Here is a 56013-nt window from a genome sequence, read left to right on the forward strand (position 1 = left end):
GGGGGCGGCGGGCGGGGTGGAGGGGTGGGTGGGGGTGTTGGCTGTTACTAGGATTGCTCTTGCCGCGGCGCCGACGGGGGAGAGCGGCTCTTTGCGGTGGTTGCGGCGCGCCAGCCGGCGGGGGGCGCGCCGCGACTTCTTCCCCACGTCCGAGCGGGACGCCGCGCGTGCGGCGCTGCGTGACCTGGAGGTCCAGGTTGCCACCCACGACGACGCCCCCGCCGGGAGGCCGCGATGAGGTGGGCGACCCGTGCCGGGGTGCACATCGACCGGGCCGCGTGCGCGTGGCTGATCCGCCGCTTCCTCGACCCGCAGGCGCAGTTCGTGTTCGTCACCGACCCGGGCGACGCCCCGGCCGACGCCACCGCCTTCGACATGCGTGGCGTGGAGCTCGGCCACCGCGGACCGCACTGCAGCTTCGAGACCATCCTCGAGCGGTATGGCCTCACCGACCCGGTCCTGGCCCGCATCGGGCAGATCGTGCACGAGGCCGACCTCGACGACGACCGCTTCGACGCCCCCGAGGCCCCCGGGCTGGACGTCGTCCTGCGCGGCCTGTCCATGACCGGGGACGACGAGGCGACCCTCGCCGTGTCCGGGCCGGTCTTCGACGGCCTGTACGAGTACTTCCGCCGCTCCTACCTGCTCGGCCACGAACCGGCCTGAGCGCCACCACCGAGGATCGCCATGGACGAGCACCCCCTTGACCTGCCCGGCCCCTCGGGCTCCGTCGCCGAGCAGCGCGACCTGGTCCCGTTCCGCACCGCGGTGCGGGCATGGTTCGCGATCTCGTGGCAGACGTTCGGCGGCCCGGCCGGTCAGATCGCCGTCATGCAACGCACCCTCGTCGACGACAAGCGGTGGATCGGCCAGGGCCGCTTCCTGCACGCCCTGAACTACTGCATGCTCCTGCCCGGCCCCGAGGCCCAGCAGCTCGCCGTCTACACCGGCTGGCTCCTCAACGGGCTGCGTGGCGGCCTCGTCGCCGGGATCTTCTTCGTCCTGCCCGGCATGCTCTGCCTGCTCGCCCTGTCCGCGATCTACGTCGCGTTCGGCGACACCCCGCTGGTCACCGGGGTCTTCGCCGGGTTGGCTCCCGCAGTGCTGGCCATCGTCGTGCAGGCCGTGACCCGCGTCGGGAAGCGGGCACTGACCAGCCCCGCCCTGATCGCGCTCGCCGTCGCGGCATTCGTCGCACTGACCCTCTTCGCCGTCCCGTTCCCGCTCGTCGTTCTCGGCGCCGGGGTCCTCGGCTGGCTCGTGCACCGGTACGCACCCGGCCTCATCACCGTGCGACGTCCCGCCACCGCCGATGACGGCCCCGCGCCCCTCATCCCCGACGACACCCTGCACTCCGAGCAGCCCTCCGGACGACGCGCCCTGCGTGTCCTGGCCCTCGGGCTGCTCGCCTGGACCGTCCCCGTGGTCGTGGTCGCCCTCACCACCGGCGTGGGCAGCACCGTGACCCAGCAGGGTGTGTTCTTCTCCGGCACCGCGCTGGTCACCTTCGGCGGCGCGTACGCCGTCCTGGCCTACGTCGCCCAACGTGCCGTCGAGACCTATGCCTGGGTCACCCCCACCGAGATGACCAAGGGCCTCGCCCTCGCCGAGACCACCCCCGGCCCTCTCATCATGGTCGTCCAGTTCGTCGCCTTCCTCGGCGCCTACCGCAACCCCGGCGACCTCGACCCCTGGGTCGCAGCCACCCTCGGCGCCCTGCTCACCACCTGGGTCACCTTCGTGCCCTCGTTCCTGTTCATCTTTCTCGGCGCCCCTTACGTCGAGAAGCTGCGAGGCAACCACACGCTCAGCGCAGCGCTCGCGGCCGTCACCGCTGCCGTCGTCGGCGTGATCGCCAACCTCGCCCTCTACTTCGCCACCCACACCCTCTTCGGAGCCTCGACCACCTGGACGACCGGCCCGTTCCAGCTCGAGGTCCCGGACCTCACCACCGTTCAGCCACTCGCCGTCGCCATCGCCGTGATCGCGGCCTGCATGCTCTTCGTCGCACGCTGGTCGGTCCTACGCACCCTCGGCGCTTGCGCCGCGATCGGACTCGCCACGACCCTCGTCGGGGCGGCGCTCTGATCACACGTGTTGACGCCGAGGCGTGCCACGGCGAGGACCCCGTCGGGTCGATGTCGAGTCTCCACAACCCGAGCTGCCGTGTCAGAACTGACCGTTTCTGACGTCCCGTGGCCTGTGCTCGACCTGCCGCCGACGCGCCGCTCAGCAACCTGGCTCACACCGTCTCGCTGCGCGTGATCATGGCCGGGCAAGGGGCTTCGACGAGCATTCTGGGCGGGGACGCATCGTGCGGTGCGCTCGACCGCGCACGACGCGTCCTGCCTGACGGGCGCAGGCCGCAACGAGGGCGTGGCTTCCGCGATCGGTGGGCTCAGCGACGAGACGGGTGCTGCACGCGTACGGCAGAGGTACCGGGTGGCCGGTGCGGGGCTGTCCGGGTCGGACGCCCTGATCAATCCCGCGTCGTGATTCCGGGCAGGATCAGCTCGAGCCACCGCTGCCGGACAGGTGCGGGTTGATCCATCGGCGCCGTCGCCATGAGGAGATAGATGTCGGCGACCGTCACGGTCGACCGGACGTCGCCCGCGAGCTGCGCCAGGTGGATGAGTTCTCCGATCGCCGCGGCCGCGCGCGCCTCGTCCGGCTGGTCTCCGTGACCTTCCACGCCGAGCGCCTTGGCTGCGACCTTCACCGCGTGGTGGTGCGCGGTCGACTCCGCGACGCGATCGAGGAACCCCACGACCTCGTCGACCGCGCGCGCACCCTGACGCGCACGCCCCAGCGCAGCCTCGGCGTCGTCGGCCACCTCGGCGACGTACTCGGCGATCACCGCTCCCACGAGGTCGGTCTTGTTCGGGAAGTGCCGGTAGAGGGTGCCGACGGCCACTCCGGCCGACCGTGCGATCTCGTCCATCCCTGCGTCCGGTCCCGTGGCGCTGATCTGCTCCCGGGCTGCCGCCAGGATGCGGCCACGGTTGCGGACCGCGTCGGCTCGTAGCGGACGACTCTGGCTCATCAGTGCTCCTCCCGGTGAGACGCGACCGCACGCTTGCGCGATCGTGAATCGTGGTTCAGCATAGATGGTGAACCACGATTCATCTTACATCGGGAGAGAACATGACCACCAAGGTCGCCCTCGTCACCGGAGCCTCCTCGGGCATCGGTGAGTCCACCGCACGCAAGCTGCAGAGCATCGGATACACCGTCTACGGCGCCGCACGCCGCACCGACCGGCTGCAGAGGCTCGCCGCGGACGGCGTCCGCCCGCTCCGGATGGACGTGACCGACGAGCAGTCGATGAAGGACGGCGTGGCGACGATCGTCGCCGACACCGGCCGGATCGACGTGCTCGTCAACAACGCCGGCTACGGGTCCTACGGCGCGATCGAGGACGTCGACATCGACGAAGGTCGCCGCCAGTTCGAGGTGAACGTGTTCGGCGCGATGAACCTGACCCAGCTCGTGCTGCCCCGCATGCGCGAGCAGAAGTCCGGGACGATCGTGAACATCACGTCCATGGGCGGCAAGATCTACACCCCGCTCGGCGGCTGGTACCACGGCACCAAGTTCGCCCTCGAAGCGCTCAGCGACTGCTTGCGGCTGGAGCTGGCTCCGTTCGGCATCGACGTCGTCGTGATCGAGCCGGGCGGGATCGCCACCGAGTGGGGCGGCATCGCCGCGGACAACCTCGAGAAGACCTCGGCGAACGGCCCGTACGAGCGTCAGGCCGAAGCGGTGGCCAGGTCGCTGCGATCGGAGGCCAACACCCGCCGCAACTCCCCGCCGTCGGTCATCGCCGACGCGATCGCGAAGGCGGTCACCGCCCGCCGCCCGAAGACCCGCTACGCAGTCGGGTACGGCGCACGCCCCCTCATCGCCGCCGGGAGGATTCTCGGCGACCGACAGTTCGACGCACTCATCACCCGCGCCAGCGGAGTCCCGCGCGACTGACACCCAGACCCCGGGCGTGGTCGGTCGACGAACGGGCAACGCTCAACGTCTGGTCTCGTATCGTGTCAGGACCACACCACCGGGGAACTCTCGCCTCTCCACCAGATCAAGGCTCACCCAGCGCTCGAGCGTCGTGAAGAACGGTCTGCCGGCACCCACGAGCACCGGGTGGGTGACGATCGAGTACTCGTCGATCAGCCCGGCGCGCATGGCGGTCGCGGCGAGCGTGGGGCCGCCCCCGATGTCCAGGGGGCCGCCGTCCTCGGCCTTCAACCGGGCGATCTCGTCGACGACGTCACCGGTGACCACGCGGGCGTTCCAGCCGACAGGCCTCGGCGTCGAGGAGAAGACCACCTTCGGCATGTCTCGCCAGCGGCGGGCGAACTCGACCTGGGCCGGGGTGACGCCGGGCTGCTGATCGGCGGTCGGCCAGTGCGAGCTCATCGTCTCCCACAGCCTGCGCCCGTACAGCGCCAGGCCGGTTGCGGCGACCCGATCTGACCACCACTGGAACCACTCGTCGCTGGGCCGGCTCCAACCGAGGTCGTCGTCCGCCGCGGCCACGTAGCCGTCCAGGCTCACGTTCATCCCATAGGTCAGCTTCCGCATGTCATCTCCTGACTGTCGATCGTCGGTGGTCGACAGGCTCGATCGGTGTGCCTGCCGGGAGGCGGTAGAACGGCGTCGGCGCCCTCTCAGCCGAAGAACGCCAGGGCGATGCAGCCCAGGCCGAGCGGGACATCGAGGAAGAGGCAGGCCTCCGCCATCGACCGGGGCACCACCTCGTCCCTCCGGTGATGGACGACGTCCCACACGCCGTGGCCGGCGAGCGCGAGCCCTGCGACCACGAGACCGGCCTGGGGATCGATCGCCAGCGCGGTCACGGCCACGGCTCCGAAGCCGACGAGCGCAAGTGCTTGCGGCACTGCGGCTCGCGTCGCCCCGCGCGTCGCGCTGACGATGAGGAGCATCAGGGCGGTGATGCCCACCCCCGTCCACCAGGGGATCCCCGCGGCCTCGCTCGCCACGATCACGAGCGACGTGCCGAGGACGCTCGCCCACGCGACCCACCGGCGCCCGAACGCCGCCGCGGCGAGGTAGCAGAGCGCGGCCGCGCTCACCCCGATGGCAAGCGTGGCGCGGTCACCCACCCCGGTCGCGAGCAGAGCGGCCGCGACGCCCAGGCCCAGCGCGGCCGGCCAGCGGCTCACGACGCGGCGCACGATGGCGCCGGACGACGGTTCCAGGGCGGGTGCCGCGGTGCTCGTACGAATCGTGGGTTCCGCGCTCATGTCGTCCTCGCTCCGTCGGGTGGGTGGTGCGTCGTGCAGCCGCGACCTCGTGGACCCAGGCTCCCTCTCGATTCGGGTACGCCCCGGGGGTACCGTCTGGAGGTGTCCAGATCCTTGGACCAGGCGTCGCGAAATCGGGGTGGGGCTCATGGACGGGCGTGTCGTCGCGGTCATCGGGTACGCCGGTGCGGAACTTCTCGACATCGCCTGCGTGACCTCCACGCTGGTCCTGGCGAATCGGCTCGGCGCCCGTCCCGGGTACCGGCTCGTGCTGCTCACGCCGGGGAATGCGCCTGTCGCGTGCGACTCCGGCCTGGTGCTGGCGAGCCAGGGCTCCTTGCAGCGCTGGGTCGAGCCGGTCGACACGATCGTCGTGACCGGCGGGCTCGGGCACGAGGACGCCGGAGCTGATCAGCTCGTGGTCACGCACGTCCGTCGGCTCGCCGCGCTGAGCCGTCGGGTCGCATCCGTGTGCACCGGGGCGACGGTGCTCGCGGCGGCAGGTCTGCTCGACGGGCGCCGTGCGACCACCCACTGGCGGTTCGCGGACCGGCTCGCCCGCGACTACCCGGCCGTCCGCGTCGACCCGGCGCCGATCTACGTCCGGGACGGTCGCGTCTACACGTCGGCCGGCGTGACCAGCGCCCTCGATCTGACGCTGGCGCTGGTCGAGGAGGACCACGGCCCGGAACTCGCGCGCCGCCTCGCCCGGGATCTCGTGACCTACCTCCAGCGTCCGGGGAACCAGGCGCAGATGAGCTCGTTCACCGCGGCGCCGCAGGTGCGCGACGCGTACGTCCGGTCGGTCACGGACCTGGTGACCACGCAGCTCGACGCCGATCTCTCGCTTCGTGCGTTGTCCGCCCACGCCGGTATCAGCCCGCGCCAGCTCAGCAGGCTCTTCGTCCGGCACGTCGGCCGCACCCCCGGGCGCTACGTCCGGCGGGTACGCACCGAAGCGGCCGCGCACCTGCTCGCGTCGACCGACCGCACCGTCAGCGCCATCGCGCGCGACTGCGGTCTCGCCTCTGCCGAGTCGCTGCGGCAGGCGTTCGTCGCCGAGTACGGCATCGCGCCGTCGCGGTACCGCACGGCTCATCGGCGTGCGACGCGGGTCGTCTCGCCGTCCTGACCTGACACGGGCGTCCGGGCGCGATGCCGAGCTCGAGAGCGGTGATACTGTCGCCAAGACAGTAAATTGCTCGCTCAGGAGGCCGTCCATGTCCACCACCGCACGCTTCGCCGACAAGGTCGCCCTCGTGACCGCCTCGGGCGCGGGGATCGGCGCAGCCGTCGCCACCCGGCTCGCCGCCGAGGGGGCCTCGGTCGTGGTCTCCGACGTCGACGCGGAGGCCGGGGCGAAGGTCGTCGAGGGGATCGCCGCGTCCGGTGGCCGTGCCGTGTTCCAGGGTGCCGACGTCAGTGACGCCGCGGCCGTCGAGGCGCTGGTCGCGACCGCCGTCGAGACGTTCGGCGGGCTCCACCTGGCGGTGAACAACGCGGGCGTCGGCACGCGGCCGACGCGCGTGCACGAGATGCCGGTCGCGGCCTGGGACCGGGTGGAGGACATCACCCTGCGGGGCACGTTCCTGTGCCTGCGGGCGGAGATCGCGCACATGGCCGCCCACGGCGGTGGGTCGATCGTCAACACCGCGTCGATCGCCGGGCTCAAGGCGTCGCCGGGCATGTCGCCCTACTCGGCGGCCAAGGCGGGTGTCGTCTCCCTCACGCACGCGACGGCCCTGGAGTACGTCCGCGACGGGATCCGCGTCAACGCGGTCGCGCCCGGCGCGATCGAGACCGCCGCGCTCGCGTCGCTCCCCGCCGAGGCGCGCGCGGGCTACGCCGCCGACGTGCCCATGGGGCGCCTCGGGCGCCCCGAGGAGATCGCCGCGGCCACCGCGTTCCTCCTGTCCGACGAGGCGGCCTTCGTCACCGGCGTGGTGCTGCCCGTCGACGGCGGCACGCGGATCGCATGACGCCCGCGACCGGTCCCGAGACCCGGCCCGCGGACGCGGCGGACGTCCCCGGGTACCGCTCGGACCTGCTCGACGCGCTGGTGCGCGTCATGGGCCTGTGGTCCGGCGGAGACCTCATGGCGTCGATCGCGCGCCGCGAGGGCGTGGACCTCGACGCCCCCGCGATCGTCGTCATGACGGTGCTCTGGCGGCATGGTCCCCGACGTCCGTCCGACGTCGCGGAGCACCTGTCGACGGGCGCGTCCAACGTCAGCAAGATCCTCGGCCGCCTCGAGGCCAGGGGGCTCGTCGAGCGGCGGCCCGACCCCGCCGACGCCCGCGCGTCCCGCGTGCACCTCACGCCGGCGGGCGTGGACGTCGCCCGCCGGTTCGTCGAGGGCGGCGACCGGCTGGTGGACGAGCTCCTCGCGGGGTGGGAGGTCTCCGACCGTCGTGCGCTCGCCGTGCTGCTGCGTCGCCTCGAGACCGCCACGGAGGACCATCTGCGCCGGTCGTGACCACCGCGGGTCCGACCCGCACCGACCCTCCCCGCCACGAACCCCGCAGAGGAGACGCCGAGGCGGGGGAGCGGCCGTCGAGACCACCCCTGCCCGCGTCGTCACCGGGCGGATGACCCGGCGTCCGACTCGTCGGTGCCGCCGCCGACGAGCTCTCGGACCGACTCCGCGTCCGCGTCGATCGTCGCCTGGTCGACACCGTCGGTGGCGGGCACCCGCGCGGCCACCTCGTCGACCAGGTCGGCGGCCTTCCCGCTGTCGATCCACTCGGCGGTCAGGTCGTCGACGGCGGCGTCGATCTTCGCGGCGAGGCCGGCGTCCTCCTCGAACCGGGTGACGAGCGCGTTCTGGCTCGTCATCCCGCCCATGCCACCGCCCCCGGCCCCTCCCGGGCCGCCCTCCATGCCCTCGGGCGGGCCCTGGGCGTCGTCGTCCGACGTGCCGCCACCCTCGCCGCCACCGGGCATCATCCCGCCCATCCCGCCGGGACCGGACATCCCGCCGAGGGCGAGGTTGAGGTCCCAGGACACGACGCTGAGGAGGCCGGTGTCGAGGTCGTAGTACAGGTAGGCGTTCTTGCCCGGCCCGGAGATGGTGTCGAAGTTGTCGATGACCTCCTGCGTGCCCAGGTACCGGGCGAAGGACTCGACGTCGACCCACTGGTCGAGCTCGTCGGCGAACTCCTCGTCCGACGCGCCGTCCAACCACCTCAGGAACGACACGATCGGCTGCAGGTCCTGGCTGCCGACGAGGTTGACCTGCTTGAAGTCGTCCGTGTACTCGGTCTGGTCGTCGCCCTGGTACTCGAACGAGCTCGTCGACAGCAGCTTGTAGAGCACCCCCTCGCCCTCGAGCCCGTCGGCGTACTGCGGGTCGGGGTTCTCGACGACGAGACGGGTCGTGGTCGGACGGTCGTTCACGGCATAGGTGGTGAACGCGTAGTCCTGCGTGGGCTGTCCCGACCGCGCCGTGAGCTCGAGCGCGACCGCCTCGTTGAGCGACGACTCGCTCGACGCGCTCGCGGGACGGATCGAGAGCTCGGTCCGTCCCTGATAGGCACGGCCCGGCTCGTTCTCGTCGAAGCTCACGAGCAGCGGCAGGTTCTCCGGCTCGGCGGTGGTCAGGGACACCCCGGTGCCGCCGAAACCACCGCCGTCCTCGCCGCCGGGCATCCCGCCTTCCGGCATCTGGCCGTCCGCGGGCGGCTCCATGCCTTCGGGGAGCTCCATGCCCTCGGGCGGCTGGGGCATACCACCCTCGCCGCCGCCCATGCCGCCACCGATGCCACCCGGCGCGCGCTCGCCCTCCGTGTCGGACCCCGAACGGTCGTCGACCAGCGACGAGAGCGTGGAGTTGCCCTTGAGGCGCACGGCCACGTCCTCGATCGTGGTGCCGTCGATGGTGATGTCGGCGGACATCCACTCCTTCTCGCCGTCGGCGAAGTAGGCGTCGAGCATCTCGTCGTAGCGCTCCTGCGTGTACGACAGCGAGATCTCGTGGTCCACGGAGTCGTCGAAGAGGTCGACCGCCCCCGTGATGTCCTGGGTGAGGCGTTCTTCGTCGGTGACGGCGGCCGAGCTCGTGGAGTACGGCCGGATCGTCAGGTCCCCGAAGAAGGTCAGGGCGACGGCCACCCCGACGACTCCCGCGGTCAGGGGCTTCCAGTGCTGGCGCAGCCGCACCGGGAGGCGCTGGCGAAGGCTTGCGAGACTCATGTTCACCTGATTGGTCACCCGCTCACATGTCGGACTGGTCGTACCCGGTCAGGACGGTGACCTTCTGCCCGGAGTTGATCGCGCCGAGCGCCTCGATGACCTCGGCGGTCGTGACGCCGCCCTGGAGACGCACGGAGTAGAAGAGCTCGGTCAGGGCACCGCCGCGCACGGTCTCGACGCTCACCAGCTCGAACTCCTGGGTCAGACGGATCAGCACGTCGGCGACGTCCTGCTGGTACCGGGGCTCGGGCGGCACCTGGACCTTGACCACCTGCCGCTGGATGTCGAGCTTGAACCAGTCGAAGCGCTGCATGAGGAAGATGACGAGCAGGATGATCGCGGTCGCCGCGGCGGCCAGCAGGTAGAAGCGCGTGCCGACGGCCATGCCGATCGCCATCACGAGGAAGATGAACCCGACGTCGCGGGTCTCCTTGATCGCGTTGCGGAACCGGATCACGGACAGGGCGCCGACGAGCGCGAAAGCGCGGGCGATGTTCGACCCGACGACCAGCATGATCACGGCGACGACCATGCCGATGATGACGAGGGTCTGGACGTAGGACTGGCTGTAGGAGATGTTCCGGTGCGTCCGCTTGTACACCCAGCCGATGGCCGAGGACAGGACGAAGGACAGCACCAGCGTCATCGCGACGTCGAAGACGGAGAAGGTTCCGCTCAGATCTTGCAGGTTCATCGGACGAGGACACTCTTTCGGTTCGGGGCGTCGGCGACGCCGGTCGGGGTGGTGGGGTCGGTGGTCTGGACGCTGGCGGGGTCGCCGAGGACGGCCTCGAGCTCGTCCGGGGCGTGCATGGTCGAGCGCGGCGCGAGGCCGAAGGCCTGCACGCTCTGGCAGTACTTCGAGATCCGCACGACGTCGAGGCTCATGCGGGCGGTGAGGTCCGTGACCCACGCCGGCACGCGCTCGTTGGCCTTGACCTCGAGCACGGACAGGCGGGCGGGCAGGATGAGCCGGTTCGGGGCCTCGGAGGCGAGGTGAAAGTCGCGGTCGCGGCCGCGCAGGCGGTGGTCGAGGGTGACGCGCAAGCCGAGGTCGGCCTCGCGCCCCACCCAGGCCTCGCGGTGGTACCCGGTGGTCACCGTCGGGCGCAGGTCGAGCTCGCCCACCAGGGTCGACACCTCGTCGAGGAAAGCGCGCTCGCGGGGGCTGACCTCGCCCTCGGGCTCGTAGCCCTCCGGCGAGCAGAGCCGCAGCGCGTCCCGGTACGGCAGCACGACGCGGCGCTTCTGCGTGACGCGGTTGACGCGCTGCTTGATCTCGACGAAGACCGTCGAGTCCGGCGTCAGGTCGTCGGCCGTGCCGTAGTGCCGCACGCGCAGCTTGCGCCGGAACTTCAGGCCCTCGATCTTCTCCCAGTAGAACGTCAGCCGGGCGGTGTCGTAGTAGACGCTGGTGATCGGGTAGCCCCGCTCGCCGGAGTACGCGTCGTCGTCCATGTGCCGGCGCAGCTCGGCGCGGAGCTCCTCGGCCTGGTCCTGCGGCACGAGGTACTTGATCTCGAACCGGTTGAACGCGTGCAGGCGGCTCGCGGTGGCGGTGCGTGCCGAGGACGCGGGGCCCGCGGGACGACCCGGGTGCTGCGGTCCGGGGTCGCTGGCTGTCGTCCGGGTCTCGGAACGTCGGGACCGACGTCGCACGGGAGGCTCCTCTCGTCGGTGCCGGGGCGGCGCCGGGGATGAACGACGGCCGTCCGGCAGGTGAACAACCGGGAACCTGCAGGCTGGCGGGGCAACTTATGCGCCCGCTGAGATCTGCGGGTTCACGGGCGAAGACATAGCGGGCTCACAGGTTCGGTACAGGAACCGCGGGGGTCGAGGCCGCAGGCTGGCGCCATGACGTCGTCCTCCGTACCCTCCTTCACGACCGTCGGGCGTCCTGACCAGCCGCTCCTGACCCGGCCGGACGGGTCGCCCGTCCGCGCCCTCGTGGTGGACGACGAGCTCAACCTCGCCGAGCTCCTCGCGACGGCGCTCCGGCTCGAGGGGATGGACGTCACGGCCGCGCCCGACGGCGCGTCGGCGCTCCGCCTGGCGCGCGAGACCGGGCCGGACCTCGTCGTGCTCGACGTGATGCTCCCGGACATGGACGGGTTCACCGTGCTGCGACGGTTGCGCGCCCAGGGCGCCCGGATGCCGGTGCTGTTCCTCACCGCGCGCGACGCCGTCGAGGACCGGGTCGCGGGCCTCACCGTCGGGGGCGACGACTACGTGACGAAGCCGTTCAGCCTCGAGGAGGTCGTCGCCCGGGTGCGTGGCCTGCTGCGACGTGCGGGAGCGGTGACGCGGTCCGAGGACGGGCTGCTCGTCGTCGGCGACCTCGAGCTCGACGAGGACGCGCACGAGGTGCGCCGGGCGGGGGAGGAGGTCCACCTCACCGTCACGGAGTTCGAGCTGCTGCGGTTCTTCATGCGCAACCCGCGCCGGGTGCTGTCGAAGGGCCAGATCCTCGACCGCGTGTGGAACTACGACTTCGGCGGCCAGTCGAGCATCGTCGAGCTGTACGTCTCCTACCTGCGCCGCAAGATCGACAAGGGGCGGGAGCCGATGATCCACACGCTGCGCGGGGTGGGATACGTCCTCAAGCCCGCGGCAGGCACGACGGACGGCGGCGCCCGTGCGTGACCGTGGCCGGCGGGCGGGACGGCGGTCCGCCACCCCGGGACCTGCCGCCGCGCCGCCCCGCACCCTGAGGCCCGTCACCCTGAGGCGGCGCCTCGTGATCGTGCTCGCCGCCGTGGTCGTCGTCGTGACGGTCGGCCTCGTGACGGCCTCGACGGCGGTGCTGCGATCCCAGCTCGTCGCGCAGAGCGACCAGCGGCTGGAGCAGGCGAGCCGGCGCCTCGTGGACGGGCCGGGGCCGCGGCCGCCCGGCGTCGCCGCCGAGGACGGGTCGGCCGTCCCGGACGACGTCCCGCCCGCCGCCGGCGACGACCCTTCGGAGTTCCCCGCGGGCTTCGGCCCCGGCAGCGCCGTGGTGCGCTCCGTGGACGGTGAGCCGGAGCTGGCCGACCACGTGACGGAGGCGCTGGAGCGCACCACCCTGGACGACGCGCAGGTCGCCGCCCTCGAGGCGGTGCCCGCGGACGGCCGGGCGCACGACGTCGACGTGCCGGACCTCGGCGCGTTCCGCGCCGTGCACCGGACGAGCGGCGACGTGGAAACCGTCGTGGCCACGAGCACCGCGACGGTCGCCACGACCGTGCGGGGCTACGTCCTCGTGCAGGTGGCGCTCGGGGCGGCCGGCCTGGCGGTGGCCGTGCTCGGCGGCGCATGGCTGGTGCGGCGCTCGCTGCGCCCCCTCGACGACGTCGCCGAGGCCGCCGTCCGGGTCTCGGAGCTCGAGCTCTCCCGGGGCAAGGTCGCCGGCATCCCGCGAGTGCCCGCGGGCCTCACGGACGAGCGCACGGAGGTGGGCCAGGTGGGCGCCGCGCTCAACCGGATGCTCGAGCACGTCGAGACCTCTCTCCAGGCGCGGCACGACTCGGAGCAGCAGGTGCGCCGGTTCGTCGCGGACGCGAGCCACGAGCTGCGCACCCCGCTCGCGACGATCCGCGGCTATGCCGAGCTCGTGCGCCGCGCCCCCGGCGAGCCTGCCGGCGGCACCGCCCGGTCGCTCGACCGGATCGAGTCCGAGGCGGTGCGCATGTCCGGACTGGTCGAGGACCTGTTGCTCCTCGCCCGGCTCGACGCCGGCCGCCCGCTCGACCGGAAACCGGTCGACCTCGCCGCGCTCGCGGTCGACGCGGTGATGGACGCCCACGCCGCGGGTCCGGCCCACGACTGGGTGCTCGCGCTGCCGGGCGACGGTGACGACGACGGTGATGACGACGGTGACGACGACGGTGACGACGACGGCGAGGGGCGCGGTGACGGGGACGACGCCGGTCCCGGTGAGGACGCGCCGGTCGTGACCGGCGACGAGGCGAGCCTGCGCCAGGTGCTGGCGAACCTGCTCGCGAACGCCCGCACGCACACGCCGGCGGGCACGCGCGTGGCGGTGCGGCTGCTGGACCGCGGCGACGCCGTCGAGATCGAGGTGGCCGACGACGGCCCCGGCATCGCCCCCGACCTCCGCCCGGGGCTGTTCCGCCGCTTCACGCGGGGTGACGCGTCGCGTCACCGGGCCGGCGGGTCGACCGGACTCGGCCTCGCGATCGCCGACGCGATCGTGGCCGCTCACGCCGGCTCGATCGACGTCCGGTCCGCCACCGTCGGCGAGCGACATGAGGGCGGGACCGGGACGACGTTCACCGTGCGCCTGCCGCGCGGGCGCACGGCGGACGCCGCGCCGCGCTCAGCGTGACGCGCCCGACGGCGGCTGGAAGCCCTCCGGGAAGCCGCCGCCCGGGAACCCGCCCTGCGGCCCGGTCTGCTCGTCGGAGCCACCGAGCCCGCCGAGGCCGCTCGACCCCTCCTCGTCGTCCTGCACGAGCTGCTGGTCCAGGTCGGCGAGCACGACCTCGTCGCCGGCGTCGAGCCCACCCGTGATCTCGGTGCGCTCCGGCCCGACGGCGCCCGTCGTGACCTCGACCGTGCGCACGGCGTCGCCGTCGAGCACCCGCACCGTCCGCGCGGAGCCGTCGGCGCTCACGGCCGACGTCGGGACCACGAGCGCGTCGTCCACGGTCGCGACCTCGATCGTCGCCGAAGCGGAGGCGCCCTCCGGCAGCGAGCCGCCCCCGCCTGCCGCCCCGTCGGACGGGTCGAGCGCGATCGTCGCCGCGTACGAGGGCGTCGACGTCTCCGAGGAGTCGAGGACGCCCACGCTGCTCACCGTGCCGGTGTACTCGCCGCCGGTCGCGGGCACCGTCGCGGTGACGGGCTGCCCGACCTCGACCGACCCGACCTCGGCGAGGTCGAGCGTCGTGGACAGGACGTAGCCGCCGTCGCCGAGGATCGTCACGGCCGCGTCGCCCGCGCTCACGCTGGTGCCCTTCGCGGCGTCGACCTGGGCCACCGTCCCGGAGACGGGTGCCGTGAGGGTGCCCGCGGCGGCGGCCGCCGTCGCGATGTCGACCTCGCTCTGCGCGACCGTGACCGCGGCGCGGTCCGCGAGGATGCGCTCGGCCGTGACGCTGCCGGCGCTCGTGCCGGATCCGCCGGGCGTTCCGGTTCCGGCCGTGCCGCTGGTGCCGCCCGTACCCGACGTTCCGGAGGGCGCGGAGCCTGAGGGCGCAGCGCCCCCGTCCGCGCCGCTCGGTGCTCCGCCCCGGGACGTGTCGTCCGAGCCCGCCTCGGGCGCCTGGCCCGTCGGGACGTCGCCGGGGGCGGCCCCGCCCCCGGTGCCCGTGCCGGTGCTGCCGCCGGTCCCGGAGCCAGTTCCGGAGCCAGTTCCGGAGCCGGTGCTGCCGCTGTCCGGCGTGCCCCCGGCGGAGCCGGGGGCGTCGGCGTCCTGGAGCGCCCGGACGGCGTCGTCGAGAGCGTCGGCCTCCTCGCCCAGGCTCGTCACGGCGTCGTCCAGGTCGGCCACCAGGTCGGTCAGCGCCCCCTCGGCCTTCCCGGTCGCCTGCTGGGCGGTGCCGGTCGCGACGAGCGCGTCCTGCGCGGCGACGATCGCGTCCACGCAGGCCGCGAGGTCGTCGTCCGTGGTCTCGTCGTCCGTGGTCCCGTCGTCGCCGGAAGCACCGTCGGTGGTGTCGGCCGCGGCCAGGACGGCCGCGCAGGCGCCGTCGTCGCCGGTCGCGGCGGACACGGCGTCGCCCGAGGCACCGAGCGCCGTCGTGCCCGCGGCCAGCGCGTCCTCCACGGACTCGTAACCGTCCAGGAGCGCGTCCTGGGCCGCCTCGACGTCCTTCCGGGCCGCGGCGAGCGCGGCGCGCGCCGCCGTGACCGCCTCCTCCAGGTCGGTGCCGCCCTCCGTGGCCGCCGCGGCGGCGGCCGTGCTCACGGTGCCGGTCGTGCTGACGAGCCGTACCGACCCGGTCGCCGACCCGGTCGCCGACCCGGTCGCCGACCCGGTAGCCGACGAGGCGTCCGTCGTCGCGGAGCTGGGCTGGACGTCGCCGGACCCGGACGTGCTCCCGGTCGCGGTGCTGCCCGTCACGGTGCCGGCGCTCGTGCTGGCGCTCGTCCCGTCGGCCTGGGCCTCCAGGTCGTCGGCGAGCGTCTGCTTCGCGTCGGCGAGGGTCTCGGTGGCATCGTCGACGGCGTCCTGCAGCTCGTCGGCGTCGAGCGTGGCGAGCGTGTCGCCCGCCTCGACCTCGTCGCCCGCGGCCACCTTCACCGAGGCGACGGTGCCGGACGTGCCGAACGTCGTGTCGGCGCGACCGGCGGACGCGACGGTCGCGCTGACGGACACGTGCTGCACGACGTCGCCCGTGGTCGCCGCCACCGTGCGGTAGCGAGCGTCGGCCGGGCGCAGGGCGAACGCCGTGCCCCCGGCACCGATGACGACCACGGCGACCCCCGCTGCGACGAGGCGCCGGCGCCGCGTGCGGCGTCGGCGGACGGCGGCGTCACGCATCGCCGTCACCGCCCTGCCCGCCGTCCTGCCCGCCGTCCTGCTCGCCGTCCTGCCCGCCGGGGAACCCGCCGCGACCGCCGAACCCGGTGGAGCAGCCGTCGTCGCCGGGCGCCGAGACGGTGAGGCTGGTCGCGGTGACCGCGCCGCCGTCGTCCTCCTCGCCCTGCGCGGTGACGCACTGCCCGACGGCGACGTCGTCGGCCGACCCGCCCTGCTGCACGGAGTACGTGGTGGCGTCGTCGACCACGACGGTCTCCTCGCCCGTCTCGCCGTCCGCGGAGGTCGTGGTCAGCGTGACCGTGGTCCCGTCGACCGCGGTGACGGCCCCGGCGGTCACGCCGCCGAAGCCGCCCCGGCCGCCGCCCGGGCCCCCGGACGGCACGTCGGTCGGCATGTCGGTCGGCATCCCCGACGGCAGGTCGGTGGGCAGGTCGGACGGCGCGCCCTCCGGACGGTCGCCGCCCCCTGGGAACCCGCCGCCGAGCCCGCCGGTGCACTCGCCGTCGACCGGTGCGCTCACGACGACGGACGACACCGCGGAGCCCTCGTCGTCGGCCGAGCCCGAGCCGGCGGACGAGGACGAGTCGCCGCCGGGCATCCCGCCCGCCGTCGCGACGACGCACGAACCCACGGCGACGTCGTCGAGCGAGCCGTCGACGGTGACCGTGATCGTGGTGTCGTCCGTCCAGCTGACGGCGGTCTGGGAGTCGGAGCCCTGGACCTGTGCCGTCGTGCCGTCGACGGCGGCCACCTCGCCCGAGACGCCGGGAGCGCGGCCGCCGCCCTGCGGGCCGCCCCGGCCCTCCTGCTGGTCCTGCTGCTGGCCCTCGGCGGCGGGAGGGCCGGCCGACGTCGCGGCGTCCGACGACGAGCAGCCGGCGAGCGCGAGCGCGAGGCCCACGACCCCCAGGACGCCGTACGACGCGAGTGCGGTGCGCGAGCGTCGGGCGGAGGAGGTGGCGGGGGACAAGGTGGTGCTGGGCGGGGTGGTGCGGCGGGTCATGAGGTTCTCCGGGACGTGGGGAGGGTCGGGGTGCGGCTGGCCGCCGCTCGTGATGGGGCGCGGTGCACGGCTACTCGCTCCGCAGCGCGTCGATCGGGGCGAGACGGGCGGCGCGGACGGCGGGGTAGACGCCGAACACCAGCCCGATGGCGAGCGCGACGGCGAGCGAGCCGGCCACCGCGACGGGCGAGACGACGATCGACGAGTCGAGCACCGACGGCAGGGTCACCGCGGCGAGGACACCGAGGCCGGCGCCGACGAGCCCGCCGGTGATGCCGAGGATCGACGCCTCCGTGAGGAACTGCCGCCGGATCGCCCCGGGCGGGGCGCCGAGGGCCTTGCGCAGCCCGATCTCGCGGGTCCGCTCGGTGACGGACACGAGCATGATGTTCATGACGCCGATGCCGCCGACCAGCAGGGACAGGCCCGCCACCCCGGCGAGCAGCACGGTGAGGGTGCGGTACACCGACGTCGCCGTCGACACGAGCGAGTCCTGCGAGTCGATCGTGAAGTCGGCGGCGTCCGCGCTCGTCGCGCCGTGCAGCGCGAGCAGGAGCGACTGCGCCTCCTGGTACGCGGCGGAGATGGCGTCGGTGTCGGTCGCCTTGAGGTAGATGGTGCTGACCGACGTGTCGGAGCCGCCCGTGATGCCGGACGTCATCGCGGTCATGGACACGACGGCGGTGTCGTCGAGGTTGGCCGACGCGCTCGACCCGGCCGCCTCGAGCACGCCGACGACGTCGAACGTCGTCCCGGCGATGCTCACCGTGCGCCCGACGACGCGGGTGGAGCCGAACAGCTCCGTCGCCGTCTCGGGGCCGAGCACGACCTCGTCGGTCGACCCGTCGCCGACGAACTCGCCCGAGGCGAGCTCGCGGGAGCGCACGCCGAGCCAGTCGCCGGTGACGCCGGTGACCGTGGTGGTCCAGTTGGCGTCGCCGGCCTCGAGGGACTGCGACGACTCCTTCTCGGCCGTGACGGCCGCGACGTCCGGCACGGCGACGCCGGAGCCCAGCGCGTCGGCGTCCGCCGTCGTCAGCGTGGACGCGGAGCCGAAGCCGCCGCGCACGCCGGAGGAGTCGGTGGACGACCCCGGCGTGACGATGAGCAGGTTCGACCCGAGCGAGCTGATGTCCTCGGACACGCCCTTCTGCGTGCCGAGCCCGAGGCCCACGGTGAGGATGACCGCGGCGATGCCGATGAGGATGCCCAGCACGGTCAGCAGCGAGCGCATCGTGTGCGCGCGGATCGCGTGCCACGCGGTGGCGAGGGTCTCCGCCCAGCTCATGGCGCCACCGCCCGGCCGCTCGGGGCGTCGGACGTGATCAGCCCGTCGAGCACCCGCACGACGCGGCGCGACCGTTCGGCCACCTCGTGCTCGTGCGTGATGAGCACGATGGTGCGGCCGTGCGCGTGCAGCGCGTCGAACAGGTCGAGCACGTCGGCCGTGGAGCGCGAGTCGAGGTTGCCCGTCGGCTCGTCCGCGAGGACCAGCGCGGGCTCGCCGACCAGCGCCCGCGCCACGGCGACGCGCTGCTGCTGGCCGCCCGAGAGCTGCCCCGGCCGGTTCGCCGTGCGGTCGCCGAGGCCGACGCGCTCCAGCGCCTGCACGGCCCGGGCCCGCCGCTCGGCCGGCGCCACGCCGCGGTACACGAGCGGCAGCTCGACGTTGCGCAGCGCCGACAGCGAGGGCAGCAGGTTGAACTGCTGGAACACGAACCCGATCTGCTCGTTGCGCACGCTCGCGAGGTCGGTCTCGTCCATGTCGTCCACGTCGTCGCCCGCGATCCGGTAGCTGCCGGACGTGAGCGTGTCGAGGCAACCCAGCACGTTCATGAGCGTCGACTTGCCGGAGCCGGACGGCCCCACGATCGCCACGTACTCGCCGCGCTCGATGCGCAGGTCGACGCCGCGCAGCGCCTCGAACTCCAGGTCGCCGGTGCGATAGGTCTTGCGCGCGCCCCGGAGGTCGATGACCGGGTCGGACGGCGTGTCGTCCGCCTCGAGGCCGACGACGGTCGGGATCGGCGCGGTCACGAGTCCCCTCCTCGCCCGCCGCCGGGAGCGCCCATCTGCGAGGGGTCGAAGCCCTCGGGGAGACCGCCCTGGCCGCCGCCGCGCAGCTGGGACGGGTCGAAGCCCTCCGGCAGGTCGCCCTGCCCGCCGTCCTGCCCTCGCCCGGTGCCGGGGGTGAACGTCGTGTACTGCACGGTGTCGCCCTCGGACAGCCCCGACGTGATCTCGACCAGCTGGCCGGACGTCTCGCCCGTCTCGACCGCCTGCTCGGCGGTCGAGCCGTCGTCGCCGACGAGCGTCACGGTCGACGCGCCGTCGTCGCCCGTCGTCACGGCGGCCGCGGGCACGGACAGCACGTCGCTGCGGCGCTCGGTGACGATGGAGACGTCGACGCTCACGCCGTCGTGCAGGCCCTCCGGGTCGCCCGTCACCGTCACCGTGACCGGGTAGGCCACCGCGCCCTGCGACGTGGACGGGAGCCGGCCGATCTCGCTCACGGTGCCGAAGACGGTGTCGGTGAGGTCGTCGGACGTCATCTCGACCTGGTCGCCCGTCGCGATCGACGCGACGTCCGCCTCGCCGACGCTCACGTCGACCGTCCACGCGTCGGTGCCGACGATCGTGAACGCCGCGGCGTCCGTCGAGCCGGTGGAGCCCGACGAGCTCGCCGACCCGCCCGAGGCGCTCGGCGTCGCGCCGGTGCCGCCCTGGCCGGACGTCGAGCCGCTGCCCGAGGAGGAGCCGACCGTGTCGCCCACCGCGACCCCCACCGACGTCACCAGCCCCGCCGCGGGGGCCTGGAGCGTGGCGTCCGACATCGCGGCCTCGGCGTCGTCGGACGACTGCTGGGCGACGGCGACGGCGGCCTCGCGCGCCTCGACCGTGGCCTCGGCCGCGTCCGACCCGTCGTCGGAGTCCTGCGCGTCCGCGAGGTCCGCCTGCGCCTGGGCCAGGTCGGCCTTCGCCTGCGCCAGCGCGGCGTCGAGCTGCAGCGTGTCGACGGTCGCGAGGGTCTGCCCCTTCGTCACCGTGTCGCCCTCGGCGACCTGCACGCTCTGCACGGTGCCCGACGCCTCGAAGGAGACGTCCTCCTGGACGCTCGGCGTCAGCGTGCCGGTGGTCGTGACGGACTGCTCGAACGTCGCGGTGCTCGCCTGGGCGGTGGTGGACCGGGTGGCGGCCGCCGCGTCCGGCGTGGCGGCGCGGGGCCGCAGCACGGCGAGCCAGACGACGAGCGCCGCCACCACGACGACGGCGACCGCGCCGAGCAGCACCGCGCGGCGTCCCGGGCGGCGCCCGCGCAGCCGCAGGGCGACGCGACCGCGGCGGGCCGTCGGGTCGTCGGGGACCCCCGACGACGGTGAGGTCGCGGACGACCGTGAGCGCTGGAGCAACACCCTCGACTCCCTGGATCGGTGCCGCCAGGCAGGCGGCGCGTGATCCGGAGGCTAGGGAGCGTGCCTGGGACGCGGTGAGCGCGCGGCTATGCGGTTCCTGGGAGCGCCGGCGCGATCAGGGGGCAGGGGTCGAGGTGGACCCGCCGGCGTCGTCGACGGGACCGTCGGTGGGGTCGGGTTCCGCCGGAGGAGTGGTCTCCTCGTCGGTCGGGTCCGGGTCGGGCTCCGTCGGCTCGTCCGTCGGTGTCGGCGTCGACGTCGGCTCGTCGGTCGGGGTGGGGGTCGAGGTCGGCTCGTCGGTCGGGGTGGGGGTCGACGTGGGGGTGGGGGTCGAGGTCTCCGACGGCGTCACGCTGGGCGTGGGCGTGCCGGTCGGGGTGGGCGTCGACGTCCGGTCGGGGCGCGACGTCGGCTCGTCGGGGGCCTGGGTCGTCGGGGCGGTCGTGGTCGGCGTGCGCGACGGCGTGGGCGACGGCGACGGGCTGTGCGTGACCGGCGCGACCGGGGAGCCGCCGTCGGCGTCGCGGAAGAACCAGAAGGCGCCGGCGCCGAGGGCGGCCACCAGGAGCGCGGCCACGACGATCAGGAGGATCCGACGCCGGCGGGACGGCTCTGGCTCCCCGGCGGCGGGCACCCCGGCGACGGGGGTGTCCGCGGGCGGCTCGGCCGGCGGCCCGCCCAGCACCTCGGTGGGCGCCTCCCCGGAGTCGGGGAGGGGCTCGGTCGGCTCGCCGTCGTCCGGGAGAGGTGCCAGGGGCTCGGTCGCGTCGACCGCCCCGAGCATCCGGGTGCGCTGGAGCTCCGCCTCGGCCGCCGCCGCCGCGGCGGCGGCGAGACCTGCGGCGCCGATCGCCGCCGTCCGGTGCGGGTCCTGGGCGGCGATCTGGCCCATCGTCATGGTCTGGTCGCCGTCCGGGTTCTCGGGTCCCGCGTCGGGATGGGGGACGGCCACGCGGGGCGCCCCGGCGAGCAGGGTGGCGACCGTCTCGCTCATCGCACCCGCGGTCGCGAACCGCCGGGCCGGGTTCTTCGCCATCGCGCGGGCCACGAACCGGTCCACGGCGGACGGCACGGCGGCGCGGCGGGCCGACGGCGCGGGCACGGGCGCTCCGACGTGGGCCAGCAGGACGTCGCCCGGCCGGGCGCGCTCGTACGGGGGGTGCCCCGTGAGGGCGAAGTAGGCGAGGGCCCCGACCGAGTACAGGTCGCTGCGGCCGTCGAGGGGCCGGCCCTGCGCCTGCTCGGGGGACATGTACGACGCCGAGCCGGCGACGCGCTCGCCTTCGCCGTCGCCCCCGCCGGGCGCGGTGAGACCGAGGTCCAGCAGGCCGACCGTCATGCTGCCGTCGTCGTGCCGGTCGACCACGACGTTGCGCGGGCCGACGTCGCGGTGCACCAGCCCCGCCTCGTGCACCGCCGCGATCCCTTCCAGCAGCCCGCCGACCACGGAGAGCGCCACCGGCCAGGGCAGGCCGGTGCCGCCCGCCAGCTCCGACAGGGGGGTGCCGGGCAGGCGACGCATGAGGAGCCAGGGGACGTTCGCGCCCGCGACCTCGTCCTCCCCGGTGTCGAGGACCTTCGCGACGCCCGGGTGGTCCATCAGGTCCGACGCCGCGACCTCGCGGGCGAGGCTGGCCCGTGCCGCCTCGTCGTCGACCAGGTGCGGGTGGAGCACCTTGACGAGGAGCGCCGGCGCGTCGCCGGCCCCGTCAGCGGTCTCGTCACCGGTCTCGTCACCGGTCTCGTCACCGGTCTCGTCACCGGTCTCGTCACCGGTCTCGTCGGACTCGCCGGGCAGGCGGGTGGCCTCGTAGACGGTGTACGTGCCTCCCGTGCCGAGGATGTCTCCCAGCACGTACTTTCCGCCGAGCACGACGTGCCCGGCCGTCGGCTCGTCGGCCGGTTCCTTCGGGGTCACGCCCGGCACCGCCGGGGGAGCGGAGCGTCGATCGGGAGGCCTGTGGGCGAGGGCGTCGGGGCGGCGGCGAACTCGGTCATTTCAGTCATGGGCCATCACAGGATAGGCGGTGCGGACGGGTGCCGCACATGGGCTTGCTCCCGGCCGAGACCGTCGGTCAGGCGTCGGGCGACGCCTCGTCGATCGTACGCAGGCCCGCCAGCAGGATCTTCTGGAAGTAGGGCCAGCGCTCGGGGTCACCGGCGGCGCACGCCCCCTGGTAGGCGGCGGTCATGAGTCCGATCACGTCGCGCCCCGTCAGCCCGGATCGGGCCTGGCCGGCGTCCCGGGCGCGGCGTGCGAGGAGGTCCGCGATCTCCTCGAGGCGCTCGCGCCGCTCGACCAGACCCGGCACCGTGAGCTCGGCGGTGGCCGCGACCTGGCAGAACGCTCGATCACGCGCCTGCAGCTCTGTCCCGGCGGCCACGAACGCGCTGAGCGCCTCCATCGGGTCCTGCTCCGACAGGAGCTCTTCTGCGCGCTCCGCAAGGCCCTCGACATGGCGGGCGACGACCACCGCCACGAGGTCCTCCTTGGTGGCGAAGTGCCGGAACACCGTGCCCTTCGCCACCCCCGCGCTCGCGGCGATCTCCGCCACGGAGGCGTCGAGGCCGGCGTCGGCCAGGACGGTCGCCGCGGCCGTCACGAGTGCCTCGCGGTTCCGCATCGCGTCCGACCGCATGTCCACCACCTCCTCCGCCGGGACGCTAGCACGTACATGACCCGAGGGTCATCTTGGGTGATAGTCTCGTCAAGGTGACCGAGCGGTCACCTTGACGAACGAGGGAGCAGCCATGGACATGACCGGTCGAAGGGCCTTGGTGGTCGGGGCGTCGTCGGGGATCGGCGCCGCCGTCGCGCTGGCGTTCGCCGGCGCGGGCGCGCACGTCGTCGCGGCCGGGCGGCGTCTCGACCGCCTCGAGGAGGTGGCGTCACGGGCAGCGGGCCTGGCGGGGCACGTGACGCCGCGGGTGCTCGACGTCGCCGACGAGGCGTCGGCACGGGCCGGGGTCGCCGCCGCGGCCGAAGTGCTCGGCGGACTCGACGTCGTCGTCAACAACGCGGGCGTCATGCTCTCCGCCACGGTGCAGTCCGCCGACCCCGGAGAGTGGGAGCGGATGACGCGGACGAACCTTCTCGGCACCCTGCACGTGTCGCACGCGGCACTGCCGCACCTCGTGGCCAGCCGGGGCACGCTGGTGCAGACCTCCTCGACCTCGGGCCGCACCGCCTCGGCAGGGTCGGGTGTGTACGCCGCGACCAAGCACGGAGTCAACGCGTTCTCCGAGGCGTTGCGGCAGGAGGTCGCGTCGCAGGGCGTGCGCGTCGTGGTCGTCGAGCCGGGCATGGTGGACACGGAGCTCGCGGGGCACCTCTCGGACCCTGCGATGCGCGAGCTCGCCGCACGGATGGCGGGCGAGATCCGCGTCCTCGACCCCGAGGACGTCGCCGAGACCATCCTCTTCGCGGTGACTCGCCCGCCGCACGTGTCCCTCAACGAGATCCTGCTGCGGCCCACCCAACAGGTGCGCTGACCGGCACCGGCGGCAGGCAGGGGTGACGAGGGGGTCCAGTCGCTCTCTGCTTCCGGCATGGCGGCCCGGCGGCCCGCCCCGGTGAAACCCGGTGAGTCTCGTCCTTACCTGCGACTCGACCCTCCGCCTGTCCGCCCGGACGACCGTGCACCGGGGGCGCGTGTGACACCCGTGTCCCCGAACCCGGGCTCTAGGCCGCTGCCGCCACGCCCCGGTACGTCAGGAGCTCCTCCAGCGCCGCGACCTCGCCCTCACGTGCCGCCACCAGGAACGCGTGGACGAGGCGCCGGTGCGTCGAGCGCGCGACCGGGGTCCGCACCGGGCCGTCGGCGAGACGACAGGCGGCGCGGCGCACGAGCTGCCGCGCGTTGACCGCACTCGTGCGCAGGATGCGTGCGACGTCGTCGTACGGGTAGTCGAAGACGCTGCGGAGCAGGTATGCGCCGAGCTCGCGGCCCGACAGCCGTGCCAGGAGCAGGCCGAGCGCCTCCGCGACGGCGGCCGTCTGGTCCGCCCGGACGGAGGGGTTGGTGAGGTCGTCGGACGTCCGCGCGTCCTGGACGTCGCCGGGGCGTTCGTGTCGTCGTCCGGCCGACTGGACGACGTTGATCGCGAGCCGGGTCGTCGTGGTGGTGAGGAACGCCTCGGGGTTGCGCACCCGCGTCCGGTCCGTGCGCTGCCATCGCAGCCACGCCTCCTGGACCACGTCCTCAGCGCTGCCCGCGTCGCCTCCGACCACCCTGGAGGCGACGCGGAACAGCCGGGCTCGCTGCGAGACGAAGAACGCGCTCGCACGTTCGAGGTCGGCGCTGTCGGGGTCGTGCGTAGGGCCCTCCTGCGTGCGAGGGCTGGTGAGGGGGCTGGTCTCGGTCGTCGACGCGTCCATGGCGACTCCTTCGGGTGGATGTCGCCCGGCAGGACGACGTTCCCACCGTCCGGTCGTGGCGCGGCCCACCGCGCCACGCACCTCCGTGGTCGGTTGCGTGGTCGGTCGAGTGGTCGGGAACGTGGTCGGAAGGGTCGCGCCGTCCTCACGCTCGTGCGGGCGCGCCCTCGCTCTCCGCGCCGGAGCGCCCCAGAGCGCGGGAGAGCTCCCGGCGCGAGGCGATGCCGAGCTTCGTGTACACCTTGCGCAGGTGCCACTCGACCGTGTGCGGGCTCAGGAAGAGCTCCGCACCGATCCTGGGGTTGGTCATGCCGTCCGCGGCCAGCGCCGCGATCTGCGCCTCCTGCGGGGTGAGCCGGGCGCTCGCCCGCTCCTCCCGCGCGCGCACCTTGGCCCCGGTCGCGATCAGCTCGCGGCGCGCGCGCTCGGCGAAGGCGACGGCGGGCATCGCCGCGAACATCTCGTACGCGGTGCGCAGCTGCTCCCGGGCCGCGGTGCGTCGGCCCGCGCGGCGCAGCCACTCGCCATAGAGCAGATGGGTGCGGGCGACCTCCGCGGACACGCCGTCCCGACCCAGGTGGTCGATCGCGGTGCGGTACAGCTGGTCGGTCTCGGGGCCCTCGTCCAGAAGCGCCCGGCAGCGCGCCCGGATGCCGTGCGCCCACCCCGTGTCAGCCACCCGTGCCAGTGACTCCAGGCGTTCGAACGCGGTCGCGGCTCGTTCGAGCTCGCCACAGCGCACTGCGGCCTCGATGTGCTCGATGAGCGACAGGCCCACGAAGTTGAACCCGTCGTGCTCGATGACGGTGCTCGACGCCGCGAGGGCCTCGTCGTAGCGCGCGAGGCCGTTGTAGAGGACACCCTGGACGTAGCCGGCGGCGGCGAGAAGCGAGGCCTCGCCGCCCTGCGCGGCCCGGGCGCGCGCCTCGTCGAACAAGGCGACGGCGGGGCCCTCCTCGCCGCGCCACGCCATCAGGACGAGCGACGCGTAGGCGAACGGGGCGTTGCCGGTGGCGGCCGCGACCGCGTCCGCCTCGCCGATCTTGCGTCCCGCGCCCGCGAAGTCGCCGTGGAAGACGTCGACACCGGCCGTGTAGACGAGCAGGGGCGGCAGCACACCAAGGGCACCGATGTCGCGGGCCAGCCGCACCGCGCGCGCGGAGATCCGGTCCCAGGCCGTGAAGTCCCACGCGTGGTGGAAGAACGCCTCGAGGGCGACCGGGGCCAGCAGGAGCCATCGCATGGCGGCCTCCGGCCCGGGCAGCTCCTCGCGCGCGAACGGGTCGAGCGCCGCACGGATAGCACCGACACCGTGCTCAGGACCGTCGGCCAGGAGGGTCGCGATGGCGTCGAGCAGCGCGTCCGACGGACCGGAGCCGAGGAGCGCCGCGTCCAGGCCGCGGGCCGCCGACGCGGCCGCGGCGACCCCCGCGGGCCCGTGGACGCGTCCGGAGAACACGGCGGCGCTGATCGCCTCGAGATAGGTCTCCCGCGCCAGCGGCGACCCCGCCGCGGCGAGCCCTGCCGCGGCGTCGAGCAACAACGGGGCGGCCTCGTCGCTGCGGCTGCGCGCGAACAGCACGCGGGCGCGGAGCCGGTTCACCCGTGCCCGGTCCGGCGGGCCGAGGGGGGACAGGTCGGCGAGGGTCGCTAGCTCTGTCGCCCGGTCCGGGGCCGCGGCCGAGAAGTGGGCCTCGGCCGCGGCCAGGGCACGCCGTCCGCGCCGTCCCGCGTCGGGCGTCAGCTCCGCGGCGCGCTCGAGCAGCACGGCCTCGGCGGCCATGCCGCCGCGCTGCCGCGCGCGTCCGGCGGCCCGCTCCAGTGCGTCCGCGACCTCCTCGTCGGGACCTTCGCAGGCCTGCGCGGCATGCCATGCACGGCGGTCGGGATCGTGCACCGGGTCGGTGGCCGCAGCGAGCGCACCGTGCACGAGGCGGCGCTCCGTCGGGCTCGCCGCACGGTAGACGGCGGAGCGGGCGAGCGGATGCCGGAAGCGGACCGACTCCCCGAACTCGACGAGCCCGGCGGCCTTGGCGGGTGCGGCATCGGGCGCCACGCCCAGGTGCTCGGTCGCCTTCACGAGCAGGCGTGTGTTCCCGACCGGCTCCGCCGCGGCGACCAGCAGGAGCAGCCTGGTGGGCGAGGGGAGCGCTCCCAGGCGCCGGGCGAAGTCCTCCTCGACGCGGGTCGCGACGGAGCCGCGTCCGGTCGCGTCCAGCCCGTAGGCCAGCTCGGCGGCGCTACGTCCGCGGTACAGCTCCAGCAGGGCGAGCGGGTTCCCGTGCGTCTCGGCGACCAGCCGGTCCCGCACCCGGCGCTCGAGCCGCCCGCCGACCGCCCGGTCGAGCAGCTCCCCGGCAGATCGAGGGTCGAGGCCGTCGACGCTCAGCTCCGGCAGGCCGGCCAGGGCCGTCGCGCCCTCCGGATCGCGCACCGCGGCCACCAGGGCGACCGGCTCGGCCAGGAGCCGGCGCGCGACGAACTCGAGCGTCCGGAGGGACGCCTGGTCCAACCACTGTGCGTCGTCGACGACGACGAGCACCGGTCGTGTCTCGGACGCCCGGGTGAGCAGGGTCAGCACCGCGAGACCGACCAGGAAGCGTGCGGGCGGGGCGCCGGTCGCCGTGCCGAACGCGACCTGCAGGGCGTCACGCTGCGGGCCCGGCAGGTCCCGGGCCTGGTCGAGGAAAGGCGCACAGAGCTGCTGCAGCCCGGCGTACGCCAGCTCCATGTCCGCCTCGACGCCGAGGGTCCGGGTCACCGTGACGCCCGACGCCTGGGCCGCGGCGTAGTCGAGCAGCACGGACTTGCCGACGCCCGCCCCGCCCCGCAGGACGCGGACGGCCGAGCTGCCGCGACGAACGGTCGTGAGGACCTCGTCGAGAGCGGCGCGCTCGACGAGACGTCCGACCAGGTGGGGCAGGGGATTCGCGCTCATCGGACTCCTGGGCCTCGCGGGGCGCGCTCCGGCGCGGTCGCCCTCCGGGGCAGATTACCGGCGGGTGTCACATCCGGCGCCGCCACGCGGTCGGTGCTGGGTCACCGGACGTCAGTCGCAGGAGGAACCGTGTCCCCACGCATCCATCAGCTCGCCACCTCGGTCCTCGTGATCGGCACCGGCGGCTCCGGCCTGCGTGCCGCGATCGAGCTGGCCGAGACGGGGGTGGCCGTGCTCGCGGTCGGCAAGCGTCCCGCGCCCGACGCGCACACGTCCCTCGCCGCCGGCGGGATCAACGCGGCCCTGGCCACGACCGACCCGGCCGACACCTGGGAGCAGCACGCCGCCGACACGCTCCAGGAGAGCTACCTCCTGGCCGACCCGCGGACCGTTCAGGTGGTGACGCAGGGCGCGTCCCGCGGGATCGACGACCTGGAGCGCTACGGCATGCGCTTCGATCGCCAGGCCGACGGACGGATCGCGCAGCGCTACTTCGGCGCCCACACCTATCGGCGCACCGCGTTCGTCGGCGACTACACCGGCCTCGAGGTGCAGCGGACGCTGGTCGGGCGCGCGGCCGAGCTGGAGATCCCGGTGCTGTCGACGGTCTACGTGACGCGGCTTCTGGTGGACGACGGCGTCGTCTTCGGCGCCTATGGTTTCGACCTCGTCGACGGGTCGCGCTACCTCGTCCACGCCGACGCCGTGATCCTCGCGACCGGCGGCCATACGCGGATCTGGCGGCGCACGTCGTCGCGGCGCGACGAGAACACCGGGGACTCGTTCCGACTCGCGGCCGAGGCAGGCGCCCGTCTCCGTGACGCGGAGCTGGTGCAGTTCCACCCGTCGGGCCTGATCGAACCGGAGAGCGCCGCCGGGACGCTCGTGAGCGAGGCGGCCCGCGGCGAGGGCGGCGTGCTCCTCAACAACCTCGGGGAGCGCTTCATGGCGCGGTACGACCCGGAGCGGATGGAGCTGTCCACCCGTGACCGGGTCGCCCTCGCGTCGTACAGCGAGATCAGGGCCGGCCGTGGCACCCGTGCCGGCGGCGTGTGGCTCGACCTCTCGCACCTGCCGCGGGAGACGATCCTCACGCGGTTGCCGCGCGTCTACCAGACGCTCATGGACCTGCAGGTGCTGGACGTGACGCGTGACCCGATCGAGGTGGCGCCCACCGCGCACTACTCGATGGGTGGTGTGTGGGTGCGGCCGGAGGACCACAGCACCGACGTGGCGGGGCTCTTCGTCATCGGCGAGGCGTCGAGCGGGTTGCACGGGGCGAACCGGCTCGGGGGCAACTCCCTCATCGAGCTCATGGTGTACGGCAGGATCACCGGCCGGGCTGCTGCCGAGTACTCGGCCGGGCTCGCGGCACAGCGCCGGTCGCTCGGCGCGGTCCGCGACGCCGAGTCGTCGGTCGACCGCCTGCTCGCGGCCGAGGGGGAGCAGAACGTGCGCGCGATGCAGCGCAGCGTCCGCGACCTCATGACCGAGCACGCCGGTGTCGTGCGGGACGAGTCGGGCCTGCGTGCGGGGCTCGGCGCCCTCGGCGAGGTCGAGGACCGGATGACGCGGGCGGGGATCCACATCGACATCGCGGGCTACCAGGACCTCGCGCACGCCTTCGACCTCCGGTCCGCCGTCCTCGCCGCGCGCGCCACGCTCGAGTGCGCCCTGGAACGTCGGGAGTCGAGGGGATGCCACAACCGGTCCGACCACCCCGACCTGGACCCGGAGCTGCAGGTCAACCTCGTGTGGTCCCCGCACGGTGGCGTGCGCCGGGAACGGATCCCGGCCGTCCCGACGGACATCGCCGAACGCATGCACGACGTCTCCGCCGACGGGAAGCTCGTGGAGTAGCGGGGTGTCACGCCGCCGACGGGTGCCCGGTCGTTCAGGACGACGGCGCACGCCGTCCACCGGACGGCCGCCGCGGCAGCGCGGTCCGGCGACCTTCAGCCGAACCCAGGAAGGACATCCTCATGAGCGACCACGTCCTCGAACCCGAGGCCCAGGCCATGGCCGACGCGACCGCCAGCCCGCCGTACTTCTACGAGATGACGCCCGACGACGCCCGCAAGGTCCTCGCCGACGTCCAGTCGCAGCCCACGTCGCTGCCCGACGTCGAGGAGGAGTGGTTCGCGGTGCGCGCCTCCGTGGGCGACGTCCGGGCCCGTGTCGTGCGGCCGGTCGGGAGCGTCGGGCCGCTGCCCGCGGTCCTGTACATCCACGGCGGCGGCTGGGTGCTGGGCGACGCCGCAACGCACGATCGTCTCGTCCGCGATCTCGCCACCGGCGCCGGCGTCGGCATCGTGTTCGTCGAGTACGACCGGTCACCGGAGGCGCACTACCCGGTCGCGATCGAGCAGGCCTACGCGGTGGCGCGGTGGATCACCACGCACGGCGCGGACGCCGGCCTCGACCCCGCCCGGATCGCGGTCGCCGGCGACTCCGTGGGCGGGAACATGGCGGCGGCCGTGACGATCCTCGCGAAGCAGCGGGGCGACGTGACGTTCCGCCACCAGTCCCTGTACTACCCGGTGACCGACGCCGCACAGGACACGGCGAGCTACCTCGAGTTCGCGGAAGGGCCGTTCCTGCTCGCGAAGTCGATGGCGTGGTTCTGGGACGCCTACCTGCCGGACGTGGCGCGACGGCAGGAGATCACCGCGTCGCCCCTGCGTGCCTCGCTGGACGACCTCGCGGGGCTGCCGGAGGCGTTCGTCGTGGTGGACGAGAACGACGTGCTGCGCGACGAGGGCGAGGCCTACGCGCGCAAGCTCGTCGCCGCCGGTGTGCGGACGACGACGGTCCGCTACAACGCGACGATCCACGACTTCATGATGCTCAACCCCCTGCGGCCGTCGGCCGCGTCGTCCGGCGCGATCGCGCAGGCCGTCGACGTCCTCCGCACGGCGCTCCACGCCGGCTGAGCCACCCACCCACTTTCACGACAGGAGAATCTGATGGACACCCAGTACCCCACCGTCGTCCTCGTGCACGGCGCGTTCGCCGAGTCCGCGAGCTGGAACGGCGTCATCGACCGGTTGCACGAGCGGGGCGTCGAGGCCGTCGCGGCCGCCAACCCGCTGCGGAGCGTGGCCGGCGACGCCGCCTACGTCCGGGACGTCGTCGCCGGGATCGGCCGACCCGTGCTCCTGGTCGGGCACTCGTACGGCGGGATCGTGATCACCGAGGCGGCGGCCGGCCATCCGGACGTCGTCGGCCTCGTCTACGTGGCGGCGTTCGCGCCCGACCACGGCGAGAGCGCGTTCGAGCTCTCGAGCAGGGCGCCGGGCAGCACTCTCGGTGAGGCGCTGACGGCCTATCCGGTGAGCACGGGAGGTGCCGAGCTCGCCATCAGGCTCGATGCGTTCCCGGGACAGTTCGCGGCGGACGTGCCACTGGCAGAGGCGACGCGGCTGGCCCGCACGCAGCGACCGGTCACCGAGGCTGCCCTGCGGGACGGGCTTCCCACCGACGTGCCGGCGTGGCAGTCCCTGCCGTCGTGGTTCGTGTTCGGCGACCAGGATCGCAACATCCCTGCCGCCGAGCTGAGGGCCGAGGCGCAGCGGGCGCGGGCGCGGGGCGTGAACGAGGTGGCGGGGGCCTCCCACGCCGTCGCGGTCTCCCGCCCCTACGAGGTGACCAGCACGATCCTCGAGGCACTCGGCGCGGACCTCGCCGAAGACGTCGCGTGACTCGTCGGTGACGCGGGGCGGGGCGGCCTGCGTCGTCCCGCCCCGAGTGACGTGGTGCACGACGAGAGTCCGCGGGTCGGTGCCCGCGCCGCGGCTCAGTGGTCGAGGTCGGCCAGCGCGCTCTCGATCGCCCGGTGGAACGTCGGGTAGGCGTAGATCATGTGCCGCAGCTCGGGGACGGGGACCCGGGCCTGCACGGCGAGGGTGAGGACCGCGAGGATCTCGCCGCCCGCCGGCCCGGCGGCGGTCGCGCCGACCAGCACGCCGGCGTCGGCGTCCACGACCAGCTTGATCAGGCCCTCGTTGCCGGGCCCGTGCACGAACCCGCGCGACGACGCGGCGAGGTCGGTGAGGCCCGTGCGGACCGTCGTCCCGGCGTCGCGGGCGGCGGCCTCCGTGAGCCCGACGCCGCCGATCTCCGGGTCGGTGAACGTCACGTGCGGGACGGCGCGGTAGTCGGCACGCTCCTCGCCGCCGGCGTCCCCGCCGTTTCCGCTGTCGCCCCCGGCCGCGAGGATGTCCGCGACCGCGATGCGCGCCTGGTACATCGACACGTGGGTGAACGCCCCCTTGCCGGTGACGTCCCCGATCACCCAGACGCCGTCCGCCGCGCGCAGCCGGTCGTCGACGGGGATCGTGCGGCCCGTGTCGTCGATGCCGACCGTCGCGACGCCGAGCGCCCGCAGGTCGGTACGGCGGCCCGCGGCCACCAGCAGCCGCTCGGAGACCAGCTGCGTGCCGTCGCCGAGGGTCAGGGTGAACCCGCCGCCGTCGTGCGAGACCGACGACACCTTGGCACCGGTGCGCACCCCGATGCCCTCGGCGGCGAAGCGGCCGGCCAGGAGCGTGCTCGCCTCGGGCTCGTCGGGCGCCAGCAGGCGCGGGCCCGCCTCGACGACCTCCACGGCGGTGCCGAACCGGGCGAAGACCTGCGCCAGCTCGCAGCCGATGGCGCCGCCGCCCAGCACGGTGAGCGACGCCGGCGCCTCGGTCGCGCGCACGGCGTCGCGGTTGGTCCAGTAGGGGGTGTCGGCCAGGCCCTCCACCGGCGGCACGGCCGGCTCGGTGCCCGGGTTGAGCAGGACGCCGCGCGTCGCGCGGAAGCGGCGCTCGCCGTCGGCCGTCGCCACGACGACCTCGCCCGGTCCGGCCAGGCGCCCACGGCCGCGCACGACGCGCGCGCCCGCCTTCTCCAGCCGCTCGACGGCGGCGGTGTCGTCCCAGTCGGCGGTCGCCTCGTCGCGGACGCGCGCGGCGACGGGCGCCCAGTCCGGCACGACGTCGACCCGCCCGGCCAGCGTGCCCGCCCGGCGGGCCTCCGCGAGCGCGTCCGACGCGCGCACCATCATCTTGGTCGGGATGCAGCCGAAGTAGGGGCACTCGCCGCCGACCAGCCGCGCCTCGACCGCGACGACGTCGAGCCCTGCGCGGGCCAGCCGACCGGTCGCGTCCTCCCCGCCCGGACCCGTGCCGATCACCACGACGTCGACGGTCTCGACGGGCTGCTCGGTCGTCATGCGGTCCTCCTCGTGCGGGGTGCGGGCTGCGGGCTGCGGGCCCGGCCGGCCGGGGACGCCGACCTGGGCCAGCGCACCACATCGGCGCGCTCGTCGCGCGGCGAGATGCCGGTGCCGGTGGTCGCACACCTCTGCCACGCTGGCGCGATGGAGCTGATCGCCGCGGGTCGCGACGCCGACGTCTTCGCCCTGGACGACCACCGGGTGCTGCGCCGCTACCGCGACGGCCGTCCCGCGCACCGGGACGCCACCCTGCTCGCCGCCGTCGTCGACGCGGGGTACCCGGCGCCCGCCGTGCTCGGGGTCGACGGCCCCGGCATGCTGCTCGAGCGGCTGGCCGGCCCCACGCTGGCGGACGAGCTGCTGGCGGGCCGCCGCGACGCGGGCGAGGCGGGAGCCCTCCTCGCGTCGCTGCACGCGCGCCTGCACGCCCTGCCCTGGCCGGACGGGCCCCTCCTGCACCTCGACCTGCACCCGTCGAACGTGGTGCTGGCCGCGCGCGGGCCCGTGGTGATCGACTGGACCGACGCCCGGACCGGGCCCGCCGGTCTGGACGTCGCGACCACGGCGCTGATCCTCGCGCAGACGGTGCTCTCGCCGGCGGACGCCTCGGTGGAGGGTCCCTCCGACGTGGTCGCGCGGGTGGCGAGCGCGGTGCTCAGCGCCTTCGTGGGGGCGACCGGGCCCGGCTACCGCGACCACCTGGGCGAGGCGGTCGCGCGGCGTCGTGCCGTTCCCGTGCTGACCGACCACGAGCTCGCGCGGCTGGACGACGCCCGGGCGCTCGCGGCCCGACCTGCCTGAGCGTCGGTGGGGGACGGCAGGATGGCGTCGTGCACGTCGTCCTGACCCGAGAGCCCGGCGGCACGGTCCGCGTGCACGACGGTACGCAGCGTGCCGTGCCCGCCGCGGACCTGCCCGCGCTCGTGGCGGACGCGGAGGACGGCGCGCGCAAGGGGGGCGTCGTGCCGCGCTGGACGTGGGACGACACGAACCGCTGGTACCTCGGCCTGCTGCGGGCGGGCGTCCGCGTGGAGCGGTCGCACGACCTGCGCCTCGTGCACCGCGTCCTGCGGCACTCCACGGCGACCGCGGGCTCGGAGCTCGCGGGGTCGCCGGCCGGCGCGTGGGACACGATGACCCCGACGCCGGCGGGCGCGGCGCCGCCGGTGGGCGCCCGCCGCGCGCCGCAGGGCGAGGCGCTCTTCGACCTCGCGGCACCCGCGCCGTCGGCCCCGGCCCCGCAGGGGGACGAGGCGGTCGACCCCGTGGCGGAGCTGCGGCGGCAGGAGGACGCGGTGCGCGGCTCGACGGCCCCCGGGCGGCTGCGGCTGCTCGCGGCGGGGGAGTCGGCGGGCGCGCTGGTCGCGGCCGAGATGCACCACGCCGGGTTGCCCTGGCGCGCCGACGTGCACGACGCCGTCCTCACCGAGGCGCTGGGCCCCCGGCCGCCCGAGGGGCAGCGACCCGCGCGGCTCGAGGAGCTCGCCCGGCAGATCCGGGCGGCCCTCGACGCGCCGCCGTCCCTCAACCCCGACTCGCACCCCGACCTGCTCAAGGCGATGCAGTACGCGGGGGTCGGGGCGCGCAGCCTGCGCAAGTGGGAGCTCTCGACGATCGACCACCCGGTCGTCCCGCCGCTGCTGGAGTACAAGAACCTCTACCGGCTGCTCACCGCCAACGGCTGGCACTGGCTCGACGAGTGGGTGACCGACGGGAGGTTCCGCACCGAGTACGTGGTGGGCGGCGTGGTGACCGGACGCTGGGCCTCCACCGGTGGCGGGGCGCTGCAGCTCCCGAAGGGCGTGCGGCGCGCGGTGGTCGCCGACCCGGGCTGGTGCCTCGTCGTGGCGGACGTCGCCCAGCTCGAGCCGCGCGTCCTGGCGGGCATGGCGGGCGACGAGGCGATGGCGACGGCGGGCCGCGCCGGCGACCTGTATGCCGGCATCGTCGCGTCCGGGGCGGTGCCGACGCGGGAGCTGGCCAAGGTGGGCATGCTCGGCGCGATGTACGGCGGCACCACGGGGGCGAGCGCCCAGGTGCTGCCGCGGCTGGGCCGGGAGTACCCGCGGGCGATCGCGCTGGTGGAGGAGGCGGCCCGCACGGGGGAGCGCGGCGGCGTCGTGACGACGTGGCTCGGCCGGTCGTCCCCCGCCCCCGGCTCCGCCTGGGACGAGGCGCAGGCGGGGGCGTTCGCCGACGACGCGGGGGCCGACGCCGCGGCGCGCGCCCGGTCGGCGACCCGGTCGTGGGGGCGGTTCACCCGCAACTTCGTGGTGCAGGGCACCGCGGCGGAGTGGGCGCTGTGCTGGCTGGCCTCGATCCGCCGCCGCCTCTGGGCGCTCGGCGCCGCCGGGGGAGCGCGGCCCGGCCTGGCCCCCGCCCCGTTCGCCGACCGCCCGCACCTGGCGTTCTTCCTGCACGACGAGGTGGTGGTTCACGCCCCGCGGGAGCTCGCCGACGTGGTCGCGGCCGAGGTGCGCGCGGCCGCCGAGGAAGCGGGCCGCCTGCTGTTCGGGGACTTCCCGGTCGACTTCCCGCTGACCGTCGCGGCGGTCGACTCCTACGCCGACGCCAAATAGCCACCGAGCCTTAGGGTCGGGGCCATGACCACCGGCACCGGAGACAGCACCGCACCGCGCACCCCCGCGAACCCTCCGAGGCTGCGCGACGTCGTCGCCGCCCTCGAGGACCTCTACCCGCCGTCGACGGCGGAGGGCTGGGACGCCGTCGGCCTGGTGGTGGGCGACCCGGCGGCGCCGGTGCGCAAGATCCTTCTCGCCGTGGACCCCGTGGCCGCGGTGGTCGACGAGGCGATCGCCTGGGGCGCGGACCTGCTCGTCACCCATCACCCCCTGTTCCTGCGGCCCGTGCACTCGGTGGCGGCGACGACGTTCAAGGGCGACGTCGTGCACCGGCTGCTCACCGCGGGCTGCGGCCTGTACGTCGCGCACACCAACGCCGACGCCGCCCCGCGCGGCGTCGCGGACGCGCTCGCGGACCTCGTCGGCATCACCGACCGGAGCCCCCTCGTCGTCGGGGACGACGGCGACGGGGTCGTGCGGGGGATCGGCCGGGTCGGGCGGCTCGCCGAGCCCACGACGCTCGGTGCGTTCGCCGAGCGCGTCGCGGCCGTGCTGCCGGCGACGGCGCAGGGCGTGCGCGTCGCCGGCGACCTCGACGCCCCGGTCGCGACCGCCGCCGTGGTGGGCGGCTCCGGGGACTCGCTGTTCGACGCCGTCCGAGCCGCCGCCGTCGACGTCTACGTGACCGCCGACCTGCGCCACCACCCCGTCTCGGAGCTGCGGGAGCGGGCGGACTTCGAGGCGGGACCCGGCGTCACGGCGACGCCGTTCCTCGTGGACGTGGCCCACTTCGCGAGCGAGTGGCCGTGGCTCGCGTACGCCGCCGACGACGTCCTGGCGCGGCTCGGGGAGCGGGCCGGAGGGGGGACCGGAGACGGTTCCGGAGACGGTACGGTGACCACGAGGGTGAGCACGATCGGCACCGACCCGTGGACCGCGCGGGTGCCGAGCACCGTGCGCGAGACCGACCGCCCCACCAGCTGAATCACTGCGAGAGGACCCGCCCGTGGCCACTGCACCCCCCGAGGACCAGCGCCGACTGCTCGAGGTCCAGGCCCTCGACACCCGGCTGCAGCAGCTCGTCCACCAGCGCCGCAACCACCCGGCGCTGGCGACCATCGCCGAGCTCGACGGCCGCATCGGCGACCTGCACACGTCGCTCGTCGACTCGCGCACCGCCGTGGCCGACCTCGAGCGCGAGCTCGCCAAGGCGGAGTCCGACGTCGCCCAGGTGCGCACCCGGGCCGAGCGCGACCAGCAGAAGCTCGACTCCGGCGCCCTGTCGGCGAAGGACTCCCAGGCCCTGGTGAGCGAGCTCGAGTCCCTGGCCCGCCGCCAGTCGGTCCTCGAGGACGCCGAGATCGAGGTCATGGAGCGCCTGGAGGCGCACCAGGGCTCGCTGGCCGAGGTGGAGTCGGCGCACGCCGAGCTCGAGGCCGCGAAGGCGAAGGCCACCGCCGAGCGGGACGAGGCCTGGGCCGAGATCAACGCGACCGGGTCGAAGGTCAAGGCGGAGCGCGAGGCGACCGCGGCCGGGCTCGACGCCGGCCTGGTCGCCCTGTACGACAAGCTGCGCGCCCAGCTCGGCGGTGTCGGCGCCGCGGCGCTGCGGGGCGGCCGGTGCGAGGGCTGCCGCCTCGACCTCAACCCCCGCGACCTCGCCGCGGTCAAGGCGGCTCCGCCCGAGCAGGTCGTGCGGTGCGAGGAGTGCGGCCGCATCCTCGTGCGCCCGGCGGACGACGGCGCCGCGGCCTGATGACCCGACCGTCCGGAGCGAGCCCGGCGGCGGGCACCGGGGCGGGCACCACCCTGCGCACCGTCGTGCTCGTCCGGCACGGCGTGACGGAGCTGACCGAGGCGCGCGCCTACTCGGGCGGCGGCGTCCCCGGGCCGTCGCTGACGACGCGGGGACGCACGCAGGCGGCGCGCGCCGCGGACGCCGTCTTCCGCCTCGGCAAGGACCTGTGGCCGGACCTGCCGCGCGCGGGTGCCCTCGTCGCCTCGCCCCTCGTGCGCACGCTCGAGACCGCCGCGGCGGTCGGGCGGCGCACCGGCCAGCACGTGCGCCCGGACGACCGGTTCGCCGAGTGCGTGTTCGGCGACTGGGAGGGCCTCACCCCCGACGCCATCGCCGCCGGCTGGCCCGACGAGTTCGCCGCCTGGGCCACGACGGGCACCGACCGGGCGCCCGGCGGCGAGTCGTACGAGGACGTGGGCGAGCGGGCGTGGGCCGGGCTGCGGGACGTCGTCACCGCGACGGACCCGGGCGCGGCGGCCGTCGTCGTCGCGCATACCGTGACGATCCGCGCCCTGGCGGGGCGTTCGCTCGGTGCGCCCGCGTCGTCGTGGCGGCTGCTGCGCGTGCCTCCCTGCTCGCTCACCGTGCTGCGCTTCGGCCTCGGGGAGGACGGCGAGCCTGCGCTCGCGGAGGTCACCGCGGCCGGGTACCCGACCGACGCCTGAGCCCGCGCGCCGCGGCGCCTACCCCTTCGCCCTGGTGGGCCGGGGCGGCTGGGGAGGGGTGGCCAGGGCGAGGTCGACACCGCGGGCCACCCAGTGGTGCAGCGCGTCCTCGTCGGCGGTGACCGACGCCGCCACCCCGACCGTCCCGCGCATCACGCGTTCGCCCATCCGCAGCTCGTGCGCCCCGTCAGCGAGAGCCGCGTCGTAGCCGTCCGTGCCGACGCGCACCATGAGCTCGTCGCGGGTGATCCCGACGGCCATGTGCGTGTGCACCATGAACGCCAGCCCGCCGAACATCTTCTGCTCGGTGAACTCCGCGCGCTCGGCGACGGCGTCGCGCACGCGCGCGGCGAGGACCTCGTCGTAGGCCATGCGGCCAGTGTCGCCGGGTGTCCGACGACCCGCCCGTCAGGCGATGACGACCTCGAGGGTGCGCGGGCCGCGCCGGGTGGCGGCGTCGTGCAGGGTGGCCTCGACCATCCGGTACGACAGGCCCGTCCCGACCTCCGTGCCGATGACCTGACCGTCGAGCTCGCGGGCGGCGTCGAGCAGCTCTGCGGCGCTGGTGGGCGCCGGGCCGGAGCGGCGCAGCAGGTGGCCCGCGAGCACGCCGCGCGTGTGCTTGGCGTTGTGCGAGACGACGGCGCGCTTCCCGTCCGTCTCGCGCACCACGCGGACGGCCACCCAGTCGGCGGCCGCGTCGCCGGTCGTGGCCGGCTTCCACGCGGCGAGGTAGGCCGCCGAGCGGCAGTCGACGACGACGTCGCCCGCGGCACGCGCGTCGAGAGCGGCGGACAGGTGCGACCGCCACGCGGTGGCGAGCTTGCCGACACCGGGCAGGTCGACGCCCATCGAGAGGCGGTACGCCGGGATGCGGTCGGCGGGGGAGACGGCGCCCCACAGGCCCGAGAAGACGCGGACGTCGTCGGCGGCGCGGCGGGCCGCGTCGCCGGGCAGGTCCGCGAGGCCGGCCGCGGCGTACAGCACGCCGGTGTAGACCTGGGCGGCGGGCGCCGTCGGCGCGGCCTTGAGGTCGGTGTTGCGCGCGACCTCGTCGCCGAGCGACGCGCCCACGCCCAGGAGGTAGGTCGCGTCCGGCCGGGCGCTCGCGGCGGCGAGCGCGTCGAGCACCGCGCGGCGCTGGTCGGTGAGGTGCGCCGCCGCCGTGAGGCGGGCCAGGTCGACCGGGGCGGCACCCTCGGGCGCGGGGGTCTTGCCCTCGGAGGGCGGCAGGCAGATCAGCACCCGGACACCCTATGACCGCGCCGGGCGGGGTCTCGGTTGCCGGACCTGCCGGTGACAGTGCGGTCCGTCACCGCTAGCGTCGCCGGGCATGGTCCAGGTGAAGATCTACGGCAACCGACGGGTGTGGGGTCAGCGGCGCACGGAGGTCTCCGACGCGCTGCACGCGGCGCTGGTCGGTGCCTGGCAGATCCCCGAGGACAAGCGGTTCCACCGGTTCCTGCTGCTGGACGACGGCGACCTGGTCGCACCCCGCTCGGACGTCTACCTGATGATCGAGATCGTGGCGTTCGCCGGGCGCTCGCGGGAGGCGAAGCGCGAGCTGATCCGGCGCGTGTACGACGACGTCGCGCCCGCCCTGGGCGTCGCGGCGGACGACGTCGAGCTGGTCGTCATCGAGTCGCCCGCCGAGAGCTGGGGGATCCGCGGCCGCTCCGGCGACGAGCTGTCGCTGAGCTACAAGGTCGACGTCTGACCCTGCTGACGTGAGAGGGCGTCCGACCGGCTCGACGGCGCATAGACTGTGCGACGCGGACGAGTCGGTCGGACGGTCGCGTCGGCGGTGCCCTCGGGCGCCGTCGCCGAGGAACGTCCGGGCTCCGAAGGGCGAGGTGGTGGCTAACGGCCACCCGGGGTGACCCGCGGGACAGTGCCACAGAAAACAGACCGCCGTCGCCGGGCGACCGGTGGCGGTAAGGGTGAAACGGTGGTGTAAGAGACCACCAGCGCGGCCGGCGACGGTCGTGGCTCGGTAAACCCCACCTGGAGCAAGGTCAGACAGATTGTGTTTGAGGGTTGCCCGCCCGATTCTCTGTTGAGAAGCACAGTCGGGTAGACCGCTCGAGCCCTGCGGCAACGCAGGGCCTAGATGGATGACCGTCGCCCGCGCCCGGGTAACCGGGCGCGGGAACAGAACCCGGCGTACAGACCGGCTCGTCCGCCACAACGAAATGACCCGTGGAGCGGTTAGTCCCGCGGGTCATAGGGCCACGAACGGAAACGCGAGTTACCCCTGTGTACGCATTCGGCGCCCCGCCGGTGGGTGTCCGACGCGTCCCTGCATCCGAGCGGCCGTCGCCGTAATCTGCCCGAATGGACTGGGGTGACGTTCCGACGTGGGTGGCTGCGATTGCGGCCGTACTGGCGCTAGTCGCAGCCGCGCTGGCAGTCGTCCCTGCATGGCGCACCTACAGGCTCGCCAAAACCGAGGCGGAGATGGACCAAGCAAGGCTCGTCGTTGCCTGGAGGACTCCGCACGTTCCTGACGAAGTGGTGGACCTGGCGGTCGTCAACAACAGCACCATGCCCGTGTGGGATCTCACGGTTCACGTTCTCTCAGTGCCGTCGGAGACGGTCGTCCAGGTTGTTAGGTCGCCGGTACTGCCACCTGCAAATGGCCCATCGACGACCGCCACGATGCACCTGGGGTCGACCGGCCACACCCCGCCCACTTCGGATACGGACATAGTCTGCGCAACGTGGTTCCGCGATCATCGCAACGTCTGGTGGCGGCGATCGTGGCGAGGTGACCTGGAGAAGGCGCAAGCACCCGACGAGATTCCGACCCGACCGCCATATCGGCTGCGCTGATGAACCAGCTGCATTTCGAAGACCAGGCGATCACGCAATGAGCGATGTAACCGACCCGACGCACGGAGCGCGTATCAGCGCACTGACCCTCTTTCTGGACACCCCGGTGCCCAGGACTCCGGGCGCTGCCATGAGGTGACGGGTGGCCGAGTCGCTGTTGGCATTGGTGCTGCCCGGACCGGCTCGTCCGCACTCATCTGCTCGCGGCCAGCACAGCCGCGAGGCCGGCGCGCAGGTCCGTGGCGAAGTAGTCGGGGACCTCCAGCGACGGGAAGTGCCCGCCGCGCTCGGGCTCGGTCCACCGGACGATCCGCCGGTAGCGCTGCTCCGCCCAGGCGCGCGGGGTACGCGACTCGATGTCGCCGGGGTACATGGTGAGGGCGCAGGGGACGTCCACCCGCAGGTCGGGGTCCAGGGAGCCGGGGCTCTCGGCGTAGATGCGGGCCGCCGAGGCGCCGGTCCGGGTCAGCCAGTACAGCGTGACGTCGTCGAGGATCCTGTCCCGGGAGATCGTCTCGAACGGGCTGTCCTCGGTGTCGGACCACTCGGCGAACTTGTCGAGGATCCAGGCGAGCAGGCCGACGGGCGAGTCGACGAGCGAGTACCCGATGGTCTGCGGCCGGGTCGCCTGCTGCGTCGCGTACGCCCGGTGGTGGAGCCAGAAGTCACGGGTCTCCTCGGCGTGCCGGCGCTCCTGCGCCGTCAGGCCGTCCGCCGTCATCCCGGGCGGTGGCAGGGCGAGCGTGGTGTGGATGCCGAGCACGTGCGCGGGGAACCTCCCGCCGAGGACCGCCGTGACGTTGCCGCCCCAGTCGCCGCCGTGGGCGAGGAACTCGTCGTAGCCGAGCCGTCCCATCAGCTCCACCCACGCGGCCGCGGTCTTCTCGACGCCCCATCCGGTGACGGCCGGTCTGTCGCTGTAGCCGAAACCGGGCAGCGACGGGACGACGACGTGGAACGCCGGCGCGCCGGGGTCCGTCGGATCGGCCAGCTCGTCCACCACGTCCACGAACTCGGCGACGCTGCCCGGCCAGCCGTGGGTCAGGACCAGCGGAGTGGCGTCCGCGCGCGGCGACGGGCGGTGCAGGAAGTGGATGCCCAGGCCGTCGACGGTCGTGCGGAACTGGCCGATCTCCTCGAGGCGCCTCTCGAACTTCCGCCAGTCGTACCCGGTGCGCCAGTGGTCGACGACGTCCACGAGGTCGGCCAGAGGGACCCCCTGGTCCCACCGGCGCGGGTCGGGCGCGGGGCGGCGGACCGTCTCGGGCTCAGGCAGCCGTGCCGCGGCGAGCCGTGCGCGCAGGTCGTCGAGGTCGGCGTCGGTGGCGCGGGACTCGAACGCCTGGACGTCGCTGGACAGGTGGGGCATGGGGGCTCCTGGTCGTCGCGAAGCCGGCTCCGCCGTCGGGAGCCGACCTCACGGTTCTACCAAGCGGCCCTGACACACCGGGGGGGTGGATCGCCCCCGGCGCGTCCGCCCGCGCGTCCGGCGTCAGGCCGTGGCCCGCTCGGCCCCCTGCGCGTGCTCGAGGGCCCAGGCGAGGGCGTGGTCGGCCACCTGCTCCCAGCCCGGCGCTCCGCAGGTCCAGTGGTCGCGGTCCTCGAACTCGTAGTACTCGGTGAGCGCCGAGGACTTCTCCCAGTGCTTGGCGTTCGACCGGTTCACCGACGCCGGCATGATGTGGTCCTGCCCGCCGGCGATGAACAGCAGCGGCGCCCGGTCGGTGCTGAAGTCCACCCAGGTCTCCTGATGCCCGGGCTTGAAGTTGGCGATCAGGCCGTAGTCCCACACCCAGCGTCCGGGCGCCGGGATCGCGTAGCGCTCCCACACCGCCCGGGACTCCTCCTCCGAGAGGGTGTTGGTGAACGCGTAGTGGAACTCCTCGGGCGTGAACCCGACCGCACGGTGGCGGTTCGCGGGGTTCTTCAGGGCCGGGAAGATCGACCTCGCCTGGGACGGCGGGGTGACCCGGACGCCCTCGGTCGGGGCCGAGTCGATGACCACGCCCGCGGCGCCGAGGCCCCGGGCCAGCAGCATCTGGGTGAGGAGGCCGCCGAAGGAGTGGCCCATGATGATCGGCGGCCGGTCCAGGGCGGTGATGACGCCGGCGAGGTGCTCGACGGTCTCGGGGACGGTCAGGTCCGCGATGACCTGCGGGTTCTCGCGGAGGGCCTCGACCTCGATCTCGAACCCGGGGTACGCGGGCGTCACGACCGTGAGGCCCTTCTCCTGATAGTGCCGGACCCAGCCCTCCCAGCTGCGGGGGGTCATCCAGAGGCCGTGGACGAGGACGACGGTGTCGGGCGCGCTGCTCTCGGTCGCGTCGCTCGTGTCGCTGATGTCAGTCATGGGTGGGGCCCTCTCAGGAGTCGATGAACGCCAGCAGGTCCGCGTGCAGCCGGTCGCGGTCGGTGTCGGGCAGGGCGTGGCCGCTGCCCGGATAGGTCAGGAGGCGGGCGTCGGCGATGAGCTCGACCGACCGCCTGCCTCCGACGTCGTAGGGCACGATCTGGTCGTCGTCGCCATGGATCACCAGGGCCGGGACGTCGATCGCGGCCAGGTCGGGCCGGAAGTCCGTCGCGGAGAACGCCGCGATGCACTCGTACGCCGCGCGGTGACCGCAGGCCATGCTCTGGAGCCAGAAGGCGTCGCGGAAGCCCTGGTCGACGTCGCCGCGGCGGTTGTGCCCGAAGAACGGACCGTCGGCCAGGTCCCGGTAGAGCTGCGACCGGTCCGCGCGCTCGCCGGCACGGATCTGGTCGAACACCTCCATCGGCAGCCCGTCGGGGTTGTCGTCGGTCCGCACCATGAGGGGCGGGACGGCGGACACCAGGACGACGCGGGCCACGCGGTCGGTGCCGTGGCGTGCGACGTACCGCACGACCTCGCCGCCGCCGGTGGAGTGACCGACCAGGGTGAGGTCGCGCAGGTCGAGCGCGTCGACCAGGCACGCCAGGTCGTCGGCGTAGGTGTCCATCTCGTTGCCGTCCCAGGTGCGGCTCGACCGTCCGTGCCCCCGCCGGTCGTGCGCGATGGCGCGGTGGCCGTGCTCGGCGAGGAACAGGGCCGCGGCCGCCCAGGCGTCGGAGTTGAGGGGCCAGCCGTGGCTGAGGAGCACGGGCGTCCCCTCGGTGCCCCAGTCGGTGTAGTAGATCTCGGCACCGTCGTCGGCGGTGATGTAGGGCACGGTGGGCCTCCCTGGCGCTGGTCGGGACGGGTTGCTCCGAGGGTCCCCGCCTTCCGGCCCTGCCCGGACCACGTGGTTCGCGTAGTCCGTGGCGGGGCCTACGGGGTGACGGGGCCGAAGCGCTCGGAGAGCTGTCGCCGGGACGTGACGCCGAGCTTCTGGAACACCTTTCTCAGGTGGTAGTCGACGGTGTGGGGGCTGAGGAACAGGCGGGCCGCGATCTCGGCGTTGGTCCGTCCGGCCGCGGCCATCGTGGCGACGGCCCGTTCCTGCGTCGTCAGGTCCTGGCCGGACCGGGGCGCCGGCGCGCCCGCGGTGCCGCCGGCCGCCTCGAGCTCGGCGCGGATCCGGCCCTGGAAGACGGTGGCGCCGCTGCGGTCGGCGTGGTCCAGGGCGAGGTGGAGGTGCACGGCGGCGTCCCGCCGTCGTCGGGCCCGTCGGAGCCACTCGCCGTAGACGAGGTGCGAGCGTGCGAGCTCGACGGTCGCGCCCGTGCTCGAGAGTGCGTCGACCGACGCCGCGTAGTGGGACTCGTCGTCGTCGGATCCGGCGAGTGCGAGGGCGCGCTCGGCGAGGCCGCGGCACCATGCGGAGCCGTTCGCCCTCGCGCGCGCGTCGAGCTCCGCGGCAGCGTGTGCCGCGTCCTCGGGCCGACCGCTCCGCACGGCCGCCTCGGCGTGGTCGGCGAGGTGGAGCGGGGTGACCTGCAGGAACGGATCCTCGACGAGAGGGTGGAGCCGTGCGAAGGCTCGTTCGTAGCGGCGCTCGGCGAGGTGGCGGACCGCGAGCGCCGCGGTGGCCGACGCCTCGACGCCGCCCCACCCGGCGGCGGCGGCGGCCTGCCCGACGGCCTCCACGGTCTCTTCCGGGCTGCCGCTCCAGGCCATGACGGCCGCGTTGACGACGTTCTCGCCGTCGTAGCCCATCGCCCGGCGGACCTCGCGGACCGTCGCGTCGAAGGAGAGGGCGCGGCTCACGGTGCCCCCCATGAGCTCCGACAGCGCGCCGACCCAGAGCAGGGTGTCGAGCGCCTGCAGGGCGCCCCCGTCCCGCGCGGCGCGCATCGCCCGTTCCAGCCCCGCCCGGCGCCCGGCGTCGTCCCACAGGAAGGCGCCGATCGCCGCGATCAGGGTCCCCCGGTGGACCAGGTCCCGGTCCGGCAGCGCGAGGATCGCGTCGAAGGCCTCGCGCACCGGCCGGACGGCGCGCTCGTACGGCTCGAGGATCAGTGCGGCGACCCCCCGCAGGATCACGGAGGCAGGACCGGGCGTCTCCGCCCCGGCGGCGATCCGGCGCCCCAGCGTCGGGATGTCGACCCCGACCAGGAGCCGGTCCGCGCTGCTGCACCGTTCGAAGGCCTGCAGCAGCGCGCGCTGCTCCCGCTCGATGTCGTGGCCGTGGAACTCGTCGGCGGCCCGGAGCTGGTCGGAGGTCGAGGCCCGGACGCCGTCGGGATCGGAGACGAACAAGGCGGCGGCGCTACGGACGAGGATCGCGCGGCCGCGGGTCACCTGGTCGAGGCCCGCCTCCCGGACGTCCACGAGCAGGCGCACGGCGACGTCGGCGGCCCCTGCCTCCAGGGCGGCCTCGGCAGCGCCGACCAGCCGCTCGCCACGGACCGGACCGGACGGTGTGAGCTCGGCAGCGCGGGCGAGGATGCTGGCCCGCGACGACGAGCCGCCACGCTGTGCCGCGAGGTCCGCAGCACGCACGAGGCGTTCCGCGACGGTCTCGTCGGTCCCGCTCGCCGCGCGCGAGGCGTGCCACGCCTCGGTCTCGACGAGCCCGAGCTTCGCGGCGGCCTCCGCCAGCGCGCCGTGGACCCTCCGGCGCTCGGCCCGGGACGCCGACCCGTAGACCGCGGACCGGACGAGGGGGTGCCGGAACCCGACCGTCGGTTCGAGGTGCACGAGGCCGGCCGACTCCGCGTCCTCCCGGCGGGAGGGATCGATGGCGAGGGCGGCGCCGGCGATCTCGAGCAGCTCCAGGTCGCCGGTGGAGTCGGTCGCGGCGAGCAGGAGCCAGCGCTGCGAGGCCGGCGGCAGGTGCATGACGCGGCGCAGGTAGTGGGCCTCCAGGTGCTGCCCGACGGGCACCGGCTCGGGGCCGATACCGAGGTCGGTCATCTCCCGGAGCAGGGGATCGGCCGCCAGGTCGACCAGGGCCAGCGGGTTGCCCTCCGTCGCGCGGACGATCGCGGCGGTGGCCGTCGGGGTGAACGGCCCCGCCGCGGACCGGTTCAGCAGCGCCGCGGCCGGCTCGGGCGACAGCCCCGCGAGCGCGAGGACCGGCACCCCGCGCAGCACCGCGTCCAGCTCGCGCTCCTCGCGCCCGGCGAGGACGAGCGCCAGGCGCTCGGCGCCGAGGCGGCGCGCGACGAACGCGAACGACTCGAGGCTCTCGCGGTCGAGGAGGTGCGCGTCGTCGACGGTGCAGAGCAGCCCGGCCCGGGTGCTTGCGGCGGCGAGCAGGCTGAGCACGCCGAGGCCGACCAGGAACCGGTCCGGCGGGGGCCCGTCGGCGGCGCCCGAGGCCACCTGGAGGCTCAGGCGTTGCCGCTCCGGGATCTCGGCCAGGTGCTCCCGCAGCACTCCGGTGAGGCGCTCGACCGCCGCGTACGGCATGGACGACTCCGACTCGTAGCCGTCGAGGCGCAGGACCCGTGTCCCGGCGCCCGGCGCGGCGTCACGCAGCAGGGTCGTCTTCCCGACGCCGGGCTCACCGAGGACCAGGAGCGCGCTGCCGTGCCCGTTGCGGGCCGCGCCGACCACCTCGGCGACCCTTCGCTGTTCGCTCTCGCGGCCGAGCAGGCCGCCGGTGCCGTGCACGTGCCACACGATAGGGAAGCGCTCCCACGCCTGCGCGGCCGAGCGCGAAGATCACCCGCACCGGGCCCTGCCGCGCCGCGGGACGGCGCAGGCAGGGCCCGGACAGGGGCGGGGACGACGCCGGCGTGGCTACCTCGCGGCCGCCTTGATGACCCGCAGGACCTGGAGGGGATGGCTGATCATCACCGAGTGCGAGGCGCGGATCTCCACCGTCGTCGCGCCGGCGCGCTTCGCCATGGCACGCTCCGCCTCCGGGGGGATGATGCGGTCGTCCTTCGCCACGATGTACCAGCTCGGGACGGACCTCCACGCGGGCTCGCCGGACGGCTCGACCAACGACGCGAGGGCACCCGGTCGCTGGGCGCCGGCCATCGTCTCGGCGAGACGTCGCGGGAGGTCCTGGGCGAACAGCCGCGGGTACCACTCGGGGTCGATGTACGCGTCGGCGTTCCCCTCCCCGGCGCCCGGGAAGGGCCGCAGCACGAGGTGGTCGATCACGTCGGTGTGGCCCCCGCCGAGCGCGTTCGCCGCGGCGACGGACTCGCCCTCGTCGAGCGCGTAGCCGGCCACGTACACGAGCGACTTCACCTGGTCGTTGCCGGTCGCGGCGTTCGTGATGACCGCACCGCCGTACGAGTGGCCCACCAGGACGATCGGGCCGTCCACGGTCGAGAGGAACTGCCGCAGGTACTCCGCGTCGTGCGCGACGCCGCGCAACGGGTTCGAGAACGACAGGACCGGGTAGCCGTCGTCCAGCAGCCGTTCGGCGACGACGGTCCAGCCGCTCGAGTCGGCGAACGCCCCGTGGACCAGGACGACGGTGGGTCTGGGGGCGGTCGGGCGGCCTTCCGCGACGGCCGCGGGCGCGGCCGAGGGGCCGGCCGACGCCGTGAGCGGAGCCAGACCGAGAACGGCGACGAGCACCGTGATCAGGGCCGCGACGACGCGGCGTGACCGGATCGCCAGCGAGGACTGCTCAGACATGGCATCTCCTTCGACGAGTTCAGGGGATCCCAGCCTCCGGGGCAAGGAGGCGCCGCGGACCACGCGCCGCGCGTAGTCCGACGGCCTCACACGAGCGAGCGGAGGTACCGGCGGCGGTAGAGCTTCTGGGCGACCAGGATCGCGGGGAACAGCGCCCGCCACGGGCCCCGGCCCGCGCGCGTGAGGGAGCGCAGCGTGAGGTGCACCGTCCCGTCGTCGTCCCGGTGCACGACGAATGCCTCCTCGCCGGCCACGGGATGACCGTCGAGCGTGCCGTAGGCGAGGGCGACGCGGCGGTCCGTCACGACGGTCTCGACCACATGGACCGGCTCGCGCACCCGGAGGGGCCCGATCCGCGCGACGAGCCAGGAGCGCTCGCCCGCCCGCGCCGCCCGGCCCGGGGCGAGCGGCGGGTCGACGGCGAACCCGCTGCGGGTCTTCACGCCCCACGACAGGACCGCCGTCGAGGCCTCGGCCCACAGCTCTGGACCGGAGCCCAGGGGGACGGTGCGCTCGTACGCGCGCCAGCGGGCAGGCGGGAGCCACCGTGCGACGGCAGGCGCCGTCCCGCCCACGACGTCGTAGCCGACGCTCTTGCGGCCCAGGTGGTGAGTGGCCAGGAGGATCAGGTCGCCGGGGTCGGCCCCGGCGCAGAGCACGGCCGAGCGCACGACCTCCTCCTCGGCGGGCGTCAGGCGGAAGCTTGCGCTGGTTCCCGTGTCGTTCGCGTCCCACAGGAGTCGCCCGCCGTCATCGAGCGCCGAGCAGCCGATGCTGAACGGCGCGAGCGCCAGCGCGAGGCCGAGGTCCTCGTCGACGTGAGGGTCCAGCGACAAGGTCGTGCTACGAACTCGACCGCCGGCGAGGCGCTGCTCGGCGGCGCGGACAGCGGCTTGCACGGCCGAGGGCCACTCTTGGTCGGACAGGACATCGATCTCGACGAGACTCAGGCGGCTGCGCAGTGCGCTGAGCGCTGCCCGCGTCGCCGCCGCGGTGGTCGCTCGTGGGGCGCCGTCGCGCACGGTGAACCACCGTCCGTCGTTCAGTGTCGCGCGGGCCACGGCGCCCATCGTGCCGCACCCGACGCGGCAGAGGCTGCGAAGGCTGGCACGAGTTCCGCGACGGCGCGCGCGACCGGCCCGGTCATCGACAACGAGGCCGCCGCGTGCCCGGGTTCCCGGAGGCGGCCTGCGTGGTAGCACGCAGGCGGCGGCGCCGGCGTGGACGGGCCGGAGTGGGATGTACGGGTCCGACACCCCGACCGGAGGCCTCCCGTGAACCGTTCCGCTTCGCCCACCTCGGTAGCCGACGTGGTCGGCAGTCCGCCCGGAGGATCGCGCGGCGCGCCGCACGCAACGATCGAGGCCGCCGTGCGCGGCCGGGTGGTGATGGTGCGGATGGCCGGCGAGGTGGATGCGGCATGTGTCGCCGAGGCCGTGCCCACGATCGCGATGCTCGACACGCTGGCGGGGTGCCGCCCGGTGCTCGTCGACACGCACGACGTGACGTTCATGGACTCGTCGGGCGTCGCCCTGCTGGAGCGGGTGGTGCGCCTGTGCCGCGCGGCCGGCGTCCCGGTGGCGCTGCTCGACCCGGCCGTCGTCGTCACGGAGGTGCTGGGGCTCCTCGGGCTGGACCGCTGGTTCCCGGTGGTGCGCTCCGCAGGCCGTGCCAGTGCCTGACGCCGGGCAGGAGGACCACGGTGGCGGGGCCACCACGACCGACCCGCGGGTGCACCGCCCTCGCGGCCACGACACCGAGGGGTGGAGATGAACGCACCGCAGCACGTCCTGGTCGGGGTCGACGGCTCGGACGAGAGCCTGCACGCGCTCGACTGGGCCGCCGCCTACGCCCGCCGCGCCGGCGTGGAGCTGCACGTCCTCAGCGCCTACACGCTGCCGGGGTTCACCGGGAGCTACAGCTTCGCCCACGACGTCCCGATGGTCGACGACCTGTACGCGAAGCGGTACGTCGAGGACCTGCTGGCCCGCGCGCACGAGCGGGTGGTCGCGACCGGTGTGCCCGCGACGACCGAGGTGACCATCGCCGACGCGACGACCGCGCTCGCGGAGCGGTCGGCGCGGTCCGGGCTGGTCGTCGTCGGGGCGCGCGGTGCCGGCGGCTTCATGGAGCGGCTGCTCGGCACGGTCTCGGCGAACCTCCCCGTGCGGTCGGCCTGCCCCACGGTCGTCGTGCCGGGGCGGGCGCGGGCCGACGACGACGGCTCCCTCGCGGCTGACTCCCTCGACCGCTTCGGCAAGGTCGTCGTCGGGGTGGACGGCTCGCCGTCGTCGGACGCCGCGCTGCGGGCCGCCGTCGTGCAGGCTCGTGCCTGGGGAGCCGCCGTCGAGCTCGTGCGGGCGGTCTCCCTCGTCGGCTGGAGCGGTTCACCCTGGCTCGACCCGGGATTCCGGGAGTCGGTCCTCGGCGGCGCCCGCGCGGAGCTCGACCGGGACGTCGCGCGCCTCCGGGCGGAGCACCCGGACCTGAGCGTGAGCGCCGACGTCGTCGAGGGGCACGCGTCCGACGTCCTGGCCGACAGCTCGGCGGCCGCGGACCTGCTCGTCGTCGGCTCTCGCGGACGAGGCGGGATCCGCGGCCTCCTGCTGGGCTCGACGAGCCAGGCGGTGCTGCGGCGGTCCCACTGCCCCGTGCTGATCCCGGCGCGCGCGTCCGAGCGGGCCGGTGGCGGACGCACGGACGGCGACTGACCAGGCGGGGAGGACCGCGCCCTGCCTACGATCGGCGGCATGGTGACTCCCCGCACGCGTGTGGGCATCGTCGAGGACGAGGCCCTGATGCGGGGGATGCTCGAGCAGACCCTGTCGGCCGAGGAGTCGTTGCGCGTGGTGCACTCGGTGCCCGGCGTGACCGAGGCGAGGCTGGTCTTCACCCCCGGGTCGTGCGACGTCGCCCTGCTGGACGTGAACCTGCCCGACGGCAACGGGGTGGCGCTCGGGGTGGCGCTGCAGCGGGCCGACCCGCGCCTGGCGGTCATGCTGCTGTCGAGCGAGGACGTGATGGGCCTGTTCACGACCGTGCAGGGCGAGGCGACCCGCCCGTGGAGCTACCTGTCCAAGCGGTCGAGCTTCGCGCGCGACGTCCTGGTGCGCGCGGTCGCGGCGGCGGCGCAGGGGCAGGTGGTGCTCGACCCGTACCTCGTGCAGCGCTCCACGCCGCGCCCCGGGTCGGCCGTCTCCGCGCTGACGCCCGCCCAGTTCGGGGTGCTGCGGCTCGTGGCCGAGGGACTGTCGAACCACGCCACGGCAGACCGGCTCGGGATCAACGAGCGGTCGGTCGAGAGCCATCTGAAGTCGATCTACCAGCGCCTGGGCGTCGACGGCACCGAGCACAACCGGCGCGTCGCCGCGGTGCTCGCGTTCCTCGAGCAGACCGGACGCTCGTGGCGGGCCTGAGCGCGCGGGTCGCCCCGGCACGGGGGCGCGCCGCGGAGACCGTCCTGCTGCGGGACAGGACGCGGATCGCGGTCGCCGTCGCCGGGGCCAACTTCGTGCTGTACGCCCTGATGACCGTGGCCGGGTGGGCCGGCTGGGGCGGGCTGCAGACCGCGATCACGCACGAGCGCAGCGCTCTCGGGGTGACCCTCGACGGCGTCGTCGTGCTCGTGGTGAACCTGGCGTTCGGGGCGGTCGTCATCGCCGGCACGCTCGCCTTCCGCCCGCTGTCGCGCCGGTGGCCTGCCCGGCTCGCCGTCGTCACGGGCGTCTCGGCCGTGGCCTCGGTGCCACGGATGCTCGCGCTCACCGCGATCAGCAGCACGCCGACCGGCGGCGCCTACGTCGCGGCCGTCGGCACGCTCGGGCTCGCCGCGGGTGTCGTCGGGATGTCCGCCGGGCTCCTGTCCGCGTCGCTGGTCGACCAGGCCCGGACGGAGCAGCAGCGCCGCGAGGAGGAGGCGCTCCGCGCAGCCCGTGCCGTGGAAGAGCTGCAGGACGAGGAGATCCGGGTGCGCCGGCTGGTGTTCGACCAGCTGCACGGCACGCTGCAGTTCCACCTCGTGACGGTGACGGCGGGGCTCGACCGCGTCGCCGAGCAGCTGGCGTCGGCCGGCGACGACGACCGTGCCGCCGAGGTGCGTCACTGGGCCGAGACGATCGAGGAGATCCGCGAGGAGGACGTGCGCTCGCTGAGCCACAGCGTCTTCCCGTCGGGCGCCGACCTCGGCCCCCAGGAGGCGATCGAGCTCCTGCTGCGGCGGCTGCCGCCCCAGGTCGACGCGTCGATCGAGCTCGGCGACCGCTACCGGGACCTCGTGGCCCGGGAGGGGCTGCGGATGCCGATGGCGGAGCGTCTCGTGGTGATCTACACGGTCGAGGAGGCGGTGACCAACGCCCTCCGGCACGGGCGGGCGCGGACGGTCACCGTCCGTGCGGACGCCGAGCCCACCGCCGACGCCGACCGCTGGGTGTTCGTCACCGTGGTCGACGACGACGGCACGGGGCCCACGGACCCTGCGCCGGAGCTGCACGGCCTGCGGCGCCACCTCGAGCGCATCGAGTACCGCGGCGGCACCCTCGCCCTCGGCGCCGGTCCCGACGGAGGGGGCCGGCTCGCCTTCCGGCTCCCGTTCACCGCGGACCCCGCGGCCGGGGACGGTGCGTCGTGACCGCCGTCGGGCCCCGGTGCCCCGTGAACCGCTCTGTGAACGCTCGGTAAAGAAAGTCTCTGGTGAGGTTCCGCCGGAGGTTCGCAGAGGTGTAGCGTTGCGGGCGTCGCGACGACGAGGTCGCGAGTCCGGATCGCAGCGCTCGAGACCGAGGCGCGGAGGACGCAGGACGTGGGACGAAGGTGCGGCAGTGACTTTCACCGACGAGGCGCAGGCCGGGGGAATCGCCCTGGTGGAGCGGACCGACGTGAGCGTGGTGGACATGTGGGGCGAGATCGACATCGCCCTGCGCAACGAGGCGAGCGCGGCGCTCGCGAGGGCGTTCGAGCGCGACCTCCCCGTCGTCGTCGACACGTCGCGGGTGACGTTCATCGACTCCGCCGGGGTCGCGTTCCTCGTCCAGCTCTGCCGGATCGGCCGGGACGAGGGCCTGCGGGTGTCGCTGCACCGTCCGCCGGCAGCGGTGCTCGACGTGCTGCGGATGCTCGACCTCGACGTGCCCCCGGACGCGAGCATCCTCGACCGTCCCACGACCCCGACGGCGCCGACGCCCGCCGCGCCGCACAGCCTGGCCGGCTGACGGGCGGACGCGGGAGCGTCAGTGGTCGCGACCGCTGGCGGCGAGGGCCGCAGCCCCGACGATCCCCGCGCGGTTGCGCAGCGTGGCCGGGATGATCGGCGCGCGCAGGTTCAGCAGGGGCAGGAACTTCTCGTGGTGCTTGCTCACGCCGCCGCCGACGACGATGAGCTCGGGGGCGAGCAGCATCTCGACCGTCTCGAAGTAGCGCTGCAGCCGTTCGGCCCACTGGTGCCACGACAGGTCGTGGCGCTCGCGGGCGGACTCGGCGGCCCGCGACTCGGCGTCGTGCCCGTCGATCTCGAGGTGCCCGAGCTCGGTGTTCGGCACGAGCAGGCCGTCCACCAGCAGCGCGGACCCGATCCCGGTGCCCAGCGTGACCACGAGGACGACCCCCTCGCGCCCCTGGGCGGCGCCGTACCGCTGCTCGCCGACGCCGGCGGCATCGGCGTCGTTGACGGCCGTCACCTGCCGGCCCGTCGCCTCGCTCGCGAGGGCGGGCAGGTCGACGCCCTTCCACGACTTGTGCAGGTTGGCGATGAACCGGACGACGCCGTGGTCCATCGGAGCGGGGAAGGCGACGCCGACCGGCACGTGCGGCGGCAGCTCGAACGAGTCGACGAGCTCGGCGAGCACGCCGGCCACGGCCTCCGGGGTGGACCTCTCGGGGGTGGGGATGCGGCGTCGTTCGTCCGCGAACTCGCCCGTCGCGAGGTCGACCGGAGCCCCCTTGATGCCCGACCCGCCGATGTCGATGCCGAACGCGACCGGCTGCGCTGCCTCCACCATGGGCCCCATCTTGATGCAGGATCGTCCTATGAGCGACACAAGCCCGGTGCAGTACTGGTACAACACCAAGACCGGTGAGGTCGAGGAGAGCCGCGACCGCTCCAGCTGGAGCCACCGGATGGGCCCCTACCCCACGCGGGAGGCCGCCCGCAACGCCCTGGACTCGGCGCAGCGCCGCAACGAGGAGTGGGAGGGCGAGGACGCCGACTGGCGCGGCAAGGACTGACGACGGCGCCCCGCACGACGGGACCGATGAGTCCGCGTGCCGCCCCCGGTCGACCCGGCATGACGACGACGATCGAGGCGAACGGTGTCGCGCACGGCGTGGAGCACCTCGGGGACGAGGCGGCCCCGCTGGTGCTCTGCGTGGGCGCCCCCACCATGGTGTCCTGGCCCGACGCGCTCTGCGCGGCCCTCGCCCGCGGGGGACGTCACGTGGTGCGGTACGACCTGCGCGACGCCGGGGCGTCCACGACCGTGGACCCCGAGGCGCCGGCCTACACGCTGCGGGACCTCGCGGCCGACGCCGCCGCGCTCGCACGGGAGCTCGACGACCGGCCCGCGCACCTGGCGGGCCTCGGTGTCGGCGGGATGGTCGCCCAGGTCGCCGCGCTCGACCACCCGGAGGCGTTCGCGGCGCTGACCCTGGTCGGCACGCGACCGGTCGCGCCGGGCCCGGTCGACGACGACCTGCCCGACCACGACGCCGCGGCGATGGAGCGGCTGTTCTCGCTGCCGGAGCCCGACTGGTCCGACCGCGACGCGGTGACCGAGCACGCCGCCCTGGGCGCCGCGATCCTCGGGGACGGCCCGGCCGCGGCGCGCGCGGTCGCCGGGCGGGTCTGGGACCGGACGCCCGGCACGTCGCCCGCCCTGCACGCGGCCAACCAGGAGGGCATGGTCTTCGCCCGGCTCGACTGCGCGCCCCGCTGGCGTGAACGCCTCGGGGAGATCGCGGTCCCGGCGCTCGTGGTGCACGGCCGGCGTGACCCGTTCTTCCCGGTCGGGAACGGGGAGGCCCTCGCTCGGGAGATCCCGGACGCGCGCCTGCTCGTCCTCGAGGAGGCTTCGACGGCGGTCCCGGACGCCGCCGCCGGCCGGGTCGCGGCGGCGATGCTCGACCTGGCGGACGCCGTCGGCGTCGGCTGACGCCCGCCTAGCGCTCGAAGGAGTGCGCGGCGTCGGGGAACGAGCCCCCGCGGACCTCGGCGGCATAGTCCTGCGCCGCCTGCCGCAACAGGTTGCCGACCTCGGCGAACCGGCGCGCGAACCGCGGCGACCAGTCCGTCATCCCCGCCATGTCGGTCCAGACCAGCACCTGCCCGTCCACGCGCGGCCCCGCGCCGATGCCGATGGTCGGGATGCGCAGGATCTCCGTGGCGCGCGCCGCGACCTCCACCGGCACCATCTCCAGCACGACGGCGACCGCCCCGGCCTCCTGCACGGCGAGCGCGTCCTCGCACAGCGCCTCCGCGGCGTCGTCGCCCCGGCCCTGCACGCGCGGCCCGCCGAGGATGTTCTCCGACTGCGGCGTGAAGCCGAGGTGCCCGACCACGGGGATGCCTGCGTCGGTGAGCGCGCGGATCTGCGCGGCGGACCGGCGGCCGCCCTCGAGCTTGATCGCGGCGGCGCCCGTCTCCTTCATGACGCGGACGGCGGAGGCGAGGGCCTGCTCCGGCCCGGCCTCGTAGGTGCCGAACGGCAGGTCGACGACGACGAGCGCGTGCTCGGCCGCCCGGGCGACGGCGCGGGCCGGCGGGATCATGTCGTCGAGGGTGACGGGCAGGGTCGTCGCGTGCCCGTGCATGGTGTTGCCGATCGAGTCGCCGACGAGCAGCAGGTCGAGACCCGCGGCGTCGAAGATCCGCGCCGTGACGGCGTCGTACGCCGTGAGCATCGTGAGCTTCTCGCCGCGCTCCTTGGCCTCGGCCAGGTGGTGGACCCGGACGCGCCGCCGGCGCGTGAGGTCGGCGGCGGGCGAGGGGGCTGCGGCGACGTCGGCGGCGGCGTCGGGACCGGGGTTCGACATGGCGGCCAGCCTATGCCTCCGACGCGTGGTACCGGGCATCCGTCCAGGTCGGAGCCCGGCGCGCGCGGGGCAGGCGCCAGGACATACCCCGTTAACACTTCTCGGGCAGGATGGGCTCATGGACAGGCAGCAGGAGTTCGTGCTCCGCACGGTCGAGGAGCGCGACATCCGCTTCATCCGGCTCTGGTTCACCGACGTGCTCGGGGTGCTGAAGTC

At 74.4% G+C, this 56013-nt stretch carries 52 protein-coding genes and 1 other RNA gene (1 of these 53 cut by a window edge); 27 read left to right on the forward strand and 26 right to left on the reverse strand.

Annotated elements, in window-relative coordinates; genetic code table 11:
• The first annotated feature begins 234 nt into the window (after window positions 1–234).
• Both ACFVS0_RS00525 and chrA read left to right on the forward strand, forming a co-directional pair.
• Window positions 235–666: a chromate resistance protein ChrB domain-containing protein gene (locus ACFVS0_RS00525; protein ID WP_430586857.1), complete on the forward strand. Its 432-nt coding sequence runs from the start codon at window positions 235–237 to the stop codon at window positions 664–666.
• Between the two features lie 21 nt (window positions 667–687).
• On the forward strand, window positions 688–2088 hold the full coding sequence (gene chrA / locus ACFVS0_RS00530; RefSeq protein WP_430586858.1) for a chromate efflux transporter: 1401 nt from the start codon (window positions 688–690) through the stop codon (window positions 2086–2088).
• A 391-nt stretch (window positions 2089–2479) separates the two neighbouring features.
• On the opposite strand, the gene ACFVS0_RS00535 is transcribed toward chrA, so the two are convergent.
• The gene (locus ACFVS0_RS00535; protein WP_430550016.1) at window positions 2480–3043 is read right to left on the reverse strand and encodes a helix-turn-helix domain-containing protein; all 564 of its coding nucleotides are present in this window, start codon (window positions 3041–3043) and stop codon (window positions 2480–2482) included.
• Between the two features lie 101 nt (window positions 3044–3144).
• Between ACFVS0_RS00535 and ACFVS0_RS00540 the strand changes: the two genes are divergently transcribed.
• Entirely contained in the window at window positions 3145–3978 is an 834-nt protein-coding gene (locus ACFVS0_RS00540) for an oxidoreductase (RefSeq protein ID WP_430586859.1), read from the forward strand.
• A 42-nt stretch (window positions 3979–4020) separates the two neighbouring features.
• Here ACFVS0_RS00540 and ACFVS0_RS00545 read toward each other — a convergent pair whose 3' ends face one another.
• Together ACFVS0_RS00545 and ACFVS0_RS00550 are read right to left on the reverse strand one after the other, a co-directional pair.
• A complete protein-coding gene (locus ACFVS0_RS00545) occupies window positions 4021–4587 on the reverse strand; it encodes a dihydrofolate reductase family protein (RefSeq protein ID WP_430586860.1) in 567 nt (188 codons plus the stop codon).
• 86 nt (window positions 4588–4673) lie between these two features.
• Window positions 4674–5270, reverse strand: a complete 597-nt coding sequence (locus tag ACFVS0_RS00550) for a hypothetical protein (RefSeq protein ID WP_430586861.1) — start codon at window positions 5268–5270, stop codon at window positions 4674–4676.
• A 148-nt stretch (window positions 5271–5418) separates the two neighbouring features.
• Here ACFVS0_RS00550 and ACFVS0_RS00555 point away from each other — a divergent pair, with 148 nt between their 5' ends.
• The 3 genes from ACFVS0_RS00555 (at window position 5419) to ACFVS0_RS00565 (ending at window position 7746) form a co-directional block, all read left to right on the forward strand.
• The gene (locus ACFVS0_RS00555) at window positions 5419–6402 is read left to right on the forward strand and encodes a GlxA family transcriptional regulator (RefSeq protein WP_430586862.1); all 984 of its coding nucleotides are present in this window, start codon (window positions 5419–5421) and stop codon (window positions 6400–6402) included.
• Between the two features lie 88 nt (window positions 6403–6490).
• Window positions 6491–7249 carry an SDR family NAD(P)-dependent oxidoreductase gene (locus ACFVS0_RS00560; RefSeq protein ID WP_430586863.1) on the forward strand — a complete coding sequence of 253 codons (759 nt, stop codon included), beginning with the start codon at window positions 6491–6493 and terminating at the stop codon, window positions 7247–7249.
• Window positions 7246–7746: a MarR family winged helix-turn-helix transcriptional regulator gene (locus tag ACFVS0_RS00565; RefSeq protein ID WP_430563639.1), complete on the forward strand. Its 501-nt coding sequence runs from the start codon at window positions 7246–7248 to the stop codon at window positions 7744–7746. The genes ACFVS0_RS00560 and ACFVS0_RS00565 overlap by 4 nt, the downstream gene beginning before the upstream one ends.
• Before the next feature lie 101 nt (window positions 7747–7847).
• Here ACFVS0_RS00565 and ACFVS0_RS00570 read toward each other — a convergent pair whose 3' ends face one another.
• The 3 genes from ACFVS0_RS00570 to ACFVS0_RS00580 are packed head-to-tail and all read right to left on the reverse strand — an operon-like array spanning window position 7848 to window position 11120.
• On the reverse strand, window positions 7848–9461 hold the full coding sequence (locus tag ACFVS0_RS00570; RefSeq protein WP_430586864.1) for a CotH kinase family protein: 1614 nt from the start codon (window positions 9459–9461) through the stop codon (window positions 7848–7850).
• A gap of 22 nt (window positions 9462–9483) precedes the next feature.
• Window positions 9484–10155: a DUF4956 domain-containing protein gene (locus ACFVS0_RS00575; RefSeq protein ID WP_430550008.1), complete on the reverse strand. Its 672-nt coding sequence runs from the start codon at window positions 10153–10155 to the stop codon at window positions 9484–9486.
• A complete protein-coding gene (locus tag ACFVS0_RS00580) occupies window positions 10152–11120 on the reverse strand; it encodes a polyphosphate polymerase domain-containing protein (protein ID WP_430563641.1) in 969 nt (322 codons plus the stop codon). Before ACFVS0_RS00580 ends, ACFVS0_RS00575 begins: the two co-directional genes overlap by 4 nt.
• Window positions 11121–11315: 195 nt before the next feature.
• Here ACFVS0_RS00580 and ACFVS0_RS00585 point away from each other — a divergent pair, with 195 nt between their 5' ends.
• Both ACFVS0_RS00585 and ACFVS0_RS00590 read left to right on the forward strand, forming a co-directional pair.
• On the forward strand, window positions 11316–12104 hold the full coding sequence (locus ACFVS0_RS00585; protein ID WP_430586865.1) for a response regulator transcription factor: 789 nt from the start codon (window positions 11316–11318) through the stop codon (window positions 12102–12104).
• A 94-nt stretch (window positions 12105–12198) separates the two neighbouring features.
• The gene (locus ACFVS0_RS00590) at window positions 12199–13785 is read left to right on the forward strand and encodes a sensor histidine kinase (RefSeq protein ID WP_430586866.1); all 1587 of its coding nucleotides are present in this window, start codon (window positions 12199–12201) and stop codon (window positions 13783–13785) included.
• Here ACFVS0_RS00590 and ACFVS0_RS00595 read toward each other — a convergent pair.
• From ACFVS0_RS00595 to ACFVS0_RS00625, 7 genes are all read right to left on the reverse strand, one after another.
• On the reverse strand, window positions 13777–15945 hold the full coding sequence (locus tag ACFVS0_RS00595; protein WP_430586867.1) for an HlyD family efflux transporter periplasmic adaptor subunit: 2169 nt from the start codon (window positions 15943–15945) through the stop codon (window positions 13777–13779). The two genes, ACFVS0_RS00590 and ACFVS0_RS00595, sit on opposite strands and share 9 nt — an antisense overlap.
• Window positions 15938–16948 (reverse strand): hypothetical protein, encoded by a 1011-nt coding sequence (locus tag ACFVS0_RS00600; RefSeq protein WP_430586868.1) that lies wholly within the window; start codon window positions 16946–16948, stop codon window positions 15938–15940. Before ACFVS0_RS00600 ends, ACFVS0_RS00595 begins: the two co-directional genes overlap by 8 nt.
• 70 nt (window positions 16949–17018) lie before the next feature.
• Entirely contained in the window at window positions 17019–18236 is a 1218-nt protein-coding gene (locus tag ACFVS0_RS00605) for an ABC transporter permease (RefSeq protein WP_430586869.1), read from the reverse strand.
• Entirely contained in the window at window positions 18233–18985 is a 753-nt protein-coding gene (locus tag ACFVS0_RS00610) for an ABC transporter ATP-binding protein (RefSeq protein ID WP_430586870.1), read from the reverse strand. The genes ACFVS0_RS00605 and ACFVS0_RS00610 overlap by 4 nt, the downstream gene beginning before the upstream one ends.
• Window positions 18982–20361, reverse strand: a complete 1380-nt coding sequence (locus tag ACFVS0_RS00615) for an efflux RND transporter periplasmic adaptor subunit (protein ID WP_430586871.1) — start codon at window positions 20359–20361, stop codon at window positions 18982–18984. The genes ACFVS0_RS00610 and ACFVS0_RS00615 overlap by 4 nt, the downstream gene beginning before the upstream one ends.
• Before the next feature lie 115 nt (window positions 20362–20476).
• Complete coding sequence (locus ACFVS0_RS00620; RefSeq protein ID WP_430586872.1) at window positions 20477–22279, reverse strand: serine/threonine-protein kinase; 1803 nt, start codon at window positions 22277–22279, stop codon at window positions 20477–20479.
• Between the two features lie 157 nt (window positions 22280–22436).
• Window positions 22437–23000: a TetR/AcrR family transcriptional regulator gene (locus tag ACFVS0_RS00625; RefSeq protein WP_430586873.1), complete on the reverse strand. Its 564-nt coding sequence runs from the start codon at window positions 22998–23000 to the stop codon at window positions 22437–22439.
• A 118-nt stretch (window positions 23001–23118) separates the two neighbouring features.
• On the opposite strand from ACFVS0_RS00625, the gene ACFVS0_RS00630 reads away from it, so the two are divergent.
• Complete coding sequence (locus ACFVS0_RS00630) at window positions 23119–23853, forward strand: SDR family NAD(P)-dependent oxidoreductase (protein ID WP_430563651.1); 735 nt, start codon at window positions 23119–23121, stop codon at window positions 23851–23853.
• 190 nt (window positions 23854–24043) lie between these two features.
• On the opposite strand, the gene ACFVS0_RS00635 is transcribed toward ACFVS0_RS00630, so the two are convergent.
• The gene (locus ACFVS0_RS00635) at window positions 24044–24739 is read right to left on the reverse strand and encodes a sigma factor (protein ID WP_430563652.1); all 696 of its coding nucleotides are present in this window, start codon (window positions 24737–24739) and stop codon (window positions 24044–24046) included.
• Window positions 24740–24884: 145 nt separating this feature from the next.
• Entirely contained in the window at window positions 24885–27677 is a 2793-nt protein-coding gene (locus tag ACFVS0_RS00640; RefSeq protein ID WP_430586874.1) for an AAA family ATPase, read from the reverse strand.
• Window positions 27678–27806: 129 nt separating this feature from the next.
• On the opposite strand from ACFVS0_RS00640, the gene ACFVS0_RS00645 reads away from it, so the two are divergent.
• The 3 genes from ACFVS0_RS00645 (at window position 27807) to ACFVS0_RS00655 (ending at window position 31378) form a co-directional block, all read left to right on the forward strand.
• Window positions 27807–29537 carry an L-aspartate oxidase gene (locus tag ACFVS0_RS00645; RefSeq protein ID WP_430586875.1) on the forward strand — a complete coding sequence of 577 codons (1731 nt, stop codon included), beginning with the start codon at window positions 27807–27809 and terminating at the stop codon, window positions 29535–29537.
• Window positions 29538–29659: 122 nt separating this feature from the next.
• The gene (locus tag ACFVS0_RS00650) at window positions 29660–30610 is read left to right on the forward strand and encodes an alpha/beta hydrolase (protein WP_430586876.1); all 951 of its coding nucleotides are present in this window, start codon (window positions 29660–29662) and stop codon (window positions 30608–30610) included.
• Window positions 30611–30643: 33 nt separating this feature from the next.
• Window positions 30644–31378, forward strand: coding sequence for an alpha/beta fold hydrolase (locus tag ACFVS0_RS00655; protein WP_430563656.1), 735 nt, complete (start codon window positions 30644–30646; stop codon window positions 31376–31378).
• Between the two features lie 95 nt (window positions 31379–31473).
• On the opposite strand, the gene ACFVS0_RS00660 is transcribed toward ACFVS0_RS00655, so the two are convergent.
• Window positions 31474–32895 (reverse strand): dihydrolipoyl dehydrogenase family protein, encoded by a 1422-nt coding sequence (locus ACFVS0_RS00660; protein WP_430563657.1) that lies wholly within the window; start codon window positions 32893–32895, stop codon window positions 31474–31476.
• Window positions 32896–33042: 147 nt separating this feature from the next.
• Between ACFVS0_RS00660 and ACFVS0_RS00665 the strand changes: the two genes are divergently transcribed.
• The 5 genes from ACFVS0_RS00665 to ACFVS0_RS00685 are packed head-to-tail and all read left to right on the forward strand — an operon-like array spanning window position 33043 to window position 37943.
• Window positions 33043–33699: a phosphotransferase gene (locus tag ACFVS0_RS00665; protein ID WP_430586877.1), complete on the forward strand. Its 657-nt coding sequence runs from the start codon at window positions 33043–33045 to the stop codon at window positions 33697–33699.
• A gap of 29 nt (window positions 33700–33728) precedes the next feature.
• On the forward strand, window positions 33729–35477 hold the full coding sequence (locus tag ACFVS0_RS00670; RefSeq protein ID WP_430563660.1) for a bifunctional 3'-5' exonuclease/DNA polymerase: 1749 nt from the start codon (window positions 33729–33731) through the stop codon (window positions 35475–35477).
• A gap of 24 nt (window positions 35478–35501) precedes the next feature.
• A complete protein-coding gene (locus ACFVS0_RS00675) occupies window positions 35502–36464 on the forward strand; it encodes a Nif3-like dinuclear metal center hexameric protein (RefSeq protein ID WP_430586878.1) in 963 nt (320 codons plus the stop codon).
• Window positions 36465–36486: 22 nt separating this feature from the next.
• Complete coding sequence (locus ACFVS0_RS00680) at window positions 36487–37236, forward strand: zinc ribbon domain-containing protein (RefSeq protein WP_430549996.1); 750 nt, start codon at window positions 36487–36489, stop codon at window positions 37234–37236.
• Entirely contained in the window at window positions 37236–37943 is a 708-nt protein-coding gene (locus ACFVS0_RS00685) for a histidine phosphatase family protein (protein WP_430586879.1), read from the forward strand. Before ACFVS0_RS00680 ends, ACFVS0_RS00685 begins: the two co-directional genes overlap by 1 nt.
• A gap of 18 nt (window positions 37944–37961) precedes the next feature.
• On the opposite strand, the gene ACFVS0_RS00690 is transcribed toward ACFVS0_RS00685, so the two are convergent.
• Complete coding sequence (locus ACFVS0_RS00690) at window positions 37962–38315, reverse strand: TfoX/Sxy family protein (protein WP_430585771.1); 354 nt, start codon at window positions 38313–38315, stop codon at window positions 37962–37964.
• Between the two features lie 36 nt (window positions 38316–38351).
• Window positions 38352–39188 (reverse strand): YaaA family protein, encoded by an 837-nt coding sequence (locus tag ACFVS0_RS00695; protein ID WP_430586880.1) that lies wholly within the window; start codon window positions 39186–39188, stop codon window positions 38352–38354.
• Window positions 39189–39276: 88 nt separating this feature from the next.
• Here ACFVS0_RS00695 and ACFVS0_RS00700 point away from each other — a divergent pair, with 88 nt between their 5' ends.
• Together ACFVS0_RS00700 and rnpB are read left to right on the forward strand one after the other, a co-directional pair.
• A complete protein-coding gene (locus tag ACFVS0_RS00700) occupies window positions 39277–39660 on the forward strand; it encodes a tautomerase family protein (RefSeq protein ID WP_430586881.1) in 384 nt (127 codons plus the stop codon).
• A 60-nt stretch (window positions 39661–39720) separates the two neighbouring features.
• Window positions 39721–40125: RNase P RNA component class A (rnpB, locus tag ACFVS0_RS00705), an RNA gene on the forward strand.
• Between the two features lie 843 nt (window positions 40126–40968).
• Here the strand turns inward: rnpB and ACFVS0_RS00710 are convergent.
• The 6 genes from ACFVS0_RS00710 to ACFVS0_RS00735 form a co-directional block, all read right to left on the reverse strand.
• Window positions 40969–42144 carry an epoxide hydrolase family protein gene (locus ACFVS0_RS00710; RefSeq protein ID WP_430586882.1) on the reverse strand — a complete coding sequence of 392 codons (1176 nt, stop codon included), beginning with the start codon at window positions 42142–42144 and terminating at the stop codon, window positions 40969–40971.
• A gap of 123 nt (window positions 42145–42267) precedes the next feature.
• Window positions 42268–43125, reverse strand: a complete 858-nt coding sequence (locus tag ACFVS0_RS00715) for an alpha/beta hydrolase (RefSeq protein WP_430586883.1) — start codon at window positions 43123–43125, stop codon at window positions 42268–42270.
• 13 nt (window positions 43126–43138) lie between these two features.
• Complete coding sequence (locus tag ACFVS0_RS00720; protein WP_430549989.1) at window positions 43139–43963, reverse strand: alpha/beta fold hydrolase; 825 nt, start codon at window positions 43961–43963, stop codon at window positions 43139–43141.
• A gap of 98 nt (window positions 43964–44061) precedes the next feature.
• A complete protein-coding gene (locus ACFVS0_RS00725; RefSeq protein WP_430586884.1) occupies window positions 44062–46791 on the reverse strand; it encodes a LuxR C-terminal-related transcriptional regulator in 2730 nt (909 codons plus the stop codon).
• Window positions 46792–46920: 129 nt separating this feature from the next.
• On the reverse strand, window positions 46921–47775 hold the full coding sequence (locus tag ACFVS0_RS00730) for an alpha/beta fold hydrolase (protein WP_430549987.1): 855 nt from the start codon (window positions 47773–47775) through the stop codon (window positions 46921–46923).
• 86 nt (window positions 47776–47861) lie between these two features.
• Window positions 47862–48611: a DUF1990 family protein gene (locus ACFVS0_RS00735; protein WP_430586885.1), complete on the reverse strand. Its 750-nt coding sequence runs from the start codon at window positions 48609–48611 to the stop codon at window positions 47862–47864.
• Between the two features lie 474 nt (window positions 48612–49085).
• On the opposite strand from ACFVS0_RS00735, the gene ACFVS0_RS00740 reads away from it, so the two are divergent.
• From ACFVS0_RS00740 to ACFVS0_RS00760, 5 genes are all read left to right on the forward strand, one after another.
• Window positions 49086–49457, forward strand: coding sequence for an STAS domain-containing protein (locus ACFVS0_RS00740; protein WP_430549985.1), 372 nt, complete (start codon window positions 49086–49088; stop codon window positions 49455–49457).
• Window positions 49458–49544: 87 nt separating this feature from the next.
• Window positions 49545–50486: a universal stress protein gene (locus ACFVS0_RS00745; RefSeq protein WP_430563685.1), complete on the forward strand. Its 942-nt coding sequence runs from the start codon at window positions 49545–49547 to the stop codon at window positions 50484–50486.
• A 39-nt stretch (window positions 50487–50525) separates the two neighbouring features.
• Complete coding sequence (locus ACFVS0_RS00750) at window positions 50526–51191, forward strand: response regulator (RefSeq protein ID WP_430545157.1); 666 nt, start codon at window positions 50526–50528, stop codon at window positions 51189–51191.
• Window positions 51179–52402 carry a hypothetical protein gene (locus ACFVS0_RS00755; RefSeq protein ID WP_430549983.1) on the forward strand — a complete coding sequence of 408 codons (1224 nt, stop codon included), beginning with the start codon at window positions 51179–51181 and terminating at the stop codon, window positions 52400–52402. The genes ACFVS0_RS00750 and ACFVS0_RS00755 overlap by 13 nt, the downstream gene beginning before the upstream one ends.
• Window positions 52403–52592: 190 nt before the next feature.
• Window positions 52593–52982: an STAS domain-containing protein gene (locus ACFVS0_RS00760; RefSeq protein ID WP_430586886.1), complete on the forward strand. Its 390-nt coding sequence runs from the start codon at window positions 52593–52595 to the stop codon at window positions 52980–52982.
• Between the two features lie 18 nt (window positions 52983–53000).
• Here the strand turns inward: ACFVS0_RS00760 and ppgK are convergent, their stop codons facing one another.
• Window positions 53001–53768, reverse strand: a complete 768-nt coding sequence (gene ppgK, locus ACFVS0_RS00765) for a polyphosphate--glucose phosphotransferase (RefSeq protein WP_430549981.1) — start codon at window positions 53766–53768, stop codon at window positions 53001–53003.
• 28 nt (window positions 53769–53796) lie between these two features.
• Here ppgK and ACFVS0_RS00770 point away from each other — a divergent pair, with 28 nt between their 5' ends.
• Both ACFVS0_RS00770 and ACFVS0_RS00775 read left to right on the forward strand, forming a co-directional pair.
• Complete coding sequence (locus tag ACFVS0_RS00770; RefSeq protein ID WP_430549980.1) at window positions 53797–53994, forward strand: SPOR domain-containing protein; 198 nt, start codon at window positions 53797–53799, stop codon at window positions 53992–53994.
• A gap of 59 nt (window positions 53995–54053) precedes the next feature.
• Window positions 54054–54917: an alpha/beta fold hydrolase gene (locus ACFVS0_RS00775; protein WP_430586887.1), complete on the forward strand. Its 864-nt coding sequence runs from the start codon at window positions 54054–54056 to the stop codon at window positions 54915–54917.
• A 7-nt stretch (window positions 54918–54924) separates the two neighbouring features.
• On the opposite strand, the gene panB is transcribed toward ACFVS0_RS00775, so the two are convergent.
• A complete protein-coding gene (panB, locus tag ACFVS0_RS00780; RefSeq protein WP_430563688.1) occupies window positions 54925–55797 on the reverse strand; it encodes a 3-methyl-2-oxobutanoate hydroxymethyltransferase in 873 nt (290 codons plus the stop codon).
• A 118-nt stretch (window positions 55798–55915) separates the two neighbouring features.
• On the opposite strand from panB, the gene glnA reads away from it, so the two are divergent.
• Window positions 55916–56013, forward strand: partial view of a type I glutamate--ammonia ligase gene (glnA, locus tag ACFVS0_RS00785; RefSeq protein WP_429764241.1) — the start only. 1240 nt of this gene lie beyond the right edge of the window; the window shows 98 of its 1338 coding nt (coding positions 1–98); its start codon is at window positions 55916–55918; the stop codon falls past the right edge of the window.

The organism is Isoptericola sp. NPDC058082 (genome assembly GCF_042885055.1).
Classification (GTDB): Bacteria; Actinomycetota; Actinomycetes; order Actinomycetales; family Cellulomonadaceae; genus Isoptericola.

Coding starts and splice junctions, on each gene's coding strand:
- ACFVS0_RS00525 (WP_430586857.1), top strand. CDS start 235: ATGAGGTGGGCGACCCGTGCCGGGGTGCACATCGACCGGGCCGCGTGC.
- chrA (WP_430586858.1), top strand. CDS start 688: ATGGACGAGCACCCCCTTGACCTGCCCGGCCCCTCGGGCTCCGTCGCC.
- ACFVS0_RS00535 (WP_430550016.1), bottom strand. CDS start 3,043: ATGAGCCAGAGTCGTCCGCTACGAGCCGACGCGGTCCGCAACCGTGGC.
- ACFVS0_RS00540 (WP_430586859.1), top strand. CDS start 3,145: ATGACCACCAAGGTCGCCCTCGTCACCGGAGCCTCCTCGGGCATCGGT.
- ACFVS0_RS00545 (WP_430586860.1), bottom strand. CDS start 4,587: ATGCGGAAGCTGACCTATGGGATGAACGTGAGCCTGGACGGCTACGTG.
- ACFVS0_RS00550 (WP_430586861.1), bottom strand. CDS start 5,270: ATGAGCGCGGAACCCACGATTCGTACGAGCACCGCGGCACCCGCCCTG.
- ACFVS0_RS00555 (WP_430586862.1), top strand. CDS start 5,419: ATGGACGGGCGTGTCGTCGCGGTCATCGGGTACGCCGGTGCGGAACTT.
- ACFVS0_RS00560 (WP_430586863.1), top strand. CDS start 6,491: ATGTCCACCACCGCACGCTTCGCCGACAAGGTCGCCCTCGTGACCGCC.
- ACFVS0_RS00565 (WP_430563639.1), top strand. CDS start 7,246: ATGACGCCCGCGACCGGTCCCGAGACCCGGCCCGCGGACGCGGCGGAC.
- ACFVS0_RS00570 (WP_430586864.1), bottom strand. CDS start 9,461: ATGAGTCTCGCAAGCCTTCGCCAGCGCCTCCCGGTGCGGCTGCGCCAG.
- ACFVS0_RS00575 (WP_430550008.1), bottom strand. CDS start 10,155: ATGAACCTGCAAGATCTGAGCGGAACCTTCTCCGTCTTCGACGTCGCG.
- ACFVS0_RS00585 (WP_430586865.1), top strand. CDS start 11,316: ATGACGTCGTCCTCCGTACCCTCCTTCACGACCGTCGGGCGTCCTGAC.
- ACFVS0_RS00595 (WP_430586867.1), bottom strand. CDS start 15,945: ATGCGTGACGCCGCCGTCCGCCGACGCCGCACGCGGCGCCGGCGCCTC.
- ACFVS0_RS00600 (WP_430586868.1), bottom strand. CDS start 16,948: ATGACCCGCCGCACCACCCCGCCCAGCACCACCTTGTCCCCCGCCACC.
- ACFVS0_RS00605 (WP_430586869.1), bottom strand. CDS start 18,236: ATGAGCTGGGCGGAGACCCTCGCCACCGCGTGGCACGCGATCCGCGCG.
- ACFVS0_RS00625 (WP_430586873.1), bottom strand. CDS start 23,000: ATGCGGTCGGACGCGATGCGGAACCGCGAGGCACTCGTGACGGCCGCG.
- ACFVS0_RS00630 (WP_430563651.1), top strand. CDS start 23,119: ATGACCGGTCGAAGGGCCTTGGTGGTCGGGGCGTCGTCGGGGATCGGC.
- ACFVS0_RS00635 (WP_430563652.1), bottom strand. CDS start 24,739: ATGGACGCGTCGACGACCGAGACCAGCCCCCTCACCAGCCCTCGCACG.
- ACFVS0_RS00640 (WP_430586874.1), bottom strand. CDS start 27,677: ATGAGCGCGAATCCCCTGCCCCACCTGGTCGGACGTCTCGTCGAGCGC.
- ACFVS0_RS00650 (WP_430586876.1), top strand. CDS start 29,660: ATGAGCGACCACGTCCTCGAACCCGAGGCCCAGGCCATGGCCGACGCG.
- ACFVS0_RS00655 (WP_430563656.1), top strand. CDS start 30,644: ATGGACACCCAGTACCCCACCGTCGTCCTCGTGCACGGCGCGTTCGCC.
- ACFVS0_RS00660 (WP_430563657.1), bottom strand. CDS start 32,895: ATGACGACCGAGCAGCCCGTCGAGACCGTCGACGTCGTGGTGATCGGC.
- ACFVS0_RS00665 (WP_430586877.1), top strand. CDS start 33,043: ATGGAGCTGATCGCCGCGGGTCGCGACGCCGACGTCTTCGCCCTGGAC.
- ACFVS0_RS00675 (WP_430586878.1), top strand. CDS start 35,502: ATGACCACCGGCACCGGAGACAGCACCGCACCGCGCACCCCCGCGAAC.
- ACFVS0_RS00685 (WP_430586879.1), top strand. CDS start 37,236: ATGACCCGACCGTCCGGAGCGAGCCCGGCGGCGGGCACCGGGGCGGGC.
- ACFVS0_RS00690 (WP_430585771.1), bottom strand. CDS start 38,315: ATGGCCTACGACGAGGTCCTCGCCGCGCGCGTGCGCGACGCCGTCGCC.
- ACFVS0_RS00700 (WP_430586881.1), top strand. CDS start 39,277: ATGGTCCAGGTGAAGATCTACGGCAACCGACGGGTGTGGGGTCAGCGG.
- ACFVS0_RS00710 (WP_430586882.1), bottom strand. CDS start 42,144: ATGCCCCACCTGTCCAGCGACGTCCAGGCGTTCGAGTCCCGCGCCACC.
- ACFVS0_RS00715 (WP_430586883.1), bottom strand. CDS start 43,125: ATGACTGACATCAGCGACACGAGCGACGCGACCGAGAGCAGCGCGCCC.
- ACFVS0_RS00730 (WP_430549987.1), bottom strand. CDS start 47,775: ATGTCTGAGCAGTCCTCGCTGGCGATCCGGTCACGCCGCGTCGTCGCG.
- ACFVS0_RS00745 (WP_430563685.1), top strand. CDS start 49,545: ATGAACGCACCGCAGCACGTCCTGGTCGGGGTCGACGGCTCGGACGAG.
- ACFVS0_RS00750 (WP_430545157.1), top strand. CDS start 50,526: ATGGTGACTCCCCGCACGCGTGTGGGCATCGTCGAGGACGAGGCCCTG.
- ppgK (WP_430549981.1), bottom strand. CDS start 53,768: ATGGTGGAGGCAGCGCAGCCGGTCGCGTTCGGCATCGACATCGGCGGG.
- ACFVS0_RS00770 (WP_430549980.1), top strand. CDS start 53,797: ATGAGCGACACAAGCCCGGTGCAGTACTGGTACAACACCAAGACCGGT.
- ACFVS0_RS00775 (WP_430586887.1), top strand. CDS start 54,054: ATGACGACGACGATCGAGGCGAACGGTGTCGCGCACGGCGTGGAGCAC.
- panB (WP_430563688.1), bottom strand. CDS start 55,797: ATGTCGAACCCCGGTCCCGACGCCGCCGCCGACGTCGCCGCAGCCCCC.